64 protein-coding genes (2 of these 64 running past the window's edge) are annotated in these 57,397 nt (G+C 35.3%); 25 read left to right on the top strand and 39 right to left on the bottom strand.

Annotation, left to right across the window (positions count from 1 at the left end):
* The 5 genes from CSC80_RS08205 to CSC80_RS08185 all read left to right on the top strand — a co-directional run.
* Positions 1-469: the 3' portion of a permease-like cell division protein FtsX gene (locus CSC80_RS08205; RefSeq protein ID WP_074670269.1), read on the top strand. The gene continues 410 nt to the left of window position 1, outside the view; only the last 469 of its 879 coding nucleotides appear in the window; its start codon lies beyond the left edge, outside the window; the stop codon is at positions 467-469.
* 9 nt (positions 470-478) lie between these two features.
* Entirely contained in the window at positions 479-742 is a 264-nt protein-coding gene (locus tag CSC80_RS08200; protein WP_058104917.1) for a DUF3098 domain-containing protein, read from the top strand.
* Positions 743-1,540 carry an undecaprenyl-diphosphate phosphatase gene (locus CSC80_RS08195; RefSeq protein WP_074670271.1) on the top strand — a complete coding sequence of 266 codons (798 nt, stop codon included), beginning with the start codon at positions 743-745 and terminating at the stop codon, positions 1,538-1,540.
* A 22-nt stretch (positions 1,541-1,562) separates the two neighbouring features.
* Positions 1,563-2,276, top strand: coding sequence for a tRNA pseudouridine(55) synthase TruB (gene truB / locus CSC80_RS08190; RefSeq protein WP_074670274.1), 714 nt, complete (start codon positions 1,563-1,565; stop codon positions 2,274-2,276).
* Between the two features lie 64 nt (positions 2,277-2,340).
* Positions 2,341-3,069 (top strand): hypothetical protein, encoded by a 729-nt coding sequence (locus tag CSC80_RS08185; protein ID WP_074670275.1) that lies wholly within the window; start codon positions 2,341-2,343, stop codon positions 3,067-3,069.
* Here the strand turns inward: CSC80_RS08185 and CSC80_RS08180 are convergent.
* Genes CSC80_RS08180 through CSC80_RS08160 form a run of 5 tightly spaced genes read right to left on the bottom strand, consistent with a single transcriptional unit; the run spans position 3,052 to position 8,833 of the window.
* Positions 3,052-3,663: a thioredoxin family protein gene (locus tag CSC80_RS08180; RefSeq protein WP_099190961.1), complete on the bottom strand. Its 612-nt coding sequence runs from the start codon at positions 3,661-3,663 to the stop codon at positions 3,052-3,054. The genes CSC80_RS08185 and CSC80_RS08180 overlap by 18 nt on opposite strands.
* Before the next feature lie 57 nt (positions 3,664-3,720).
* Positions 3,721-5,127, bottom strand: a complete 1,407-nt coding sequence (locus tag CSC80_RS08175) for a TolC family protein (RefSeq protein ID WP_236973345.1) — start codon at positions 5,125-5,127, stop codon at positions 3,721-3,723.
* Positions 5,127-6,479 (bottom strand): biotin/lipoyl-binding protein, encoded by a 1,353-nt coding sequence (locus tag CSC80_RS08170; RefSeq protein ID WP_058104911.1) that lies wholly within the window; start codon positions 6,477-6,479, stop codon positions 5,127-5,129. Before CSC80_RS08170 ends, CSC80_RS08175 begins: the two co-directional genes overlap by 1 nt.
* Entirely contained in the window at positions 6,472-8,154 is a 1,683-nt protein-coding gene (locus CSC80_RS08165; protein WP_099190957.1) for an ATP-binding cassette domain-containing protein, read from the bottom strand. Before CSC80_RS08165 ends, CSC80_RS08170 begins: the two co-directional genes overlap by 8 nt.
* On the bottom strand, positions 8,147-8,833 hold the full coding sequence (locus tag CSC80_RS08160; protein ID WP_099190955.1) for a TetR/AcrR family transcriptional regulator: 687 nt from the start codon (positions 8,831-8,833) through the stop codon (positions 8,147-8,149). Before CSC80_RS08160 ends, CSC80_RS08165 begins: the two co-directional genes overlap by 8 nt.
* Positions 8,834-9,022: 189 nt before the next feature.
* On the opposite strand from CSC80_RS08160, the gene CSC80_RS08155 reads away from it, so the two are divergent.
* Genes CSC80_RS08155 through CSC80_RS08145 form a run of 3 tightly spaced genes read left to right on the top strand, consistent with a single transcriptional unit; the run spans position 9,023 to position 10,869 of the window.
* On the top strand, positions 9,023-9,586 hold the full coding sequence (locus CSC80_RS08155) for a DNA-3-methyladenine glycosylase I (RefSeq protein ID WP_091608530.1): 564 nt from the start codon (positions 9,023-9,025) through the stop codon (positions 9,584-9,586).
* Between the two features lie 19 nt (positions 9,587-9,605).
* Positions 9,606-10,193: a hypothetical protein gene (locus CSC80_RS08150; protein WP_236973344.1), complete on the top strand. Its 588-nt coding sequence runs from the start codon at positions 9,606-9,608 to the stop codon at positions 10,191-10,193.
* Positions 10,180-10,869: a DUF2490 domain-containing protein gene (locus tag CSC80_RS08145; protein ID WP_180268588.1), complete on the top strand. Its 690-nt coding sequence runs from the start codon at positions 10,180-10,182 to the stop codon at positions 10,867-10,869. Before CSC80_RS08150 ends, CSC80_RS08145 begins: the two co-directional genes overlap by 14 nt.
* Here the strand turns inward: CSC80_RS08145 and aat are convergent.
* Together aat and CSC80_RS08135 are read right to left on the bottom strand one after the other, a co-directional pair.
* The gene (gene aat / locus CSC80_RS08140) at positions 10,861-11,493 is read right to left on the bottom strand and encodes a leucyl/phenylalanyl-tRNA--protein transferase (protein ID WP_099190951.1); all 633 of its coding nucleotides are present in this window, start codon (positions 11,491-11,493) and stop codon (positions 10,861-10,863) included. The two genes, CSC80_RS08145 and aat, sit on opposite strands and share 9 nt — an antisense overlap.
* Before the next feature lie 134 nt (positions 11,494-11,627).
* Entirely contained in the window at positions 11,628-12,005 is a 378-nt protein-coding gene (locus CSC80_RS08135; protein WP_058104905.1) for a DUF3127 domain-containing protein, read from the bottom strand.
* Positions 12,006-12,131: 126 nt separating this feature from the next.
* Here CSC80_RS08135 and CSC80_RS08130 point away from each other — a divergent pair, with 126 nt between their 5' ends.
* Both CSC80_RS08130 and CSC80_RS08125 read left to right on the top strand, forming a co-directional pair.
* Complete coding sequence (locus tag CSC80_RS08130) at positions 12,132-13,280, top strand: HAMP domain-containing sensor histidine kinase (protein WP_099190949.1); 1,149 nt, start codon at positions 12,132-12,134, stop codon at positions 13,278-13,280.
* Between the two features lie 2 nt (positions 13,281-13,282).
* Positions 13,283-13,633, top strand: a complete 351-nt coding sequence (locus CSC80_RS08125; RefSeq protein ID WP_099190947.1) for a hypothetical protein — start codon at positions 13,283-13,285, stop codon at positions 13,631-13,633.
* Here the strand turns inward: CSC80_RS08125 and CSC80_RS08120 are convergent.
* Positions 13,630-14,019, bottom strand: coding sequence for an HIT family protein (locus tag CSC80_RS08120; protein WP_099190945.1), 390 nt, complete (start codon positions 14,017-14,019; stop codon positions 13,630-13,632). The genes CSC80_RS08125 and CSC80_RS08120 overlap by 4 nt on opposite strands.
* 78 nt (positions 14,020-14,097) lie before the next feature.
* Positions 14,098-14,574 (bottom strand): transcription elongation factor GreA, encoded by a 477-nt coding sequence (gene greA, locus CSC80_RS08115; RefSeq protein ID WP_058104901.1) that lies wholly within the window; start codon positions 14,572-14,574, stop codon positions 14,098-14,100.
* Positions 14,575-14,706: 132 nt separating this feature from the next.
* Here greA and CSC80_RS08110 point away from each other — a divergent pair, with 132 nt between their 5' ends.
* The gene (locus CSC80_RS08110) at positions 14,707-15,144 is read left to right on the top strand and encodes a hypothetical protein (RefSeq protein WP_074670299.1); all 438 of its coding nucleotides are present in this window, start codon (positions 14,707-14,709) and stop codon (positions 15,142-15,144) included.
* Here the strand turns inward: CSC80_RS08110 and CSC80_RS08105 are convergent.
* Both CSC80_RS08105 and CSC80_RS08100 read right to left on the bottom strand, forming a co-directional pair.
* On the bottom strand, positions 15,141-15,812 hold the full coding sequence (locus tag CSC80_RS08105; protein WP_099190943.1) for a hydrolase: 672 nt from the start codon (positions 15,810-15,812) through the stop codon (positions 15,141-15,143). The genes CSC80_RS08110 and CSC80_RS08105 overlap by 4 nt on opposite strands.
* Before the next feature lie 96 nt (positions 15,813-15,908).
* Positions 15,909-18,071, bottom strand: coding sequence for a TonB-dependent receptor (locus CSC80_RS08100; protein WP_099190941.1), 2,163 nt, complete (start codon positions 18,069-18,071; stop codon positions 15,909-15,911).
* Between the two features lie 394 nt (positions 18,072-18,465).
* Here CSC80_RS08100 and CSC80_RS08095 point away from each other — a divergent pair, with 394 nt between their 5' ends.
* Complete coding sequence (locus CSC80_RS08095; RefSeq protein WP_099190939.1) at positions 18,466-20,925, top strand: ATP-binding protein; 2,460 nt, start codon at positions 18,466-18,468, stop codon at positions 20,923-20,925.
* Here CSC80_RS08095 and CSC80_RS08090 read toward each other — a convergent pair.
* The 9 genes from CSC80_RS08090 to CSC80_RS08050 all read right to left on the bottom strand — a co-directional run bounded on the left by CSC80_RS08090 (position 20,900) and on the right by CSC80_RS08050 (position 27,925).
* A complete protein-coding gene (locus CSC80_RS08090; RefSeq protein ID WP_099190937.1) occupies positions 20,900-22,258 on the bottom strand; it encodes a sigma-54 dependent transcriptional regulator in 1,359 nt (452 codons plus the stop codon). The genes CSC80_RS08095 and CSC80_RS08090 overlap by 26 nt on opposite strands.
* 174 nt (positions 22,259-22,432) lie before the next feature.
* Positions 22,433-22,750, bottom strand: coding sequence for a hypothetical protein (locus tag CSC80_RS08085; protein WP_099190935.1), 318 nt, complete (start codon positions 22,748-22,750; stop codon positions 22,433-22,435).
* Positions 22,751-23,368: 618 nt separating this feature from the next.
* Positions 23,369-23,671, bottom strand: coding sequence for a hypothetical protein (locus CSC80_RS08080; protein ID WP_071340531.1), 303 nt, complete (start codon positions 23,669-23,671; stop codon positions 23,369-23,371).
* Between the two features lie 152 nt (positions 23,672-23,823).
* Positions 23,824-24,126 (bottom strand): hypothetical protein, encoded by a 303-nt coding sequence (locus CSC80_RS08075; RefSeq protein WP_099190933.1) that lies wholly within the window; start codon positions 24,124-24,126, stop codon positions 23,824-23,826.
* A gap of 207 nt (positions 24,127-24,333) precedes the next feature.
* Positions 24,334-25,872, bottom strand: a complete 1,539-nt coding sequence (locus CSC80_RS08070; RefSeq protein WP_099190931.1) for a DUF4301 family protein — start codon at positions 25,870-25,872, stop codon at positions 24,334-24,336.
* Positions 25,869-26,432, bottom strand: coding sequence for an ATP-binding protein (locus tag CSC80_RS08065; RefSeq protein WP_071340534.1), 564 nt, complete (start codon positions 26,430-26,432; stop codon positions 25,869-25,871). Before CSC80_RS08065 ends, CSC80_RS08070 begins: the two co-directional genes overlap by 4 nt.
* Positions 26,393-27,025: a nicotinamide riboside transporter PnuC gene (gene pnuC / locus CSC80_RS08060; RefSeq protein ID WP_099190930.1), complete on the bottom strand. Its 633-nt coding sequence runs from the start codon at positions 27,023-27,025 to the stop codon at positions 26,393-26,395. Before pnuC ends, CSC80_RS08065 begins: the two co-directional genes overlap by 40 nt.
* On the bottom strand, positions 27,009-27,269 hold the full coding sequence (locus CSC80_RS08055; protein WP_071340536.1) for a thiamine-binding protein: 261 nt from the start codon (positions 27,267-27,269) through the stop codon (positions 27,009-27,011). The genes pnuC and CSC80_RS08055 overlap by 17 nt, the downstream gene beginning before the upstream one ends.
* Before the next feature lie 17 nt (positions 27,270-27,286).
* Positions 27,287-27,925 carry a 4'-phosphopantetheinyl transferase family protein gene (locus CSC80_RS08050; protein ID WP_091608499.1) on the bottom strand — a complete coding sequence of 213 codons (639 nt, stop codon included), beginning with the start codon at positions 27,923-27,925 and terminating at the stop codon, positions 27,287-27,289.
* 82 nt (positions 27,926-28,007) lie between these two features.
* Here CSC80_RS08050 and ahcY point away from each other — a divergent pair, with 82 nt between their 5' ends.
* Complete coding sequence (ahcY, locus tag CSC80_RS08045; RefSeq protein ID WP_058104887.1) at positions 28,008-29,324, top strand: adenosylhomocysteinase; 1,317 nt, start codon at positions 28,008-28,010, stop codon at positions 29,322-29,324.
* A gap of 68 nt (positions 29,325-29,392) precedes the next feature.
* On the opposite strand, the gene CSC80_RS08040 is transcribed toward ahcY, so the two are convergent.
* Both CSC80_RS08040 and CSC80_RS08035 read right to left on the bottom strand, forming a co-directional pair.
* A complete protein-coding gene (locus CSC80_RS08040) occupies positions 29,393-29,977 on the bottom strand; it encodes a DUF3332 domain-containing protein (protein ID WP_058104886.1) in 585 nt (194 codons plus the stop codon).
* Between the two features lie 138 nt (positions 29,978-30,115).
* The gene (locus CSC80_RS08035; protein ID WP_143751730.1) at positions 30,116-30,451 is read right to left on the bottom strand and encodes a CCC motif membrane protein; all 336 of its coding nucleotides are present in this window, start codon (positions 30,449-30,451) and stop codon (positions 30,116-30,118) included.
* 154 nt (positions 30,452-30,605) lie between these two features.
* Here CSC80_RS08035 and CSC80_RS08030 point away from each other — a divergent pair, with 154 nt between their 5' ends.
* Both CSC80_RS08030 and CSC80_RS08025 read left to right on the top strand, forming a co-directional pair.
* Complete coding sequence (locus tag CSC80_RS08030; RefSeq protein WP_099190926.1) at positions 30,606-31,127, top strand: 5'(3')-deoxyribonucleotidase; 522 nt, start codon at positions 30,606-30,608, stop codon at positions 31,125-31,127.
* Between the two features lie 57 nt (positions 31,128-31,184).
* Complete coding sequence (locus tag CSC80_RS08025) at positions 31,185-32,525, top strand: hypothetical protein (RefSeq protein WP_099190924.1); 1,341 nt, start codon at positions 31,185-31,187, stop codon at positions 32,523-32,525.
* Between the two features lie 64 nt (positions 32,526-32,589).
* Here the strand turns inward: CSC80_RS08025 and rpmA are convergent, their stop codons facing one another.
* From rpmA to CSC80_RS08010, 3 genes are all read right to left on the bottom strand, one after another.
* Positions 32,590-32,850 carry a 50S ribosomal protein L27 gene (gene rpmA / locus CSC80_RS08020; protein ID WP_013992723.1) on the bottom strand — a complete coding sequence of 87 codons (261 nt, stop codon included), beginning with the start codon at positions 32,848-32,850 and terminating at the stop codon, positions 32,590-32,592.
* Between the two features lie 41 nt (positions 32,851-32,891).
* Positions 32,892-33,569 (bottom strand): 50S ribosomal protein L21, encoded by a 678-nt coding sequence (rplU, locus tag CSC80_RS08015; protein ID WP_058104883.1) that lies wholly within the window; start codon positions 33,567-33,569, stop codon positions 32,892-32,894.
* A gap of 95 nt (positions 33,570-33,664) precedes the next feature.
* Complete coding sequence (locus tag CSC80_RS08010) at positions 33,665-34,120, bottom strand: DUF4199 domain-containing protein (RefSeq protein WP_099190922.1); 456 nt, start codon at positions 34,118-34,120, stop codon at positions 33,665-33,667.
* Positions 34,121-34,301: 181 nt separating this feature from the next.
* On the opposite strand from CSC80_RS08010, the gene CSC80_RS08005 reads away from it, so the two are divergent.
* Complete coding sequence (locus CSC80_RS08005; RefSeq protein WP_074670329.1) at positions 34,302-35,624, top strand: pitrilysin family protein; 1,323 nt, start codon at positions 34,302-34,304, stop codon at positions 35,622-35,624.
* Positions 35,625-35,632: 8 nt separating this feature from the next.
* Complete coding sequence (locus CSC80_RS08000) at positions 35,633-37,705, top strand: pitrilysin family protein (RefSeq protein WP_099190920.1); 2,073 nt, start codon at positions 35,633-35,635, stop codon at positions 37,703-37,705.
* A gap of 67 nt (positions 37,706-37,772) precedes the next feature.
* On the opposite strand, the gene CSC80_RS07995 is transcribed toward CSC80_RS08000, so the two are convergent.
* Together CSC80_RS07995 and CSC80_RS07990 are read right to left on the bottom strand one after the other, a co-directional pair.
* Positions 37,773-38,516 carry a head GIN domain-containing protein gene (locus tag CSC80_RS07995; protein ID WP_099190918.1) on the bottom strand — a complete coding sequence of 248 codons (744 nt, stop codon included), beginning with the start codon at positions 38,514-38,516 and terminating at the stop codon, positions 37,773-37,775.
* A gap of 60 nt (positions 38,517-38,576) precedes the next feature.
* Complete coding sequence (locus CSC80_RS07990) at positions 38,577-39,473, bottom strand: EamA family transporter (RefSeq protein ID WP_099190916.1); 897 nt, start codon at positions 39,471-39,473, stop codon at positions 38,577-38,579.
* A gap of 157 nt (positions 39,474-39,630) precedes the next feature.
* On the opposite strand from CSC80_RS07990, the gene CSC80_RS07985 reads away from it, so the two are divergent.
* Together CSC80_RS07985 and CSC80_RS07980 are read left to right on the top strand one after the other, a co-directional pair.
* Positions 39,631-39,984, top strand: coding sequence for a heavy metal-associated domain-containing protein (locus CSC80_RS07985; RefSeq protein WP_058104877.1), 354 nt, complete (start codon positions 39,631-39,633; stop codon positions 39,982-39,984).
* 1 nt (position 39,985) lies between these two features.
* Positions 39,986-40,411 (top strand): hypothetical protein, encoded by a 426-nt coding sequence (locus tag CSC80_RS07980; RefSeq protein WP_099190914.1) that lies wholly within the window; start codon positions 39,986-39,988, stop codon positions 40,409-40,411.
* 9 nt (positions 40,412-40,420) lie between these two features.
* On the opposite strand, the gene CSC80_RS07975 is transcribed toward CSC80_RS07980, so the two are convergent.
* Genes CSC80_RS07975 through mutY form a run of 5 tightly spaced genes read right to left on the bottom strand, consistent with a single transcriptional unit; the run spans position 40,421 to position 44,816 of the window.
* The gene (locus CSC80_RS07975) at positions 40,421-41,368 is read right to left on the bottom strand and encodes a pyridoxal-phosphate dependent enzyme (protein ID WP_099190912.1); all 948 of its coding nucleotides are present in this window, start codon (positions 41,366-41,368) and stop codon (positions 40,421-40,423) included.
* 5 nt (positions 41,369-41,373) lie between these two features.
* Positions 41,374-41,937, bottom strand: a complete 564-nt coding sequence (gene gldD / locus CSC80_RS07970; protein WP_074670348.1) for a gliding motility lipoprotein GldD — start codon at positions 41,935-41,937, stop codon at positions 41,374-41,376.
* Positions 41,927-43,255 (bottom strand): gliding motility-associated protein GldE, encoded by a 1,329-nt coding sequence (locus tag CSC80_RS07965; RefSeq protein WP_236973343.1) that lies wholly within the window; start codon positions 43,253-43,255, stop codon positions 41,927-41,929. Before CSC80_RS07965 ends, gldD begins: the two co-directional genes overlap by 11 nt.
* Positions 43,256-43,274: 19 nt before the next feature.
* Positions 43,275-43,739, bottom strand: coding sequence for a single-stranded DNA-binding protein (gene ssb, locus CSC80_RS07960; RefSeq protein ID WP_058104872.1), 465 nt, complete (start codon positions 43,737-43,739; stop codon positions 43,275-43,277).
* Between the two features lie 27 nt (positions 43,740-43,766).
* Complete coding sequence (gene mutY / locus CSC80_RS07955; protein ID WP_099190908.1) at positions 43,767-44,816, bottom strand: A/G-specific adenine glycosylase; 1,050 nt, start codon at positions 44,814-44,816, stop codon at positions 43,767-43,769.
* Positions 44,817-44,943: 127 nt separating this feature from the next.
* On the opposite strand from mutY, the gene CSC80_RS07950 reads away from it, so the two are divergent.
* The 4 genes from CSC80_RS07950 to CSC80_RS07935 all read left to right on the top strand — a co-directional run bounded on the left by CSC80_RS07950 (position 44,944) and on the right by CSC80_RS07935 (position 48,463).
* Complete coding sequence (locus tag CSC80_RS07950; protein WP_027065813.1) at positions 44,944-45,234, top strand: HU family DNA-binding protein; 291 nt, start codon at positions 44,944-44,946, stop codon at positions 45,232-45,234.
* 262 nt (positions 45,235-45,496) lie between these two features.
* Entirely contained in the window at positions 45,497-47,044 is a 1,548-nt protein-coding gene (locus CSC80_RS07945; protein ID WP_071340549.1) for an Rne/Rng family ribonuclease, read from the top strand.
* 106 nt (positions 47,045-47,150) lie between these two features.
* Positions 47,151-47,948, top strand: coding sequence for a DUF3667 domain-containing protein (locus tag CSC80_RS07940; protein ID WP_099190906.1), 798 nt, complete (start codon positions 47,151-47,153; stop codon positions 47,946-47,948).
* 38 nt (positions 47,949-47,986) lie between these two features.
* Positions 47,987-48,463: a regulatory protein RecX gene (locus CSC80_RS07935; protein ID WP_099190904.1), complete on the top strand. Its 477-nt coding sequence runs from the start codon at positions 47,987-47,989 to the stop codon at positions 48,461-48,463.
* 6 nt (positions 48,464-48,469) lie between these two features.
* Here CSC80_RS07935 and CSC80_RS07930 read toward each other — a convergent pair whose 3' ends face one another.
* From CSC80_RS07930 to bioA, 4 genes are all read right to left on the bottom strand, one after another.
* Complete coding sequence (locus tag CSC80_RS07930; RefSeq protein ID WP_099190902.1) at positions 48,470-49,342, bottom strand: cupin-like domain-containing protein; 873 nt, start codon at positions 49,340-49,342, stop codon at positions 48,470-48,472.
* A 78-nt stretch (positions 49,343-49,420) separates the two neighbouring features.
* Positions 49,421-50,515 (bottom strand): biotin synthase BioB, encoded by a 1,095-nt coding sequence (bioB, locus tag CSC80_RS07925; protein WP_099190900.1) that lies wholly within the window; start codon positions 50,513-50,515, stop codon positions 49,421-49,423.
* An 89-nt stretch (positions 50,516-50,604) separates the two neighbouring features.
* Positions 50,605-51,816, bottom strand: coding sequence for a beta-ketoacyl synthase N-terminal-like domain-containing protein (locus tag CSC80_RS07920; RefSeq protein ID WP_099190898.1), 1,212 nt, complete (start codon positions 51,814-51,816; stop codon positions 50,605-50,607).
* A gap of 8 nt (positions 51,817-51,824) precedes the next feature.
* Positions 51,825-53,099 carry an adenosylmethionine--8-amino-7-oxononanoate transaminase gene (gene bioA, locus CSC80_RS07915; RefSeq protein ID WP_099190896.1) on the bottom strand — a complete coding sequence of 425 codons (1,275 nt, stop codon included), beginning with the start codon at positions 53,097-53,099 and terminating at the stop codon, positions 51,825-51,827.
* A gap of 63 nt (positions 53,100-53,162) precedes the next feature.
* Here bioA and CSC80_RS07910 point away from each other — a divergent pair, with 63 nt between their 5' ends.
* The gene (locus CSC80_RS07910) at positions 53,163-54,644 is read left to right on the top strand and encodes a glycosyltransferase family 39 protein (protein WP_099190894.1); all 1,482 of its coding nucleotides are present in this window, start codon (positions 53,163-53,165) and stop codon (positions 54,642-54,644) included.
* Here CSC80_RS07910 and bioD read toward each other — a convergent pair.
* From bioD to CSC80_RS07895, 3 genes are read right to left on the bottom strand one after another with little or no spacing between them, the layout of a single operon-like run.
* Complete coding sequence (bioD, locus tag CSC80_RS07905; RefSeq protein ID WP_099190892.1) at positions 54,639-55,256, bottom strand: dethiobiotin synthase; 618 nt, start codon at positions 55,254-55,256, stop codon at positions 54,639-54,641. The genes CSC80_RS07910 and bioD overlap by 6 nt on opposite strands.
* Before the next feature lie 6 nt (positions 55,257-55,262).
* On the bottom strand, positions 55,263-55,646 hold the full coding sequence (locus CSC80_RS07900; RefSeq protein ID WP_099190890.1) for a DUF2007 domain-containing protein: 384 nt from the start codon (positions 55,644-55,646) through the stop codon (positions 55,263-55,265).
* A 6-nt stretch (positions 55,647-55,652) separates the two neighbouring features.
* Positions 55,653-56,810, bottom strand: coding sequence for an aminotransferase class I/II-fold pyridoxal phosphate-dependent enzyme (locus CSC80_RS07895; RefSeq protein ID WP_099190888.1), 1,158 nt, complete (start codon positions 56,808-56,810; stop codon positions 55,653-55,655).
* Between the two features lie 307 nt (positions 56,811-57,117).
* Here CSC80_RS07895 and CSC80_RS07890 point away from each other — a divergent pair, with 307 nt between their 5' ends.
* Positions 57,118-57,397: the 5' end (the start) of a PAS domain S-box protein gene (locus tag CSC80_RS07890; RefSeq protein WP_099190886.1), read on the top strand. The gene runs 2,375 nt beyond the window's last position; only the first 280 of its 2,655 coding nucleotides appear in the window; the start codon lies at positions 57,118-57,120; its stop codon lies off the right edge, out of view.

Raw genomic sequence — 57,397 nt, 5'->3', positions numbered from 1 at the left:
TTCTGAAAAAAGTTTTGTTGACGAGGTCAGTTATGATAGGGTGCTGGTTAGCATGGTAGCAAAAAGTGTAGAACAAATAGGTTTCTGGATTTTAGTAGCTAGCGCCATTTTCACCTTTATTGCCGTATTGCTGATCAACAGCTCCATACGCCTTTCTATTTACTCAAAAAGATTCATCATAAAGACCATGCAAATGGTAGGTGCTACCAAAACGTTTATCCGTAGACCATTTATATGGCAAAATATTAAATTAGGTATGATCGGTGCTACTATTGCATTGTTGGCCATTGGTGGTGTCGTATACTATGTAAATACTAATTTTGAAGACTTAGGGTTACTAGAAGAACCTTATATTTTAGTCACCTTATTTATAGGCGTTTTTCTACTGGGTATACTTATTTCGTTCATTAGCACCTATTTCGCCACCCAGCGCTTCTTAAATCTTAGAACGGACGAATTATATTATTAAATTTGCGGCATGAGTAAAAAGAACAAAATTGAACAGCAACCTAAACAGGAATTTATTTTTCAAAAGAAGAATTACATGTTCATGTTCATTGGACTTGCCTGTATTGCAGTAGGATTTATTTTAATGAGCGGTGGCGGCAGCGATGACCCCAACGTTTTTAATCCTGAAATTTATAATTTTAGAAGAATAAGACTTGCCCCTACTTTAGTGCTTATTGGCTTAGGTATAGAAATTTATGCCATTTTGTTGAACCCACACAAAAAGAAAAATTAATTGGATACTTTAGATGCTATTATACTCGGTATCATACAAGGATTGACCGAGTTTTTACCTGTTTCATCAAGTGGTCATTTAGAATTGGGTAAAGCTATTTTAGGTGATAATTCTGTACAGGAAGAAAGTTTATTGTTCACCGTTGTACTTCATTTTGCTACCGCACTAAGTACCATTGTAGTCTTTAGAAAAGATATTTGGGAAATTATAAGTGGTTTGTTTCAATTTAAATGGAACGAAGAAAGCCAATTCTCTGCTAAAATAATTGTCTCTATGTTACCTGCAGTATTTGTAGGTCTGTTTTTTGAAGAGCAATTAGAAGCTTTTTTTGGCGGCAATATAAGGTTCGTAGGCTTTATGTTGATCATTACCGCTGTACTCTTATATTTTGCCGATAAAGCCAAAGACACCGATAAAAAAGTGAGTTTTGGAAATGCCTTTATAGTTGGCATTTCTCAAGCCATAGCTATGCTACCCGGTATTTCACGAAGTGGTGCTACTATTTCTACCTCTGTTCTTTTAGGCGTAGACAAATCTAAAGCCGCAAGATTCTCTTTCTTAATGGTTGTTCCATTGATCTTTGGTAAGATCGCGAAAGACCTTATGAGCGGAGAATTAACTTTTGACGGGGAAAACAACGTTGCTATGGGTGCCGGATTCATTGCCGCCTTTGTTGCCGGACTTGCCGCTTGTACTTGGATGATCCAATTGGTACGTAAAAGCAAGCTATCCTATTTTGCCATCTATTGTCTTATTGTAGGATTGATCGCCGTTATTTACGGATTTACTAATCCGTAAAACATCAAAAACACCCAAATTCATGAAAGATTTGACCAAAGAAGACTATTTAAACGGTCAAGTATTATTGATCGATAAACCACTGGAATGGTCCTCTTTTCAAGCGGTCAATAAATTGAAATGGGCGATTAGAAAAAAGTTCAGCTTAAAGAAATTTAAAATAGGTCACGCAGGTACGTTAGATCCTTTAGCAACAGGTCTTTTGGTGATTTGTACAGGTAAGTTCACCAAAAAAATTACCGAATTCCAAGGTCAGGAAAAAGAATACACAGGTATAATTACTTTAGGCAGTACAACACCTTCTTATGACTTGGAAACCGAAATCAATGAGACTTTTTTGACGGATCATATAACGCCAGAGCTTATAAAAGCTGCCACCCATGAATTTATTGGTGAAATAGAACAAGCCCCGCCTGTTTTTTCCGCATTAAAAAAAGATGGTAAACGTTTGTACGAACTGGCAAGAGAAGGTAAAACCGTAGATATTCCAAAAAGAAAGGTACATGTAAGTGCATTTGAAATTACCGACATAGACAACTTGAACGTGCATTTTAGAATTGCATGCAGCAAAGGAACATATATAAGGTCTATGGCGCACGATTTTGGAAAAGCATTAAACTCCGGAGCACATTTAACGACCCTTAGAAGAACCAAAATAGGTGATTTTAACGTAGATAAAGCCCAAGACCCTTTGGACTTCGCCGATTTATTATTGGCACCAGAAGAAAATAAATAGCAGATTTTGAAATGCCATTTATCGATCTTCTAAAATATTTTGGTATTATTAAGGTTATATATTCATGAATCTGAACAGAAAACAATTATCATTACTTGCCACTACCTTTAGCCTGTCTATTGTAGTGCTGGTTTTGTTTGGTATTCAGTTCGGTGGCCAAGAGGAATCTCACGAAGACTATGTGGTTGAAATGATTATGGACCCAGAGGTATTGGAAGAAATTCTCAAAGAAGAAGATCCGGTTGATGATGAAATGAAAGCCGATCCAATAAAAAGTCATTTAGCTTTTAACGAAACCGCAAAACCTAGCTACGGTAATCCAGAACCATTACAGACTTTAGAAGAGCTGATGGAAGAACGTAGTGAAATGAGTGACGGTGACCCTACTGAAAGTATGATTTCCGATTCTGGTTATTCTGAAAGGGTAAAGGCCTTGGCCAAAAAGAGAGAAGAAAAAAAGCAGCTTTTAGGAGAAAAGGAAGCGCAAAAAAAAGAATTTACCAATAACCTTGCCGCCAGACGAACGTCTGTATCCTATTCTTTGGTTGATAGAAACAACTACAAATTACCCCCACCAATATACACTTGTATTGAAGGAGGAAAAGTTGTTATCAATATAGAAGTAAATGCACTAGGCTATGTAACCGAAGCAGATTACAATGCAAAAAGTTCTGGAACATCTAACGGATGTCTTGTTGAAAACGCCATTAATTATGCTTTGAAAGCAAGATTCAACAGTTCTGAAAAAGATTCCCAAAAAGGCACCATTACCTATTTATTTCAAGGGAAGTAATTCCAGCAGATCTTGAATTATACTTTGCCCCTTATCCTTATTGTAAAAAATTTGAAGATTCTGTTTAAATTCAGGCGTTAGTTTACCGTACTCCGACTTATAATCTTCCACTAGCTTAGTTGCCTTTTCAGATCTTGGACCCCATGTAGCCGCAACCGTATTTTCCTTAACATCAACCGCAATTAATTTTGGTATTGACCTACCTCCATTGGTCAAAAATTGATCCATAATATGTAAGTTCTCATCTCTTAAGATTATGGATAATGATATATTAGGATTGATTTCAGTGAATTTATGCATAACTGGCAGCGCAGGAGAAGCATCGCCACACCAGCTCTCCGATAATACTACCCATAAAACTTTTTGATCCACAGACTTTATCTTGTCAACAACCTCATCGGTAAACTTCAAGGTTTTATCCCACCTACGCATACGGCTGTTATTCAATTGGGTATATTGTGAAAGTGCTTCAGTTTGCTCAGGGCCGGTAGACGCTCCTTTTTCAGCTAGGTCAGAAACCAATACCCTATACTCGGCATAACTATAACCGTTATTTAATCCCTTTGCTTTAATATCTTCCAATAATAACTCCATAATGCTTACTTTAAAATATCTTGATCGATCACATTAGTAGCGTTGCAAATAGAATACTTACAAATTTTCAGGATTGACGGCCAGACTGTTGAATAATTTGGCCTTCGCCGTAAAATATTTATTTTCTACTTGATTCTGTTTTAAGACCGCATCTATTAACTTTGATTCCCTTGAATTGATCAAAAACAACGAGCTCTCCCCAAAACTGAATTTTCGTTCTTCCGCTGCTAGCAACGCCTCATAACTGGCAACGATATCATCTATTAAAATATTCTGATTTTCAAAAGAAGCCAACTCATTATATATAGCCAATACCTTATTTTGAATTTGCACCTCGGCGTTATCTAACTCAAACTGTGCATCCCTTAATTTCAGTTTAGCCAATTTCAAATCTCCCCGTTCTTTTCTTAAAAATAAAGGCAACTCAAAATTTAAACCACCCTTATAATTTTGGGTTTCCAATGAATTTAAATACTCGGGCGTTTCAGTAATAAACTTATACTCAACGTCAATTTTAGGTAATAGTTTATTTGTTTTTAATCGCTTATCTACGCGTAAACCATCTATTTTATACCCTAAGGATTTTAGTTTAGGATGATTTTCAAGGTCAAAACTATCTAAAGGTTTACCTAAAATTTCCAAGGCTTGATCTATCTCTACATCTAAAGACAGTTCTGGCACCACACCTGGTTGTAATTCCATAGGTATATTATCTCCCATCCAGAGAAAATTGGAAAGCTCCAATCTTGCGTTACGTAAAACTACATTAGCCTGCTCTCTTTCCAAAGCTCTGTTTTGTACGGCAATTTTAGCCTCAACGGTATCAATAGCAGCAATTTCACCAGCGTTGGCACTTTTATTGACCCCCTCTAACCTTACTTTAGCGTTCTCTAAAAAATCATTGAACAAAATACTATTCCTATAAGCCTGCAACCAATTGAAATATGCCAATGAAGCATCGAACAAAATTTGATTGACCAATAGATCCCTATCGGCTTTAGACTGCTCCCTAAAAAACTTTGCTTTCTTTACGGTTGCCATACGCTCATTGATCCATGAACCACGTCCTAGAGAAAGGGCAACCCCGGCACTGTACAATCCATCATCAGGTACATTTCGCTCTGCGTTCAAGTATTCTCCAGAGTACTGCTCAAACTCGCCTTTTAATTCTATACCATACCAGGTAGGAATTTTAAACGTAGTATTTAAAAGATCATAATATTCCGTTCCCTTAAATTCTTTAGTTGCATAATCTACCGCTATTTTGGGATCAAACCCACCACGGGCCTTCATTAGATTTGCTTGCCCAACGCTCATTACCATCTCAGCTTGTTTAGTTATAGGATGGTACTTTTTTACATATCCTAAATACTCTTTAAACCCTAGCTGGACAGAATCTACGGTTTGGGCCGACACAAAAAAACCGCCACATATACAGAAAAAGAAAAAAATGCTTCTCATCATTATTTTTTTACGGGTTTGTCCTGGGCACCTTCAGGTTGGTAATAGTTAGGTGGAAAACCATTTAACTGACGCCAAAGCTCATACCAAATAGGCACATCTTCCAATAAGGCAATAGTATTTGCCCCTGAACCAACACGTAAGGCATCTGGCCATGCTTGATCTTCTTCATCCGGAGATAATAGCACCCTATATTTTCCATTAGGGTTTATAAACGTTTCTATAGCTACCACCTTACCCGCATAGGTACCATATGATGCATTTGGCCATCCGCTGAAAACGATAGCCGGCCAACCATCAAATTGTATTCTAACACTTTCTCCTAAATGGATCAAAGGCAAGTCTATTGGAGCCACAAAAGTTTCAACCGCCATATCATAATCTGCCGGCATAATACCTACCAACGGCGTGCCTTCTTTAAATGTTTCTCCTATACCTGCTGTTAACACCTTATTGATATACCCATTTTGCGGTGCCTTAATATAACGCAGCTCACTCCTCATTTTATAATTGGTATAATCATTCTCCAACTTACTGACCTGAGCCTCAGAATCAAATTGATTGGACATTGCCGTAAACTTATCGCTTTGTGCCTTTGAGATCTTATCTGTATATGATGCTTGAACACTATTGATTTCTACTTCCGCATTGATTATTTCGTTTTTGGCCGCCAATAATTTGTTCTCTTGCGAGAGCAACTTTGCTTGGGTTTCTTGCAATTTCAACCGTTTTGCCTCAACATCTGTTACCGCTTTTAAACCTTCGCTCTCTAATTGCACAGTTCTTTCAAACTGCCTTTCAGCAATTTGAATATTTGTCTTAGCGGCCTCAAAATCAATACTATCGCTTTGTGCCTTTAATTTGGCCTGAAGCAGCTTGTTCTTTGCTTGCTCAAGTTTTAACCTTCTTTCATTGATAAGTGCCGCAACTTGATTATCCAATGACTTCACCTTTTCACCATATGAGGTTACAGATGAACTCTTAGATTTTAATTGTTGCCCAGTACGCTCCACTAAATCTGGATCAAAATATTCTGATTTCACTTCAGAAATGAACAATATGGTATCTCCTTTTTCTACATAATCTCCTTCTTGTACATACCATTGTTCTATTCTACCCGGTATTTGTGATTGAATGGTTTGGGGTCTTTGCCCCGGGGTCAACGTAGTTAAATTACCTCTAGCGGTTATGGTCTGCGTCCAAGGCAAAAACAGTACTATGACACCTACCACGGCAAATGCCAAAAGAAACCTATTAAAATGCTTGTAGTGCCTCTTGTGGTTTACCTTCTGTACCGATTTGAATCTATCTATAGAGACTTTTTGGTTAAGTTTGTTATGAGATATATTAAGCATCTTTTCCTTGGATTTCGTTAATAATCTGTCCTTTTTCCATGGTTATGATACGCGAACATTTTTTAATCCACTTATCGTTCTCACTTACTACAAGTAATGCCCAACCATTAGCTGGATCACTTAAAAAACTCAAAATACGGTCTGCTTCATCTACATTGAACTGATCAAGCGGGTCTTTAAGAATGAGCAGTTTTGGCTTACGGACAATACTTCTAGCCAACACTATCTTTTTTGACACGGTATATGGAATCTGTTTACCTTCAGGGTACAATACCGTATTAAGACCTTCTGGTTGTTTTTTTACAAAATCCGTAAGTCCTACTTTATCTAACGCCCAATACACTTGCTCATTTGTGGTCTCTTTATCACCAAAGGTGATGTTGTTCAAGATTGTACCCTCAAATGGGGATTCTTCCGGTAATGATTGACCTAAGTGCGAACGGTAATAATTAAGGTTCATACCTTTTAACGAAACTCCGTTCACATACACACCACCACTGTCTGGTTCAATGATTCCCGCAATTAAGCGCAATAAAGTATTTTTACCAGAACCACTATTACCTCTTAGAAGAATAGTACAACTAGGGGATATGGTTAAACTTAGATCCTTAATTATTTGTCTTTTTGGCTGTGGTACACTGTAAGATATTTCACTTAGCTCAACAGTAAAGGCCTGGTTCTCCATAAATGGTTTTTCTCCTTCTTGAGCCTCAAGTTCTTTATCTACCACTTGCCCCATCTTTTCTAGAGATGTCAATAAATCATAAAACGTTTCCAATCCTAAGATTAATTTTTCAACCGAACCGATTACTAAAAGAATAATAATTTCGGCCGCTACGAACTGACCAATGTTCATCTCTTGATTAAGCACCAATAACCCACCGATCAATAAAAGACCTGCGGTGACCAAAACCTTGAACCCGATCATTTGAATAAACTGCAATACCAAAACCCTAAAATGACTTTCCCTTGCATTGAGGTAATTGACTACGAGGGTATCATTTTTATCCAATGCGTGAGATGTTTTACCAGATAACTTAAAACTTACTATAGACCTGGCTATCTCTTGAAGCCAGTGCGCAATTTTATATTTACTCTTAGATTCATCTAAACTCGTATCCAGACCTCTTTGAGCGGTAAACTTGAACACCACATAAATCAACAACAGCAACAACATACCGTAAACAATAAAAAATGGGTGATAAAACGATAGTAGCAATAACCCAAAAACAATCTGCAGTAATGCCGCAGGAAAATCTATCAATACTTTTGATAAGGATTTTTGAATAGTCAAGGTATCAAAAAACCTATTTGCCAATTCTGGCGGATAGTAATTGTGCAGTTCGCTCATTTTAATTTTAGGAAAACGATATGCAAACTCAAAAGATGCCCTAGTAAATATCTTTTGCTGTACATTTTCAATTATTCTTATTTGCATAAGCTGCAGCACCCCAACAAAAGCAACACCCAATGTCACCAAAATGACCAATACGACCCAAGATGAACTAATTTGAGCACCTTGCATTAAGTTTATTATTGCCTGTATACCCAATGGTAACGACAAGTTGACAACCCCCGCGAATATGGCATAATAGAAAACTTGAAAAATATCCTTTTTATCCAGTTTTAAAAGTCCTAAAAAACGCTGCCAGGCAGTTAGTATGTTTTTACTCATTTAAGTGTTGTTTTAATGTATTGAATACAAGGTGGGTCAAATATTGTGTTGGTGTCACTTTCTTATTGCAATCTGTAAGTGACGGAAAGTGCTCTCTTAAATAATGTTGGTGCAAACCATTTTCCAAAATGGTACTTGCTAAACTCGTAGGATATTCATAATCTGCATCAACCTCGGAAATCATGGTAGACAAACGTCCTACCAATCTTTTATATATAGCGTAATAACCTTCTTTATTCTCTTCGTCTACTTCTTTGGTCAAATAGGCTTTAGAATATTCATTGATTACAATTTGATTTAAAAAGACTTCATTGACATGAGAAAATGCGGAATCTTCCTTGATTTCCCTAGTTATGATGATAATGGACTTTAATAATTTTTCTTTTGGATTTTTAATACTGTGCGTTGCAAAGACCAATTGATATTCCATCCACCCCCAGTACCAAGAGGTTAGGTAAACAAGTAATTTATGTTTGTTTTCAAAATACCTGTAAATAGAACTTTCGTTAGAACCTATTTGATGACCTAACTTTTTAAAAGTAAACCTTTCAAAACCAATTTCGTTGATCATTTGAATACTGTACTCAACGATTTTTTTACCTAGTCCAGAAGATTCAGGGTCCTTTAAATAAAGTTTCTCATTAACTTTTATCTGCACCCCTTGCAACAGCCTATCCATAATACTATCAATTACATAAAGTGTAAATATAATAGTATTACTATCAACTAATAATAGTTTAACAACTATTAACTTAAATTTAAACTTTCTTTAATGGGCTCCAAAAAAAATTAAACACTATTCTACCAAATTAAAGAAAAAGGTAAGTTCTGATCTTTTTAAATACTTTTGTCATTAAAGAAACTTTCTATGGAACCAGTAAGATGCGGTTGGTGCAAAGGCGATACGCTTTATGAAGCATATCATGACCAAGAATGGGGCGTACCCGTTAAAGACGATGATTTACTGTTCGAGTTTTTAGTGTTGGAAACCTTTCAAGCTGGTTTAAGCTGGATCACTATTTTAAAAAGACGAGAAAATTTTAGGGTTGCATTCGATCATTTCGATTATAAGAAAATTGCTAAATATCCTGAAACCAAAATCCTCTCTTTACTACAAGATGAGGGCATTATCAGAAACAAATTAAAAGTTAGGGCAACGGTGACCAATGCTATTGCCTACATGGAAATTCAGAAAGAATTTGGTAGTTTCAGTAGTTATATTTGGGAATTTGTAAACAATGAACCTATTAAGAACAAAGTAGTAGATTACAAAGATGCCCCTGCCAATACACCCATATCAGATGCCATTAGTAAAGACCTAAAAAAGCGCGGTTTTAAGTTTGTGGGCAGTACTATTATTTATGCGTTTATGCAGGCTACTGGCATGGTAAATGATCATCAACTAGATTGTTTTAGATACACTGAAGTGTAAGTAACATAACACCGTTATCATGAAAAATATTCAAACGCTCTTACTAATTACCACTCTGTTTTTTTACAGTCAATTTGGACAGGCTCAGTATAAATACGAAAGGGAACATCGTATTTTAAAATCTCAGTTTCCTGCTGTAGCTATCACTACCATAGAAGAAAATGTTACAGATTATAGGCGTATTAAGTTTTATAAGGAGACGGATAGCACTAAAGTTAGTTATGAGGCGAAATTGAAAAAAGACAAGCTTTGGTACAGCATTGAATTTGATAAAAAAGGCAATCTTGAAGATATTGAAATACTAATTAAACCAGACGATATACCTAATGATACCTATGCCAAAATAGAAGAGTATTTGAACAATAATTTCACTAAATATCGTATTAAAAGGCTGCAACAGCAATATCCTTCAAATACTGAGCCTATTGACCACACTTTTAAAAACGCATTTCAAAACTTGATACTACCCTCTAACAATTACGAACTGGTAGTTGTTGGAAGAAAAGAAAAAGGCTATTTAGATTATGAAATTCTATTTGATGCCGATGGAAATTTTATGGATATAAGAACCTCTCTTCCTCCTAACTATGACCATGTACTGTACTAGATTTCGGTTCATTTTTACCTTATTGCTGTTCTTATGTGTACGTTATGTTCAATCTCAAAATAACACTGTTGCATATTGGGAGCCTGAAGTAGCTTTAAACTACAAAGTAACCCCTTTGCTTAAACAAAATTTATCTTTATCAAATAGAAATTATACCTATCACAATAACAAATCTCAGTTAACTGTACGCCAAATAGAAATAGCCCATTTTTCCTCTTTAACAATAGATCCCTATAAGAGTATAGGCCTAGGAGTACAATATAGATTTAGAGAAGTATTTGAAAATGACAAGGAAAATGAACTACGGTTAACGCAACAATTCAACATTACCAAAATTACCAATAGTGTCCGCTTTGGTAACCGGTTTAGAATTGAGCAGCGCATACAACCTTCTACACTTATTCATCGTTTTAGATATCGTTTTGCCATTGACATTCCCTTAAAAGGTTTAAGAACAGATATTGGAGAGCCATACTTAGTGGCTACCACAGAATCTTTATTAAGCATTGAAAAAAGTACCAAAGCAATGTATGACCAGCGAATAACATCGCAAATAGGTTGGTCTATTTCAAACCATTTAAAAGCACAATTGGGTGTACAGTTCAGAATGGAGAATTACACTGAAAAAACTGAACACGTTTTTCTCTTTTTAAATAGTTTGGTTATATCACTTTAAGATTGCCATAAAATCTTTTCTTGCAATTTCTTTGGCTCCCATACTGGCCAAATGATCGGTGTGCAATTGGCAGTCTATTACCTTATACTCTTTTAGAAACAATTCTTCCGCTAGCTTAATAAAGGCAAACTTAGATGCATTAGATGTAAGACTGAACATGCTTTCTCCACAAAATACATGACCTAGATCAACACCGTACAAGCCCCCTACCAGTTTATCTTTTTCCCAAACCTCATAAGATTGGGCAATGCCATTTTTATGTAATTTAATATATGCGGTTTTCATTGCTTCGGTAATCCATGTACCGTCTTGCCCTTCTCTTGGTACGGAAGAACAATATTCTAGAACCTTTTCAAAACAAGTATTTTTAGTAAGCCTAAATTGCTTGTTTCGTATTACTTTTTTCATGCTTTTAGAGACCTTTATCTCATTTGGAAATAGCACCATTCTAGGATCCGGACTCCACCATAATATTATAGAATCGTTATCAAACCATGGAAAAATACCGTTTTGGTAGGCCAACAACAACCGCTCTGGGGAAAGATCGCCACCAACGGCCAACAAGCCTTCAACATTTGCATTTTCCACGGGCGGAAAGACAAGTTCATCAGTTAAAAAGTACATGATTCTTTTGAGGCTTTTTCGTTTTTGTTCAAATTAACCAAAGGTGTGAAAACAAAAAAACTTGTTCAACTTTTTAAGCTAAACAAGTTTTTTATTTAAAGGACAGTACCCCTTATTTTATTGTGTTATAATTATTAAAACGGTAGATCATCATGATCCTCTTCGTTTAAATTATCAGCTGGTTCAAATGCCTCCATTGGTGGTACTGGCGGCATACCTGGTGCCGGTGCTTGTTGAGATAAATTTTCTATCCTCCAGCCTTGAATTGAGTTGAAATATTTTACCTGACCTTGAGGATTTGTCCACTCTCTTCCTCTAAGATTAATACTAACTTTTACATCTTGCCCCACGGCATAACTGTTCAACAAATCACATTTATCTTGAACAAATTCTATCATGATATGCTGTGGATATTGCTCGTCTGTAGTAACGACCAACTCCCTTTTCCTAAACCCATTAGACCCAAAAGTTTGGGTTTCACCTATCAATTTAACTTTACCTTCTATTTCCATCTTGAACTCTTTTTACAATAGATTTCAAAAATACATAAAATGAAGCGGTAATAAAACACGGTACATTGATTACAACACAACAATTATTCACAATTAGGGTTATCTTTAGTATTAGATAACTATTGGATGAACTTTATTCCTAAAAACAAAATTTCCAACATTTTTCTATTGGTAGGCTCCTTTGTTGTGGTTAGTCTAATCTTATGGAATACCAATAGCTTTTTTAAACAATTTAAAGAGGAAGAGCGTTTAAAAATGGAGATCTGGGCTACTGCGCAATCAGAGTTTTTGCAATCCTCTGAAACTGTAGATTTAGGCAGTCTTCATTTAAAGGTATTTCAAAACAACACTTCTACCCCAATGATCCTTATAAACAAGGACAAGTCTATAAGGGTGAATAATTTTCCGCCAAACAAAGCGCAGGACTCCGCCTACATTCAAAGTCAACTAAAAAAATTCAAGAATGAAAACACCCCTATTTCAATTGATCAGCAAGGCGAACATTTAGCCACGTTATATTACGGAAATTCTGACGTTTTAACCAAGCTGAAGTTTTACCCTATTGCCTTACTTCTTATTATTTTTCTTTTTGCCGCCGTAATCTATTTTCTGTTCAAGACCAATAAAGCTGCCGAACAGAATAAATTATGGGCAGGTATGGCAAAAGAAACCGCACACCAAATCGGTACACCTTTATCTTCTCTATTAGGCTGGAACGAGCTTTTGAAAACTGAAGACATCAACCCGAGTATTACCAAAGAAATTGAAAAAGATATTGATCGATTACAGACCATTACCGAACGTTTTTCTAAAATAGGATCCTTACCAAAACTTGTTGAAAGCGACATTGTTAAAGAAACCCAAGATGCTTTTGATTATTTAAAGCGAAGAAGCTCTAAGCTCATTCATTTTTCTTTTAATTCTAAAGTAGATTATTTGCCTGTTATGCTTAATAGCTCATTATACAATTGGACTATTGAAAATTTGGTAAAAAACGGTATCGATGCTATGCGAGGCAAGGGTAGTATTGCCATTGAAATAGTACCAGATCATAAATTCGTGAATATTTTAATTGCCGATACCGGGCACGGTATTTCAAAAAGCAACTATAATAGTATCTTTACACCCGGTTTCACCTCAAAAAAGAGAGGTTGGGGCTTAGGACTTTCTTTGGTTAAACGAATTGTGGAAGAGTATCACGATGGAAAAATAAAGGTGTTATCATCTGGCAAAGAAGGAACTATAATGCAAATTTCTTTAAAAGTGGTTCACTAATTATGGCGAAGGAAAAATTTGAAGTTATTAAAGAAGCTCAACTGACCAATAACTGTCCGGAGTGTTTTAATCAGGATTTAAGTCTTACTTTTTATCAAAAACACACCTACGGTAGCTTTTTTCATAAGATTACTGGAGACCTCAGCAATAAATTAGTTTGCAATACCTGCCACACTACAATCTACCCAGTAAGTTGGACGGATGATATAGAGCGCATGTTCAACTATTATCAAAAAACGGCTGTTCCAGCTAAAAAATCATCTCAACCAACATTATTATTTTATGGGCTTTTGTTAGCTATGATTGCCATGGTCGCAGGAGCTGTTTACCTTTTTATTTCTGGTGCCATTTAAATCTTAGCTCCAATTTCCTGGGCTAGGTCTGCCAGTTCCTCATCACTTAGTTTTACCTTGTGTTGAAAAGTTGCATCTTTCATTTCGTTCAACGGAATTAAATGAATATGCACATGCGGTACCTCTAACCCAATAACAGACATACCAATTCGCTTACATTCAACAGTTTTTTCCAGAGCCTTGCCCACTTTTCTTGAAAATGACATGAGACCCAAGTACGTTTCTTCATCCAAGTCCAATATTTTATTTACCTCTTTTTTAGGTATACACAAGGTGTGCCCTTTAGCGTTTGGGTTGATATCTAAGAATGCTAAGAAATTTTCATCTTCAGCTACTTTAAAACATGGTATTTCACCATTTATGATCTTGGTAAAAATCGTTGGCATAATCGTTTACTATTTAATGGAAATAAAAAATCCTACCCTTTTCAAAAGGATAGGATTAAATATAGTTATTTAAAAATTTTAAGCTCTTGTTATTTCAAGAATTTCAAATTTTATTGCTCCGCTAGGAACAGTAATTTCAGCAGTATCTCCCACTTTTTTTCCTAAAAGACCTTTGCCAATTGGTGAGCTTACAGATATTTTACCCGTTTTAAGATCCGCCTCACTTTCCGCTACCAATTTATAGGTCATTTCCATACCATTATTTTGGTTTTTTAGCTTTACGGTAGAAAGTACCAATACCTTAGAGGTATCTAATTGCGACTCATCAATTATACGTGCATTGGCCACGGTATTTTCCATCTTGGAAATTTTCATTTCCAACAAACCTTGTGCTTCTTTTGCAGCATCATATTCTGCGTTTTCTGACAAATCGCCTTTATCTCTTGCTTCTGCAATTGCTTGAGACGCCTTTGGGCGCTCAACATCTCTTAAATGATCTAGTTCTGCCTTTAGTTTTTTTAACCCTTCGACAGTATAGTATGATATATTACTCATAACTTCCTCGTTTTATAAATAGACAAATCCTCTGCAAATGCCTGTTAATTCGGCTTTTTAAGAGAGGATTTAACACAAATATACATAAATTTTACGCACATTTGTTGAAGTTATTGAAAACAAAATTATAGCATGTTCAGAAGATTAAGTATCCTAATTCTATTGATTATCACTGCTTGTAGCAATGATGGAACCAACAGAAATCCGTACTTACAGGAAATAGGCTTTCGTTTTGAAGCCAATTTAAACTTGCCTTCCTACAGCCCACTTACAAATACGGGTAGTGCCGTATATATTCAAAGTGATCTTGCCGGTACACGAGGTGTTTTTGTCATCAATGCCGGTTTTGATCAGTTTAGGGCATTTGAGGCCAGTTGTCCAAATCATGCACCTAACGATTGCTCTACCATGCAGCTAAATGGACAAATTGCAACGTGTTCTTGCGAAGATTATGAATACAGCTTATTTACCGGTCAATTATTGAATAGACCAGATGATGAAAATCGATATTATGACATGCTTGAATATCGTACTACCTTTAGTGGTGGTAGTGTAATCATCTCTAACTAAGCATTTTCTTCAGCGCGATATTTCTCCATTATTTCCTTGAACAGTTCACCTGTACTTGGTGGTGTATACGATATTGCATTTGCCCCGGCATCTATTGCTTCAACTATAGAATCGTCAGATTTTCCACCCGTGGCAATGATGGCAACCTTATCATTTAAATCCCTAATTTTTTTAATGATATCTGCAGTTTTAGCTGCGCCGGACACATTGAATATATCCACACCAGCATCTATTCTACCTTTAATATCATCTTTTTCCGAAACCACCGTAATGGTTACCGGTATATCAATTTTTTCCTTAAGCATGGTTATAAGGCTGTTTGGGGTAGGCTTATTTAAAACTACCCCTAAAGCACCTTGAAATTCTGCATGTATTGCCAACTCTAAAGACCGTACCCCGGTTGTTAACCCGCCACCGACCCCACAAAATATAGGCTTGTCGGCAGCCAATATCAAAGCATTTGATATTACCGGTTGCGGTGTAAACGGATATACCGCTATAATTGCATTGGCATTGGTATTTCTTATAATAGCTACGTCCGTACTAAACAAAAACGACTTTATAGATTGCCCAAAAACACGAATGCCAGAGCATTGAGAAATGACCTCTGGCACCGTAACTATATTGTTTCTTAACCTACTGCCAAAAACTGGAATGTTGCGCTCCATAACCCTGATAATTAGTCTCCTAATTTAGATTATTCCACTATGCGCCTTACATTCTCAACAAATATTTAAGACAACTTTATATCTTTCTATTATCAACTAAAAATTCACTGTTGCACCTAATAAAAAGTTAGTTCCTGCTTGTGGATAATAACCCTGTACTTCAAATGAATTACCAGGTGTAGACCAACTATCTACATAAGTATACCCGTTAGAAACATACTTTTCATTGAAGATGTTATTTACCAAACCTGAAAACACGATAGACTTTACAATGCTATTCATGTTGATCTCATAAGTAATATTGAAATCTGTGGTAAAATAAGAGTCTAGCTTAGATGCTTCTGTATCTGTATTGCTTAGATATTGCTCACCTACAAACTTTGAATACAGCGAAATATTCATAGCATCACATGGCATATAACTAAGAACGTTACCCGCCACCAAGCCCGGAGAGTAAGCAATGTTGGTATCTCCTAAACCTTGTAGCAAACCATCTCTATCAATAAAGAAATCTTTGTTCTTATTTTGACTGATGGCAATGTTAGGCCTTAGGCTGAATTTTTCACCCAATATTATATTTGCATCAACTTCTAAACCTAGCCTGTAACTATCACCAATATTTTCCCTTAATGGTGCACCAACGTCATTTAATTCGCCAGTAACCACTAACTGATCTTTATAGTTCATGTAATATACATTGGTATTTACTTGAACTGAAGGAGAAACGTATCTCCATCCCAATTCAAAATCATTTAGTTTCTCAGGTTTTGGATTACCATTTTCATAATCGTTCCTATTGGGTTCCCTATTGGCAACCGCATACGACAAGTAAAAATTATTATTCGCATTAAGATCAAAAGTTACTCCTGCCTTTGGATTGAAAAAATTGAACCTATCATCAACAAGACCGGTATCTTCCCCGTTTGCTTTATACCCAACTGTTCTATACTGAACATCTCCATACAATGACCACTGATCTGTTAATTGATAATTTGCCTTTGTGTATAAATTAAAATCTGTTTTAGACGAACTATCATCATAATAACGATCTCTGTAACTACTATTACTAGCATATCTAGCCCAGATTACCTCACCAAAATGATCGCCTTCGTATTTATTAAGACCACCACCTATTATTAAATCTAACTTTTCTTTCTTGTAATTTGCAGAAAAAACGGTTCCGTAGAAATCATTATCCAACCAACGTCTTCTAATTAAATCGGTAGTATTCACCTCTTCACCATCTACAATCAGTGGCTCAAAACCATAGGTAGAAAAATCATCGGCTTCTCTATACTGCTCAAAATAACCTCTACCTCTTGTATAGTGCAACGCAATATTTGTACTCCAAAAATCAGAAATCTGTTCGTTCCATAATAATTGTGCATGGTCTTGCTTGTAATTATCCACTTCATTATCATAAAACTGGGTATTACCATCTAAATCAGTATAAATACCTGAAGGATTAAAAGTTCTATTATCCCTCAAAGTTTGACCATCTATACCGTACCAAGCTTGGTACGTAATTTCATGACCCCCAAACATCAATGCCTTGATCAAAGTATTGTCATCTTTATAAGCCGCTTGTAAAAAATAAGATTCCAAATCCGATCTTGCCCTATCTATATAACCATCTGATTTAATTTTAGATAGTCTCCCTGAAATTTCAATATGATCATTTAATAATCCGGTACTGAACTTTAAATTATTTCTTAATGTACCGTAGCTACCTATAGAAGTTGATATTTGACCATACGCGTCTTGTGAAAAACCGTCTGTCAACAAGTTTAAACTTGCCCCAAAAGCACCGGCTCCATTGGTAGATGTACCTACACCACGTTGCAATTGTAAACTCTCAGTTGAAGAAGCAAAATCGGGCATATTTACCCAGAATGTACCTTGAGACTCCGCATCGTTATAAGGTATTCCGTTAATGGTCACATTTACACGTGTAGCATCACTACCTCTTACTCTAAGCCCAGTATAACCAACACCGGCACCAGCATCTGTAGTAGTTACCACAGATGGTAAAAAGTTCATTAATACAGGAATGTCCTGCCCAAGGTTTCTTGGTTTAATTTCCTCTTTTGTAAGATTTGAAAATGTAACTGGAGATTGCTTGGTTACCCTTACCGCAGAGACGAACACTTCGTCTAAGACTACTTTTTGACCCTCCAGAGAATCAGTTACCTGTTCTTGGGCACTAACTCCAAGACTAAACGCAAAAAACGCCGCAATTGTGAAAATAGTAAGTTTCATTCGTAAAATAATTACGAATAAAAGGGGCTATTATTCTAAGTAAAAATTGATTTTGCCTATTTAAAGACTTTGTTTTCCAAAATGAAGTCAGCCATTACGCTGGCTGGCCCCTCGCTAAAAATGTCCACCGGACATTTTTTTAACGCTCGGTCCCTTGGCAGCATTACCCGCCCAGGTTCTTTGGGTATAATCTCAGCTTTGACCTAAAAATTTTCAGGATTTTGGCACCCCTTTGAGATGCCGCAAATGTAATGCAGTAATTTTAACTCTCATAAATAAATCTGAAAAAATAACATCTTGTTTAATTAACATCATTTTAGAACTTATTATCCCTGTTTTGTCGTATTTAACTATACATTTCAATCTGTCTTTACTACACAATTAGAAATATTACATGGATTCCAAGAAAAACAAGTTCACCCTTAAAATTACTATTAGCTACTTGCTTTTGGTCATATTGGGCATTATTGCATCATACTATATCTATACGGAGGTTCAAGAATACATTGCTACTGAAAACACAACGGAAAAAGACAACAAATTACTTAAAACAAACTCCTTTTTAGCCCAGTTATATGAAGCTGAAAGTCTCTCTAAACTTGCATTGCAAACCAAAAGTAAAATTAATTTTAGCGCCTATGAGAACAAAATAGACTCCATACGCACCAATATTCAAGAAATAAAAACGCTAACGGACAGTGAATATCAACACAACCTTTTAGACAGCCTTAGCGCACTTTTAGATAAAAAAGTGACAAATATTAATGCTTTAAGAGCCATTAGACTTAAGGACCAAACAGGGACCGCTATAAATTCTGCACTAGCGGAATTTGATAAGTTAGAGGAATCTTTAGGAATTATTAAACCGGAAGGCTTAGCTCCTAATTTAGAAGAACTTTCACCCAAGGCCCAAAGTACCATAAAAAAGGTTGCGGATTATCTTAATGCCAATGTCCCCACAAACGGTAATTCACAAAGCAATACACAGACCATGGACAGTGTTCTACAAGTCTCTAAAAATCTTTTGAAAGATGTTAAACAGGAAAATGCCATAAACGAAAACACCTTGGCCCTTAGAGAGACCAATATCAACAAAACCGATCTTGAACTTTCGCAGCAGTTACGTACCATCCTCTCTTCATTTGAGCAAGAGATTATTACGAACAGCATCAACAACTCCATTAAAAAGGAAACCTTGTTAAAAAGAAGTATTCGCCTTGCCGTTATTGCAGCAATACTCGGTTTTCTAGTGGTTGGTATTTTTACTTTTATTATAAATAGAGATTTCTGGAAAGCAAATGTATACAGAGAGAAACTTGAAAAAGAGAAGGCCTACTCTGACTCTTTATTAAAAAGTAGGGAACAATTGATTGCAACGGTAAGTCATGATTTACGCACCCCATTAAACACCATAAGCGGTTACACCAATATAATAGAAGAAAACGACCATGGAACCGTTAATAAAAAGCATATTGACCAAATAAAATCCGCTACCACATATGTGAACAATCTGGTAAACGATTTGCTGGATTTTTCTCAATTGGAGGCCGGTAAAATGGTAGTCAAAAAATCTACTTTTAAGGTAAATAACTTAATATCCGAAACTGCTAATAGTATTGCCGCACAGTATACAGCAAAGGATATTGATTTAATTCTTCATTTAGATGAGTCTTTAGAACATCCTGTTATTTCAGATGCTTTTCGATTACGTCAAATTATTACAAATTTACTGGGCAATGCCTATAAGTTTACCGATAAAGGCTCTATCACCTTAACGGGCAATATCATTGAAAAACAAAAAACAAAACAACTTTTCCTGAAAATTTCCGATACCGGCATAGGGATATCAAAAGAGAAGCAAAAATTGATCTTTAAAGAATTTACACAGGCAGAAAACGATACCGACAAAAAGTACGGCGGCTATGGATTAGGACTCACCATTACAAAAAAACTTACCGAATTGTTAGGCGGTACAATCTCGCTTGACAGCAATTTAAACAAAGGCAGCACCTTTACACTTAAAATACCTATTGCTTATGGTGAAAAATCATCTGTTGAAACAAAAATCGCTTTAAAACCGGATAGGTTAAAAATTATTGTTTTTGATGATGATGCTTCGTTTTTGAAACTAATTGGGGAAATGCTAAAGTCAGCCGGAATAGAAGTTTTACTTTTTACCGATTTCAATGCTTTTCAACCCGATTCTGATTTTAAATTCAATATGGTTTTGACCGATATTGAAATGCCTACGGTCTCTGGCTATGACATTGTTGACCAGCTTAAAACAGGAACATTTAAATATTATGAAAATCAACCCATTTTAGCGATGACCGGAAGACGAGATCTTACGGTAGATCACTTTATGGAAAAAGGATTTACTGGACTAATCCGAAAACCATTTTCAAAAACCGATCTTTTACAAAAACTAAACAACATGTTTGAAATGGATTTTGAACATACTCATGAAAAACCTTTCATTTCTAAAAATGACAACGAAAACCTTTACAGTTTAGAAACCATTGAACTCTTTTTAGGAAAAGACAAAACCGCTATTGACGAGGTATTGCTCACATTTAAAAATGATACAGGGAAAAATTTACATGAATTAAAATTGGCGATCACAACAAACAATATTACTCAAATAAATAGTACTGCACATAGAATGCTACCTATGTTCAGGCAATTGCATGTGAACAAAATTGTACCCACTTTAGAAACTTTTGAAACCCTGAAAAAAAATGATTCAACCCATAAAACGATATCAGAAATATACGCGAAGCTGGAGCAAGAAATAAGCGATGTTATGGAAGCAATTTCACAGGAAATCTCTACAGATCTAAATCATAATAGTTAATTCTATTATACAGCGTTTTTCTGGTTACTTGTAATAACTTGGCCGCTTTAGACTTGTTGTAATTAGTACGTTTTAAAGCATTAACAATTTGCTCTTTTTCAAAATCTGCTTTAGACACGCTACCTAAGTCCATTTTTTCCGGCTTTGATCTCATTAGCTCTTCTGGCAAAGTATTCACTTGTATCTCATTGGTGGTAGTTAATAACACTGCACGTTGAATAACATTCTGCAATTCCCTAATATTACCTGGCCAGTGGTATGTATTAAAAACATTCCAGACCTCATCTGAAAAATCAATAATCTGCTTGTTTAATTTTTGGTTGAACTTTTCCAAAAAATGAGATGCCAGCACAGCCAAATCTCCCTGCCTGTCTTTTAATGCAGGTATTTGAAGAGAAAACTCATTTAATCTATGATATAGATCTTCTCGAAAATTACTTTTTTCCACTGCTGCTTTTAAATCTTCATTTGTGGCCGATAAAATTCTGACATTAACCTCCACTTCAGTATTGCTACCGATCCTTTTAATTTTACGCTCTTGTAAAGCTCTTAATAGTTGTATTTGATTCTCATAAGAAAGATTACCAACTTCATCTAAAAACAAGGTTCCCCCATTTGCCGCTTCAAAACTTCCTATTTTATCGGCTATAGCCCCAGTAAAACTTCCTTTCAAATGACCAAAAAATTCACTAGCGGCAAGTTCTTTTGGTATTGCCCCACAATCTAGGGCTACAAACGGTTTTTCTTTACGATTGCTTTTTTGATGAATTGCTTTAGCCGTAACCTCTTTCCCAGTGCCACTCTCACCTATAATTAAAACAGACATGTCTGTGGGTGCCACTAAGGCAATATGTTCATCTAATTTTTGCGCAGCTTCACTAAGTAACTCCAAGTCATTAGAAATTGACGACTTATCTTCATTTTCTACAATTGATTTTGAGTCATTTTTTGTTGTAATAGCCGTTTCTTTCGAAATAATTGGTTTAGCGTGTAATGCACCATCAATTACGGCTAACATTTGATCTGGCGTAAATGGTTTTGAAATATAATCATACGCACCCATTTTCATGGCTTTAACTGCGGTAGATACTTCCGCATAACCGGTCATTACTATTACCGGAATACTGTCCTTTAATTGAGAAACGAGTTTAATGCCATCATAATCCGGTAAACGCAGATCTGTAATTACTAATTGAAAATTTTGCTCTTTGAGTTGCTTTTCACCATCTAACCCGGTCTGACTTACCACAATGTCAAAACCATTTCTTTCCAAAAACTTTTTTAGCATTTGGGCAAAAGAAGTATCGTCTTCTAAAATTAAAATTTTGGACATAGTAAGTTTGGTATTCTAAGTATTTACGTAAAAATACCATAAGCCGACTATTTGTATTTTAAAATTATCATAAAGCTTAATTAATCAATTCAATAGAGCAAAAAAAAAGGAAAGAATAGCACTTAGCTATCCTTTCCTGACCAAACCAACTTGAACAAACAAGTTTCTCTATAATTACATATCTATCCAATTCCCATTCTCATCGGCATATACGGTTCCTTGTGTACCATCTTCAAGAGACAATACCAACTTATACTGTTTCTCACTGTTCGTATATGCTTTATCTAGACTAGCAGTCGGGAAATTCTTAGCTACTGCATCTGATACTGCTTGAGGAACTTCTGCTACCGAAATTTCCTTGAAATCATCGGCCACGACCAACATCTCATTTACTTGATTATGGTGAATTCCGTTTTCTGCTATTAATGCATCTTGTGCGTTCATTGTAAAACCACCTAATGTCATTGCTCCTAATAAAAATAAAGTCTTCATCTTTCTAATATTTAAGTTAATACTACTTTTCAATACTATTAACTAAGAAAAAAGAATGCCATAATCCCTAAAAAACCAAAAACCACTGATACATAACACGTTACATATACTGCACCTATCTTAAAGCTGTGTAAAACTGTACCCAATACTAGTATCTGTATAATTTTTACCCAATAAAACAGTCACATTTTCTTGTGACCCAGAACTTATTTGAAAACAAAAAAAGGAGCTGCAATGCGCAGCCCCCCTCAAACCACCTATCAAACTCTTGTTTTAAAATTTTTAATCAACACCTTAATCAATTCAACAACAACTAATACTGGCAATGCTAATCCGGGGGATTATTTTAAATACAATTATTTGGTGGCACTTTCATAGTTAACGGTTAGTGTTTACGCGAAAGTGATATTATTGCTATTTACTTCTCTAAACATAGTTTCGATATCATCCCTAAAGAAAAAATTAGAACTGTGCCTAAAACCGAAATAAATACTAATGTGACCATTGTTTCATAATTTGCTTCACTTATTTAGACACAACATTTTCTGGTAGGTCACATTTTTAAATAAAAAAAACCGCTTTTTGCAGTTTTTTTTATTTTGAAAACTTTTTTTCAGGTTATTTTTTATTGATCCAATTACCGTATTGGTCTATATAAACGGTTCTTCGGGTACCACTTTTAAGTACCATAATCAATTTAAATTCTCCTCTATCATTTTTATAAGCTCCACCAAGTTTAGACGTTGGGTATTGTTTTAATATTTCTTCAATAACCGGAGGTGTCAACTCACTAGATTTTATTTTTACGTACTCATCTGTATTGATAGCAATTTCTTTTTCTATAAAATTTGAACCAGTCATTGCTGTACTGTTCAATGTTATTCCTAAAGTCAAGAATACTAATAATGCGTAATTCTTCATGCTAATGTTTTAATCGTTAATAACTCTACTTCTATAATTATTTACGGAAGAATCTGACATATGGATTTTCCATTGCCATAATTTAAAGGCGCTAAATTGAAAAAAGCTGCCTAGGCAGCTTTTTATAAACAACTAACTCAAACTTATAATTTCTACATTTCTAACCAGTTACCTTCTTCATCTGCATACAACACTACAGAAGAACCATCTTGAGAAATAATTTCTAATTTATAGTTATTTTCATCATCAACATATGCTTTATTCAGCATTGCACCTTGATAATCTGATGCTAGAGCATTTACAATTGGTGCCGGCAAGTCAGAAGTTGCTATCTCGGTATAATCTTGAATGAAAACATCTTCCATAATACCATCGTGAAATATAATTGGTGTAGCTGCAGTACCTATTGTTAAACTACCTATTGCTAAAGCTGTGGCAAAAACTAATTTTTTCATCTTTCTACGTTTTTAAATTAAACATTCTTGATAGGTATATTAGAATAATTATGCCAACCTTGTAACTTAAAGTTTTACAGATGTAAATTATTGATTTACAATGTCTTGTAATTTCAACTACACTTTACTTCCTTGTGTAAAATTGTGCAGAAACAAAAAAAGTGTGTAGAATCTACACACTTTTTTACCTTATGTTAGCATTGATAATTATGCCTGATGCGAATCTTTTAAAAGATCTACTACACTTTTTACCGGATTGAAAGTCACTAATGGAACTTCTACAAATATGGTGTTCCAAAACGCCATTGCCCCGTTCCATAAACCTGGAAGCTCAAGTGCCTTTAATTCTTTACCGTCTTTGGTCTTACCTGTTATAAAACCTTGTTTTTCATCTACGAACTTCAACAGGTCATATTTCTCACCTTTATAGTTACGCACAGCACAGACCAAATCTACTGGATTAAAATGCGTTGCATTCTTTAAAATATCCGCTTGTTGAGAATTATTCATATCAATTTGAGCAGATTCAATAATCTGTAATGAAACTTCTCCCTTGCTGTTAGTAACCCAAAACGGTCCACCACCAGGTTCACCTTCATTCTTTACCATACCGCAAATACGAATAGGCCTATTTATCTTATCTTTTAAAATATTTACTTTATCAGAATTTGATTTTGAATCGAACTCTTCCGAAAAACGAACATTTAGATTTGTTTTTAAGAAGTTTTTTATCTCTTCTATAGTTGCATCATCCGCTTCTCCATTATCCAATAAGGCAGCAAATTCAAATGCTTTTTCCTGCTCTTTTAACAATACACCTGCCAATACCTTTTTGCTATCCGCAACGGCCTTTGCATCTTTCATTACGGCTACATTATCTATATTCTTAATAAAAATAATATCGGCATCTTGCTCATTTAAATTTTGGATCAGTGCACCATGACCACCAGGTCTAAACAAAACAGAACCATCTTCATTTCTAAAAGGTTCATTGTTCATATCTACTGCCAAAGTATCTGTTGATGCTTTTTGAAAAGAGTAATCCACATCATAAGTAACTCCTGTATCTGAAGAAACTTTTGGTCCAGATGCTTTAAATTCATCGCCAAACATTTCTTCGTGTTGTTCAGATATCGTAAAATGTAGTTTTGCTTTTCCGTTAGAACCGGCATAAAGGGCACCTTCTTTTAAATGCTCTTCAAAAGGGGTAGCCGTAGAATTACCATATTTATGAAACGGCAATAGCCCTTTAGGGTAAAAACCATAATTTAGTGCGTTATCTCCTAAAAGCTCAGCAACGAACTTGTAGACTTTCTCACCTTCAGATTCAAAAGAAGTACCTATACTTTCCATTACTTTATCATAAAACGGAAAGCGTTCTAAACCAGCGGAAAATTTCAGTATATCCTTGTCATTTGTTCTTTCCAAATATGCCTGTAATGTTTCATTATTTGGGTCGTAAGCATTTAAAAATGCGAACAAAGCCTTAAACATTCTAGATGCCGCACCAGAAGCGGGTACAAATTTTAAAATATCTAGATCCTTCAATTTTGAGTCGTAAAAAGAAATAAGTTCTTTTTCTTCTTCATCGGAAAATTTAAGAATGCCGTTACCTATAATAGCAGCATTCTCTAAATTGACAAAAGGTATACCTTCTTTAAATGTCTGGATATGACCCAGCATTGTTTCTTTAGAAATTCCTTTACTCTCTAGTTGCTTTTGATCTTTTTCTGTAAGTTCTATCATTGATGTAATAAGGTATCTATATGGTTAATGGCTTTATTTAAACGTTGTTTTTTGTCTCCTTTCAAGGTAATAAAATTTTTACCGTATTTTTCTAAAGTATCTTTAAAATAATTGAACATTTTTTCCCTCTCGTTGGGCTTATCCCTTAGGTCATCTGCTTCCCATGGGATATCTATATACGTCAACAAATAAAGATCATATGTATTCTGCAATGCATATTTTTCTAAAATAGGATCACAATTACCTATGTAATAGGCTTCCGAATATACTTTGGTTTCCAATAAATCTGTATCGCAAATGAGAATATCTGTAGCTTTTTTGGCCAGCTTGTTCTCTAAACGCATTTGCCCTTCGGCAATTGGTAATAAGTCATGAGGTTCACATGTTTTACGTTCGTTGTTCCATTTATCTTGTAGATATTCCCTAGCGTATTCCGGTACCCAAACGGTATGGTAATGTCTTGCCAATTGTTCTGACAATGTGGTTTTACCCGTAGATTCCGGACCAAAAAGAACAACTTTTAAGACATCTGAAGGCTCTTGTCTGTATTTTTCTTCCATGCGTTATAGCCGTAAAGGGCCAATATTGTAAAAATGAAATATTGAAAACTTGTAAACGTAAATCCCTTGTAAAAATATAATGGTACAGATATAAGATCCCCAATGATCCAATATATCCAATTTTCTACTTTTCTCTTGGCCATCAACCACATACCCACAAAAAATATAGCTGTTGTTATAGTATCAACATAGGCGGTCCAGCTATTCCATTTATCAAAAACCTGATACACGGTAAACACAAAAACAAGCGTACTTATGAATATAATGACCGAAATTCCATTTTCTTTTTTCGTTGTTCTAGTGATTGGTGTATAATGGTCGGCATCAACCTTTCTTGTCCAAATGTACCAACCGTATAAACTCATTATAAAATAGTATGCGTTGATCATCATATCACCCAGCAATCCCCATTTTAAAAGGAGATATACAAAGATTGAAGTACTTATCAAGCCTGTAGGATATACTAAAATGTTGTTTTGCTTAGAACATATTACAGATAACAACCCAAAAATAACGGCTACAATTTCAAGTGTAATATCCAATGTACTATAATCGGCATATTGCCCAAAGAGATAATCAAAAATGGGGCTCATAGTCGCTTCTATCAGATTTAACTATTTTCATGAATAAAAGCCCGCGATCCATAAGTTCAAACGCTGTTTTTATCTCGGTATTCAGCACTTCCATCACTTCATCATAAGAGCCGAATACCTGTGTACTTAAAGGATTTTCAAGTATGGTTAATCCGCTAGCCCTTAGTTTTTTTATAAAATCTATAATGTGTTGCTCAAAATCGTCTTGTAAGGGCGAAAAAGTCAACTCTACCGATATGTCCATATAATGTAGCCTAAATATTAATTTTTATTTTTGATGGCATAAACACAGGTGAAATCCTCAAATTCCAAAAACTTGATTCCATAGTCCGAAGATTGCCCGTTAAAAATTATTTGCGCCGTTGTCCGCCCTGCGTTAAATATAAAATCTTGAACGTTGATGTGATGTAAGAAACTTACGCCTCTATGCCCATAAATTTTATATAAAGATTCTTTGGCGCCCCACACTATGGTCAGTTTTCTGATTATTGCTGCTGTATTAGCCAAAGTTCTATACTCTTCAAACGGAGTAAATTTGTGTGCAATTCGCAATATTTTATCGCGCTGCATTTCAATATCTATACCTACTTCTTCGGATTCACTTATTATTATCGCCGTGAAATTATGGGAATGCGTAATAGAGATAAAATTTCCGTCCTTTAAATGTGGTTTCCCATTATCATCATACTCCAGATCGGCATCTACATAATTATACAAAGCCAATAAATGTCTAATGCTTAAAAATGCCTTACGGTGAAGATCAGACTTCATACCATTGAACCTATTTTGGCAATGATCAGTAAGTTCAACTCCTTTCCAAAGATGTTCTTCTGTCTCTTCTACCTTCCATATAGCTACAGAGGTTTCTTTGTTTACTGTTATAGTTTTGTAAAGCGGCATGGGATTCTTAGTGTTATTCGTACCTTTGCACGAATTAAAAATTGCTGTACATAGATTAACGAAAGTATAAAATTATAAAGATATGAGCACGAAAACTATTCCGTATGTGCCTTATAAGGTAAAGGATATTTCCCTTGCCGATTGGGGAAGAAAAGAAATTGAATTGGCAGAAGCTGAAATGCCAGGCCTAATGGCCCTTCGTGAAGAATACAAAGACGAGCAACCTTTAAAAGGGGCACGTATTGCAGGTTGTCTTCATATGACCATACAAACTGCCGTTTTAATTGAAACTTTAACCGCATTGGGTGCAGATGTTACTTGGAGCTCATGTAATATATTCTCTACCCAAGATCAAGCCGCTGCCGCTATTGCTGCCGCAGGTGTTCCTGTTTATGCCTGGAAAGGTATGAACGAAGAGGAGTTTGACTGGTGTATTGAGCAAACCTTATTCTTTGGCGAGGACAGAAAACCATTGAATATGATCTTAGATGATGGTGGTGATCTTACCAACATGGTTTTGGATAAGTATCCAGAATTGGCGTCTGATGTTAAGGGACTTTCAGAAGAAACCACTACAGGAGTACACCGTTTATATGAGCGTGTAAAAAATGGTACTTTACCTATGCCCGCTATTAACGTAAACGATTCTGTAACCAAATCTAAATTTGATAACAAATACGGTTGTAGAGAAAGTGCTGTTGATGCTATACGTAGAGCTACGGATACCATGCTTGCAGGCAAGCGCGTTGTTGTAGCCGGTTATGGTGATGTTGGTAAAGGTACCGCTGCTTCTTTTAAGGGTGCCGGTTCTATTGTTACCGTTACGGAAATTGATCCTATTTGTGCATTACAGGCTTGTATGGACGGATTTGAGGTTAAAAAATTGGAAACGGTTATTGGTAACGCAGATATCGTAATTACCACTACTGGAAACAAGGATATTATTAGAGCCGAACATTTTGAAGCTCTAAAGGATAAAGCCATTGTTTGTAACATTGGTCATTTCGACAATGAAATTGATATGGCTTGGTTGAACAAAAACCACGGAAACACTAAAGATGAAATTAAGCCTCAGGTAGATAAATACACTATTGATGGTAAAGATATTATCATTTTGGCAGAAGGTAGATTGGTAAACCTAGGTTGTGCTACCGGACACCCTAGTTTTGTAATGAGTAATTCATTTACTAACCAAACTTTGGCGCAAATTGAACTTTGGAAGAATAGTGAAAACTACAAGAACGAAGTATATATGTTACCAAAGCATTTAGATGAAAAGGTTGCAAAATTACACTTGTCTCGTTTAGGTGCAGAATTGACCGAATTAAAGAAAGACCAAGCTGATTATATTGGTGTTACGGTTGAAGGTCCTTTTAAACCTGATTACTATAGATACTAAATTATAGTCCTGTAAATTAAAAAGGTCTCGATAACATCGAGACCTTTTTTTATATTATGCTTTTCTAGTTAGTTGTTTTCTGCCAACATACCTTCCAAATAATAACAATCTGTTTGCTCCTTTAATTGAGCCAAACCTTGTTCTTTAGAACTTAACGGATCAATTTTCACCTCTTTACCGTTTGGCATGTAAACAATGTAAAAACCTTCTTCAAAAGATGATAGTTTTATAATCTCACCATTAGGTCTTACCGCATTCCATGATTTTTCACTTGGCTTATATACCAAATCAATTTTCTTACCTTTTTTGGGTCCATCGACAACAGTTACCTGCATCCTATTTTTAGTAGCGGTCATTTCAAAGGTATTACCGTCTCTTTCTACCATTTGAGTTTCAGACTCTCCTTCTTCCATAGCAATTGGGTTAGATCCGCTCCAAAATTCGATAACATTGAAAATAATGGCATCACCCAAAAAGAATAGTCCGTAAACAGGAATTATGTTCAACCCCCAAAATACCAGGTTATTTACAAACTTACTATCAGAGACTCCTTGGTTCCAGTCCTTTAAATTATTGAAAGCGCTAAAAGAGCCCAAGCAACTAGAAAATAATAATGTGCCGGCCATAGCAATACAGATAACTGATTTTTTCATGATTTTAATTGTTTAGAATTAGTTGTACAAAATAATCACTAACCCCAAAAATTGTAATCTGATAAAAATCAATTATTAACGGTATCCATTAATATTGAAAAAATGGGCATTTCATAACATACTGCTATCGTAACAATATTAATAACCTTGACCACTTTGCATACCCTCATTCCATTTTCTTACGAACTCCTCAGACCATGCATCCCATCCAATTGTGCTCAACGTCCAAATGGTAATACCAATTACTATAATATTAAAAATCATCCCTATAATCGCAATTATTTTACCCCTTTTTATAATACCATAATTGTCATAACCATCAGGATTCATTTTATAAATTCCTTCAGATTTTGAAGCTAAATAATAGGCAATAACTGCAGGTATAATACCAAACCCGCCAAGGCAACATATAATACAGCTTAGAACTGATAATACATAAATGAATGCTGAATTAGGTAATTTTTTACTTTCCATAGAGATATTTAAATGAAATGTTTTCTTAAAGTTATTCATTAAGTTTTAAATCAATCTTATATTTTCCTTAAGATTAAAGTCAAAAGCACATACAATTGGGTTATCTCTTTTCTCTTACCTACATTTTCACGTACTTCGTTTAAAATATAGCACTATGATAATATTTGTTGATATGGACGAGGTCATAGCCGATACCTACGGTGCCCATATAGAAATTTACAATACAGAGTTTAAAGGTGAGCTCACTTCAGAAATATGTAAAGGATCAGAGGTTTGGCATATGGTGCCAGAAGCACACCAGGACAGTGTTAGAAAGCACGCCACTAGAAGAGGCTTTTTTAGAAATTTAAAGCCGATTGCCGGCAGTCAAGAAATACTTGCAAGATTAGCCGATAAGCATGAGGTATATATTGCGTCTGCCGCCATGCAATTTCCCAATTCTTTAGAAGAGAAAAGTGAATGGCTAGATGAACACTTTCCTTTTATTCCTTGGCAAAACCGTATACTATGTGGTCATAAGCACATTCTCAAAGGTGATGTTCTCATAGACGACCGTAGTTTTAACCTAGAAAATTTTGAGGGTAGAAGTATACAATTTACATCTCCACACAACGTAAATACAGAAGGGTTTGAACGTGTACAGACTTGGTTTGAGATTGGTGAGAAGTTATTGTAACTACTCTAAATTATTTATATTTAAAGTGAATTACCTTGTTCATTATATTCTTACGCTATGGCCCATCCCAAAATTAAGAATACAATAACATTTACAGATCAGTATGGCGAGCATTTAAATTTATCCAAAAGGCAGATTCTTGAAATTGATGAACTCACCTATAAGTGGCTTAAAGATTATACATGGAGTATTGATCCTGATTATGATGAAAAAACAGAACGCTGTCGTTATTATAAGACCATTTACAGAAAATTAAACGTTAAACAAAGAAGTCAATTTAGAGAAATAAAACAAGAGGTAAAAAGTAATTACGAAAAACAAGATTTTGAAAAAAGAAGATTTGAAATCAAACAAAAGGAATACGCTTCTTTAAAATTGAGTGATAATGAATTAGTAGAACTTCAAGAAATACTGCAAAAAATTCAAGGGGAAACAAGTGATAAATCTGGTTACAAAGTAGAAGATTATACAATAAACCATAGGCGTAATTTATATTTAAAAATAGCCCATGAAAAATTAAAAACTTTCCTAAACCAAGAACAATTAAAAGAGTTTTACAAGGTAGATCAATTAAATGAAGATTGGATTAAAAAAGGTCAAATAGAATTGATAGTTAATATGAATGAATCTCTTAATTTAACAAACGAGCAAGCCGAACTAATTTATAATTACAGAGAAAACAAAACCAGTAAAGATTCTAATGGAGAAATTTTGAGCGAATTTGAAGAATGGGAATTAGAAAAATCTTTTAAAAAATCTATATTAAACGAACAACAATTTAAGAAATATTTAGAATGGAAAGAGCATAATGAAAAGCTTAGAATCTCTTATTTCGATGATGAGAATAAAGGGAAAATTCAAAAAATAAAAGAAATTAAGAGTTATTTAGATTACCTAATCAAACACCACTTGCCTGTTTTATGTAATTGGCGAGAAACTATTGAAAAGGACATTCCTAATAATATTAAGTTAGAACTAGAAATTTTACGGAATACTTATCAAAACGATTTAAAAAAAAGGTTATTGGAGCATTTAAAAGCTCACAAAAGACATACCAGAGATTACGTACCGAAAGGAAAAATTCTTATAAAGCTAGAATTCAAACAACGAGCACTAATACCTTCAGTGTATTGTCTAAATAAAAAACAAAAAACTATTATCAACAATCTTTCAAAAAATTTGATTAACCTAATCGACAATAAACAAATAGAATTAAAGGATTTATATATTAAAAAGCACAATTTTCATATTGACAATTACGAAGAATATGGTGGTACCTACGGAGCTTCTATAAAGGTAATCCGGAACAACGAGCCGAATACTAACATCCAATTGATTAATACCCTACTTCTACATCCACAACTCTCCAAGAATATAGAGTTTGCTGACTCAATTTAAAATTATTCCATAAAAAAACCCTCTTCAGTATTGAAGAGGGTTTTTTAAATAACTTGTCTTAAGCTTAAGCTTCAAAAGGCTCAATGGAAACATATGATTTTCCACCTGCTTTCTTTTCAAACTTCACTAGACCATCTACACGTGCGTGTAATGTGTGATCTTTTCCTGCATAAACATTTTCACCAGGATTATGTCTTGTTCCACGCTGTCTAACGATAATGTTACCAGCGATAGCAGCTTGACCACCAAAAATCTTAACTCCTAATCGTTTCGATTCTGATTCTCTACCGTTTTTAGAACTACCTACACCTTTCTTATGTGCCATTGTCTGAGGTTTTAAATATTATTATACTTTGATGACCTAGCTTATTTAGCTACACCACCGTCTAATTCGTCTTGCCATTTCTGTAACTCGTCCCATTTACCGTCAGCAGCTAATTCAGCTTGCTTTGGCCAAGTATCGGTTACGTGATTTCCACGAACGTCAGCAATAATTTCAGAAATTTTAGCTGCGTCTGTTTTTGCTAAATCAGCAAAAGTAGAAATACCTGCATTATTTAAGGTTTCGGCTATTTTTGGACCAATACCTTCAATCTTTTTTAAATCATCACCTTTACCAGAAGCTTTCTTTGCTTTTGGTTTAGATGCTACAGAAACATCAACTGGTGCCGCTTTACCATCTGCCTTCTTAGCTTTTGGTGCTGCTTTCTTAGTTTCTGCTTTCTTAGCTCCTTTAGAAATAATAGACTCGATCACTATCTCGGTAAGAGATTGACGATGTCCATTTTTCTTTTTGTAACCTTTACGTCTTTTCTTATGAAAAACGATTACTTTGTCACCTCTTAGGTGCTTCACGACTTTAGCCTCTACTGCGGCTCCGTCTATAGCCGGGGCGCCGATAGTTACGCTCGAACCATCATCTAAAAGAAGAACGTTGTCAAAAGTAACTTTCTTACCTTCTTCTACTTGTAAACGGTGAACGTACACTTTCTGGTCTTTTGCAACTTTAAACTGCTGCCCTGCCATCTCTACAATTGCGTACATATTGTTAAATGTATTATTAAACCTGATGGATTTTTTCCATAGGCGGGTGCAAATATAGTTCTAAATCGTGAATTTACAAGCGTTTTTGTAGAATTTTATACGCTCTTTATTTTTGTAGTATTCGAAGTCTTAAACAGTTGCATAAAAGCAAGTGTTAAAACCAGGCTTGTTGTAAAGCCCATAGTGGCTACTACTAAAAAAACAATAGCCTCAAAACTTTTATAGGTATTTGCCCACCTTGTTGATAATTGTTCTAAAAAACCGGGTTGTAGCTCTGTGGAATATATGGCAAAGAAAAATGTAAATAGCAAGGTTGCTACACCACCGGTGATCAAGCCGGCCATGAAACCGCCCGAGTAATTAAACGTATCTCCCTTTTTTAGTTTATAATATTTTATGGCCTCATAAATGGCAAACCCTGTAATAACTGCATTGAACAGGCTATAAAAAACGTTTACATGAAGACCAAACAGAGACAACACCAAAAAATAAGCGATTAAACTACCACTGGCGGCGATACCAAATCTTATAGGAAGGGCGAAATTGTTCATCTGAATTTTATTTTTGTTTACTCTTTTAAGATAATGAATAAACAATAAATAATTTGAAATAATATGTTAAAGAATACTAAATTTGAAGATTGTTCCTACAAAACAAAAATTATTGTAACAAAATGGTATTTAAATATACCAATGGAACAAAGTATTTAAACACTAACCTAATACAGTTTCAATGAAAATGAAATCACTACTGGTTTCGGCAATGTGCCTTTCCATTTTTGCCGGAATCTCACAAGAGGTCGCTTTTGAAGAGTATGACCTAGACAATGACCTACATGTAATCTTACACCAAGACAACACCGCACCGCTAATTTCCATTTCGGTGCTATACCATGTAGGATCTAAAGATGAAGATCCACAACGTACGGGCTTTGCCCATTTTTTTGAACACCTACTCTTTGAGGGAACCGAGAATATTAAAAAAGGGGAATGGGACAAAATTGTTTCTTCTAACGGTGGCTCAGGAAACGCTACCACTGATGAGGACAGAACCTACTACTACGAAGTATTCCCCTCTAACAATTTAGAATTAGGTCTTTGGCTAGAATCTGAGAGAATGCTGCACCCAGTTATCAATCAAAAAGGGGTGGACACTCAAAATGAAGTAGTTAAAGAAGAAAAGAGGCTTCGTGTCGATAATTCTCCCTATGGTAAATTTATAGAAAATATCAAGAAAAACCTTTTTCAAAATCATCCATATAAAGAAACCGTAATTGGCAAAATGGCAGATTTAGATGCCGCTACTTTAGACGAATTTATTGCTTTTAAGAAAAAGTTTTACTCTCCAAACAATGCCGTATTGGTCATTGCCGGGGATTTTGAGAAAGACAATGCCAAAAAATTGATTTCCGATTATTTCAAGGATATTCCAAAAGGTGCAGAAATCACCAGAAATTTCCCTAAAGAAAACCCTATAACTACCGAAATCAATGCAAAAGCTTATGACTCCAACATTCAGATTCCGGCTTCTATGATCGCGTATAGAACTCCGGGACTCAGAAATAGAGACAGCCAAGTTTTAGAAATGATTTCCACCTACCTCAGCGACGGACCATCATCCAAACTATACAAAAAGATGGTAGACGATGAAAAGCAGGCTTTACAAATTGGTGCCATACCCGTTACTTTAGAAGATTATGGTATGTACATCATTTTTGCGCTACCCGTAGGTGAAACAGGTTTAAACACTCTTAACAACTCTATTGAAGAGGAAGTAGAGAAATTGAGAACTGATTTAATTTCCGAAAACGATTATCAAAAACTACAGAATAAGTTTGAGAACCAGTTTGTAAACAGTAATTCTAGCGTTGAGGGCATTGCAAACTCACTTGCTGAATACTATATGCTCTACGGCGATACTTCTTTGATCAACAAAGAAATAGAAGTTTATAGATCCATAACTAGAGAAGAGATCCAAGAAGTGGCCCAAAAGTATTTGAAACCCAACCAAAGATTGGTACTAGAATATTTACCTGAACAAAATACCGCAAACTAAACACGACCATGAAAAATACATATATATTACTCTTAGCATTGTTCTCCTTTATTGCCATACAGGCACAAGTAGACCGTACAGTAATGCCAACACCAGGACCTGCTCCTGAAGTAAATTTAGGCACACCACAATCCTTTAAACTGAATAACGGTTTAAAAGTACTAGTGGTAGAAAATCATAAACTTCCAAGGGTATCTATTCAATTATCCATTGATAATCCTCCAATTTTAGAAGGTAACAAGGCCGGTATGTCCAGTTTAACCGGCAGTCTTTTGGGACAAGGCACAAAAACCATAACAAAAGAAGCCTTTAACGAAGAAATCGACTTTTTAGGTGCTAGACTTTATTTTAGCTCACAAGGGGCATATGCTCAGTCGCTTTCAAAATACTTTGCAAGAATGATGGAACTTATGGCGGATGCTGCTATTAATCCAAAATTTACGCAGGAGGAATTTGATAAAGAAAAAGACAAACTTATTACCGGACTTAAATCTGAAGAGAAAGTGGTTTCATCTATATCTAGCAGAGCTCAAAGAGCCTTAGCCTATGGTAAAAATCATCCTTATGGGGAATTCACGACAGAGTCAACCGTAAACAATGTTACCCTAGTCGATATTGAAGATTTTTATCGAGAATACTTTGTTCCCGCAAATGCTTATTTAATTGTAATAGGTGACGTAAATTTTGATGAAGTAAAAACATTGACCGAAACATACTTTACCTCTTGGACCAAAGCGGTACCACCAAGTTTCTCTTACTCTCAACCAAAGAACGTACCAAATACCCAGATCAATTTTATTGATATGCCCAATGCGGTTCAATCTGAAATTACGGTACAAAATATCGTAAATCTTAAAATGAAGGACGATGACTATATCGCCGCACTTTTAGCCAATGAAATATTGGGCGGAGGATCTGATAGCAGGTTGTATTCTAATTTAAGAGAAGAAAAGGGTTACACTTACGGTGCCTATTCTTCTATTGGGAACGACAAATATGGCCCGTCTAGATTTAGGGCATCTGCAGAAGTTAGAAATATGGTAACCGATAGTTCCGTAGTTGAAATGTTAAAAGAGCTTGAGCTTATAACCTCTAAACCTGTTACAGATGAGGAATTAAAAAACACCAAAGCGTTATATGCCGGTAGTTTTATTATGGCTCTTGAAGACCCAGAGACTATTGCCAGATATGCCCTGAATGTTGAAAAAGAAAATCTACCAAAAGATTTCTACAAGACTTTTTTAGAAAAATTGGAAAAGATCAGCAAAGAAGAAGTTGAGGCTGCCGCAAAAAAATACTTCAATGTTGATAACGCCCGTGTGATCGTTGTTGGCAAAGGAAGTGAGATTCTAAGCAACCTTCAGAACGTACAATTTAAAGGTAAAAAATTGCCTGTACTTGCTTATTCAAAAACTGCAGATCGCGTTGAAACACCCAATTATGAAGTTACCGTACCGGAAGGTGTATCTGCACAATCGATCATTGAAAAGTATGTAGCAGCTGTTGGCGGAAAAAACAAGCTTGAAAGCGTAAAAACATTCGCCATGATGGCCGAAGCTGAAATGCAGGGCATGAAGCTTAACCTAAACATCAAAAAAACATCTAATTACCAATTTATGCAAGATGTACAAATGATGGGGAATTCAGTTAGCAAGCAAGTTCTTAATGGTGATAGTGGTTATATGGTTGTACAAGGTCAACGTAAAGATCTTGGCGAAGAAGAAATTGTTACTTTCAAAGGAGAATCTACCCCGATATCCGAACTTCAGTACCTAAAGGCTAAATCACTTTCTTTAGAAGGAATGGAAATGGTAGGCGATAAAAATGCCTATAAAGTTACGATCAACGAAAAGAAATATGCTTTCTATGATGTGGAAACTGGATTGAAACTACAAGAGATCACCACAAATGAAATGCAAGGACAACAAATCTCAAGCATCACTAATTTTGAGGATTACAAAGAGGTGTCTGGCATTATGTTCCCTTTCAAAATTATACAGACCGTGGGTCCTCAGTCATTTGAATTCATAGTTTCTGAAATCAAGATCAACGATGGCGTTTCTCCATCCGATTTTGAATAACATAGCATACCATCACTAAAAAAACCCGCTAAAAAGCGGGTTTTTTGTTTTAATCAATTACTTTCTTCTAACCTATCTTTCTAATTCTGGCTTCGCCAAATATTAAGCCCTTATCCACATCTGGGTTACCGGTATAATTTACATTTGTTTCTCCATAGCAAGTTACCTTCAACCTATCTACCACATTCACTCTAAAATTGCTTTCTCCGTAAGCAGTAATTTTAGTTTCATCGGCAACCATACTTTCAGTATTTACTTCACTTTCACCATAGGCCCTAAAAACCTGACGAGCTACATTACCTCCGCCAATTTCCAAATAACTACTACCATAAATTGCCACGGTTAATTCGTCTATAGAAACCTCATCAAAATAAATTTTTGCCTCACCATACAAAGACATTTTAAAATCATCTGCATTAAAAAGATTCTTACACCTTACGATTTCTTCTCCCCTTACAGAAAGATTTTCCAATTTTCTATACGTGACGGTAATAGTAGCCATGGTACCATTGTACAAAGGTTTACTACCGCGCCAGTTATCATTTGAAATACGTTCAGATTTTGTAACCACTTTAGCCCCTTCCAAATACAACCTTAAGGTTCTTCCTTCCACTTCAACATTTATCTTTTCCAAAGGAACTTTTGCATTGTCAATAACCACATTTTCCTCTTCACCCTCCACAAGATTCAATTCAATATGCGGACTTACAATTAGTTTATCAAATGATTTTACGTTGAACGTTTTTTCTTGAGAATGAATATTACCGATTGCAAAAGTGACCGCCAATATGACAAATACTATTTTTTTCATAATCTTCAGTTTTTTGATTAGTTCTATTCAAAGACAACCATATGATGATATTGTTACAGTTCACGTAGTTATTTTTGCCGAACTAACTTTTTTTCTATTCACTAGCCATACCCCGAATAAGATAATAAGACCTCCCAACAATTGAAGTATACTAATATTCTCTCCATCCAAAAAACCCCATAAAACAGCCACTAAGGGAATTAAATAGGTTACCGATGCCGCAAATACCGGACTAGATAGCTTTATTAATTTATTGAACAGAATATTTGCCAAAGCGGTACCTAAAAATGCCAGTGCCATTACATACCACACCGCTTCATACATAGCACCGTTACCGGCAAACTGTCTAGATACTCCAGAATATATAAGAATAATCAAAGCAGGAAAAAACGCAACACCAAAACTTGCCGTGGTAACCGCCAACGGACTCAAATGAGACAAATATTTCTTAATAATATTAATATTGAATGCGTACCCTAATGCAGAAAATATAATAAAGAAGGCATACCAATAATTTTGATCCGTATTATTTTCCATACCGGCAGCTATTAATACCACAGTACCAAAAAGACCAATGAGAACACCAATCACCTGTCTTCCTTTTAACGCTAAACCAAAAAGAGCAATACCTACCATTGTTGTAAACAAAGGTGCTACCGAGTTTAAAATTGAGGTGATGCCGCTACTGATTTCCGTTTGTGCAAGTGCAAAGAAAAAAGGTGGAAAAAACGAACTACAGAGCCCTGCTATAACTACCCATTTCCAATCTGCTTTAGATAAGGTTTTCAATGATCTATATCCCAGCACAAACAAAAGCAACGATGCAAAAACAATGCGCAAACCACCTACCTGTAATGGCGTATAACCTACTAATGATCTTTTAATAAGAATAAAGGATGAACCCCAAATAAATGACAGAATTACTAGGTAAATCCATTTTTGATCTATATTCTTCAATTGTTTAGATTTAGAACAAAAGTGAGGTTTTTTCCAAAAAAATCATCCGGTTAGCTATTTATTTTTACAAATGATTTTTAAATGGATTTTACATAATTGGTATCTTTACGCTATAACTGAATTTACTTCACAGTAGTATTCATTAAATCTTAGTCTCATGAGAATAAAAATATTGGCTCTATTCATAAGTGTTTTCACCTTGACCACAACAGTTTCATTGGCACAAGAAAACCCTACGAGCATTATTAAATTAGAAAACAGAATAACTAAGTCTGTAGAAATTGGTATAGACGGTATGGCTTGCCAAGAAGGTTGTGCAGATAAAATAGCATCTAACCTTAAAGAGAAAGATGGCGTAATTTCCGCTGATATCAGTTTTAACAATAAAAATGGAAATATCGTTTTTGACCCTTCTTTAATATCAATTGAAGAAGTAAAATCAATTATTACCGGTACAAAAGTTAAAAACTATGAATACACTATAACTTCTGTTACCCCACAAGAAAACTAAAATGAAAAATATTCTTTACATAGCTACCATAGCCATCTTTATATCTTTTACCTCCTGCAAGGAATCCAAAAAGACGGAAACAGAAACTTCAAAAATGTCCGAAGTAATGGCCATTCATGACGAGGTCATGCCCAAAATGGGAACTTTAGGAAAACTTGTTGGTCAACTTAAGCCAATGGCAGATTCCTTAGGTGTGGAATCAGTTGAATTCAAGGCAATGAAAGATTTACAAGAAGCCAATAGATCTATGATGGATTGGATGCAAGGTTTTGGAGACCGCTTTGATGCCGATGAAATTTTGAACGGAAAAGATCTAACCGATGAAAAGAAAAAATGGCTTTTTGAAGAGGAAGAAAAAGTAAAGCAAGTAAAAGATAATATCAATTCCAGTATTGCAAATGCTGAAAAAATTCTAAGTAAAAAATAAACTTAGTGCTTAAAAGGGTAATTTGGAAAGATCTACATTTCCTCCAGAAATGATAATACCTATTTTCTTGTTCTGAAAAATTTCCGGTTGTTGCATTGATTGTTTCACAACCGCAGCTACCGTAACGGCACTAGAGGGTTCTATGATAATTTTCATACGTTCCCAGACCAATTTCATAGCGGTTACAATTTCATCTTCAGTAATTCTTACAATACCGCTAACGAGCTCTTTTATTATCGGGAAATTCTTATCTCCCAACATCGTTTTTAATCCGTCCGCAATGGTATTGGTAGTTTCGTTACTCTCAATTTTGCCACTTTGTAATGAACGGTAGGCATCATCAGCCTCAAATGGTTCCGCTCCAAAGACTTTACAGTTGTTACCAAAATATTTTACCGCCAAAGCAGAACCCGCAATAAGACCACCGCCACCTACCGGGCAAAATATATAATGTAAATCGGGTTGTTTTTCCAGTAACTCCAATGCAGCGGTACCTTGACCCAAAATAACATTATTATCGTTGGACGGATGCACGAAAGTTGCTCCCATTTTTAATCCTATTTCATCTGCCAAAGCCTGTCTTGCTTCTACTGTGGGTTCACATTCATAGATTTTACCACCATACTCCCTAACCCCAACCTTTTTTACTTCTGGAGCCGTATTGGGCATTACAATATGGGCAGTAACACCAACACTCTGGGCTGCAAGAGATAAAGCCTGGGCAAAATTACCTGATGAATGGGTTACCACTCCGCTTTTCTTTTGTTCTTCGGATAATTGTAGAATAGCGTTGGTAGCACCTCGCATTTTATAAGCCCCAGCTCTTTGAAAATTTTCACATTTAAAAAACACTTGGGCATTAACTTCCTTATCAATTAATCTAGATGTTAATACGGATGTATTGTGAACAAACGGAGTAATTCTTTTATGGCAATCTAAAAGGTCTTGGCGGGTCATATCAGTTACTTATTTTTCCACCTTAAGGTCTCAATGATACTTCTTATATCATTTTGAAGATATGAAGCGGCAGGAAGAATGGAGTCATAATTAGGCCGTGAATAAAAATATACAGAGCCCGTTAAAAAATGTTCAGTACTATCCGTTACAAAAAACTGGGATTGAGAAGCCGCATTGCCCTGCACCTCAAACAAGGCACCATACACTTTCTCATTTGGGTTTACATATGGCTGCTCTACAATATTGTCAGCTTTCGCAGCATGTTCATAACTTAACCTTTTAGAATCGTGAATCAACTGAGATAAATTACCATCAACTTTCTTATAACTTAAAAAAATGGCTCCTTTCATTTCAGGGTACGAAATGGTATATGCCTGATCGCCATTAGGTTTAGCTTCTGCCAACTGATTGTACTTAAAACTGAAGTTCTCGGTTTCTAAATCCGCCAATTTACCTTGTGGATACTCTAATCTCATTTTAGCTTTCGGCTTTGGAATTACCGGCTCATCTTTACAACTGAGCATTAAAAGAAATACTATAAAAAATCCTACTAATGACTTACTCTTCATGTGGTAAGGTTACTTTTATTTGTTTCAATCGTTTTTTATCCATGGCCTCTACTACAAAAGTGTATGACCCAAACAATATCTTTTCTCCACGTCTAGGAAAACTGCCAGCTTTTTCCAAAACAAATCCGGCCAAGGTTTCTGACTCTCCTTTGTTTTCCTCAAAGTTATCCGTATCCTCTAATTTGATAACCCTGTAAAAATCTTTTAAAGGTGTTTTTCCTTCAAAAACATAGTTGAAATCATCCAATTTGGAATAAATAAGGTCTTCATCATCAAATTCATCACTAATATCACCAACTATTTCCTCAATAATATCTTCTAAGGACACTAAACCTGATGTACCCCCATACTCGTCAACAACAATTGCCAAGTGATTTTTCTTTTCTTGAAATTCGGATAAGAGATCATCTAATTTCTTATTCTCGGGCACAAAGTATGGCTCTCTTATAAGGGTCATCCAATTAAAGGTCTTTCTGTCTAAGTACGGAAGTAAATCTTTTACGTAAAGAACCCCTTTCACAGTATCTATATTCTCACCAAAAACAGGAATTCTAGAATAACCATGCTTTCTAATTTCTCCCAAAACTTCAGGAAATTTCATTTGCTCATTTAAAGCGAAAATATCGATACGGGGACGCATTACTTGCTTTGTATCCGTATTACCAAAAGTTACAATACCTTCTAAAATCTTCTTTTCTTCTTTTGTAGTATCTCCTTGTGAAGTTAAATCCAGGGCTTGGGATAAATGATCGATACTTAAATTAGATTTCTGTTTACCTAGCTTATTATATAAGAACAAGGTACCGGAGCGCATTGGCAAACTTAAGGGTGAAAATATAAAGTCCAATATCCTTAAAGGGAAAGCCATTAAGTGTGAAAAACTCATTCTATTTCTATTGGCATACACCTTTGGCAGTATTTCCCCGAACATCAATATTAAAAATGTTGCTACCACAACTTCTAATAAAAAACGAACGGACACCACCCCGAACAATATCTGATTAACATTTTCAAATAACGTATCACCAATTACACTGAACAACAAAACAACACCAATATTAATAGCATTGTTAGCTATTAAAATAGTCGCCAATAGTTTTTTAGGGCGCTCCAATAGTTTAATGAGAATAGCACTTTTTGCCGTTTTCTCATCTTGCAATTCTTTAATTTCGGTTGTGGATAAACCAAACATGGCCACCTCTGCTCCTGAAATTAGTGCAGAGCAAAGAAGAAGTACACATAGTACAATTATATTCATTGCAAAAACACCGTTTACAACCAATGTTGTCATTAAAAACGGTATGGGGTCTGGATCCAATAGCTGCTATTTAATATTGTTAGAATGGCAAATCATCATCATCCTCTTGACTTACAGGTGCAGAAGATTTAGATGGCGTTCTATTTTCAGTACTTACGGGTTTTTGCTGGCTAGGTGCAGCTCCGCCGTTATTTTGCATACCTTCTTTTTTGGTAGTCAAAAACGTAAAATCTTGCACGTGTACCTCTGTTGAATATCTGGTATTACCATCTTCACCTTGCCATTGACGGTTTTTCAACCTTCCTTCAACATATACCTTATCACCTTTACTTAGATATTTTTCACAGATTTCAGCAGCTTTATTTCTCACCACTATATTGTGCCAATCTGTATTGGTAACCCTTTCCCCGGTAGATTTATTGGTATACGTCTCATTCGTAGCAATTGGAAACCTGCCAATACTACCGCCTCCTTCAAAATAATGCATTTTAACTTCGTCGCCTAAATGCCCTATTAACATTACCTTATTTAATGTACCACTCATAACTTAAAGATATAAAAATCAAAAGTACTAAAATTTAAATGCTTTTATAAAATCTGCGATCAAAACCGGCACAGGAAATTCAGTTACTTTTTCAACAGGAATCTTATTGGTTAAATCTGCCTCAATATCAACTATCCAAAATTTGGTATGTAAATGTTGATGGGACAATTTATGCACTATATCCATATCATTATATATATGTATATCTTTTACGACCGCCCCATCAAAAATAGCATTACTACCTGCAATAACATCATTGAGCTCCAAAGATGCTTTTGACTCTATTAAAGGAAACTCCCAAAGATTTTGCCAAATACCTTTACCCTTTCTCTGTTGCAATATGGTAAACTTATTATTTTTTGCATCCTTATATATAGGTATAAGATAATTGAAGTACCTATTACTAACTTTTGTCTTTTTAAGTTTTACTGGCAATTGATCAACTAGCCGTTTTTCTAAAGCAACGCAACTTTCACTCAATGGGCAAAGTAAACATAAAGGTTTTTTGGGCGAGCATTGCATTGCACCAAACTCCATTATAGCTTGGTTGTAGTCCCTTATATTTTTAGGGTCCATGACCTTTTGGGCCAAAGACTTAAAATATTTAATACCCTCCGTACTATTTATAGGGATATCTATACCATAATACCGAGACAATACTCTGTACACATTACCATCTACAACTGCATGTGGTTCATTAAAACAAATGGAAGAAATAGCACTGGCAGTGTAATCACCTACCCCTTTCAGTGTTAAAAGTTTCTTATAATTATCTGGAAACTTACCTTTATATTCGCCCATAACCATTTTTGCGGCAGCATGTAGGTTTCTGGCCCTAGAATAATACCCAAGTCCTTGCCAGAGTTTAAGAACCTGCTCTTCTTTTGCGTTGGCAAGATCACCAACGGTAGGGAAAGTTTCCACAAACCTTAAGTAATACGGGGTTCCCTGGGCTACACGTGTTTGCTGAAGAATGATTTCAGAAAGCCATATTTTGTACGGATCAGTGGTTTTACGCCATGGTAAAACACGTTTATTTTTATGATACCAATCTAAAATTTTACCCGAAAATGACATGCTCTTCAATACTAAGTTATAAAAGTAGCAGTTTATACACTTAAAATTAACCCATTAGAAAGAAAGATTGAATTTAATTTATATATTTGCAACCCGAAAAAACATACAGAAAATCTAATATTGAAAGATGACGAAAGCGGAAATTGTATCGAAGATCTCAGATAAACTGGGAATTGAAAAAGGAGATGTACAGGCAACTGTTGAATCCTTTATGGAAGAGGTAAAAACATCATTAGAAAGTGGTGACAATGTTTACCTAAGAGGTTTTGGTAGTTTTATCATTAAGACAAGAGCTGAAAAAACCGGTAGAAATATTTCCAAGAACACAACTATTAAAATACCCGCTCACAACATTCCTGCATTTAAGCCTGCAAAGGTTTTCGTTGAAGGAGTAAAGAGCAACGTACACGTAAAATAATTAATCTTAAAAAAAGAACTTTATGCCAAGCGGTAAGAAAAGAAAGAGACATAAGGTAGCTACACACAAGCGCAAGAAGCGTAGAAGAGCTAACCGACACAAGAAAAAGTAGTTTTAAAAACTACTTTTTCTTTTTAAAAAACGTTCATTGACATAGAGATCCAATATTTGGATTTCGGCAAATACACTAGTATTTGTCTATGGTATTGTTTAATCAGTTTGTTCCCTATACAATAGTTGGAACAACTAAAAATATATTCAGGTGAATAGAGAATTAATCGTAAGATCTAGTTCGCAATCTGTTGACTTTGCCTTGTTAAAGGACGGAAAACTCACTGAACTGCACAAAGAGGAAAACAGTAATGATTTCTCTGTTGGAGATATATTTCTTGCCAAAATAAGAAAGCCCGTGACCGGTCTTAACGCAGCGTTCGTAAACGTTGGTTATGAGAAAGATGCATTTTTGCATTACCACGACCTTGGTCCTCAATTATCTTCAATGCTTAAGTTCATTAAACAAGTGAGCACAGGAAAATTAAAAGATTACTCCTTAGGTAATTTTCCGTTCGAGACCGATATTGACAAAAATGGTGTTATCACCGATGTCATAAAAGCAAACCAATCTTTATTGGTTCAAATTGTAAAAGAGCCTATATCCACTAAAGGACCAAGAATTAGTTCCGAGCTTTCAATTGCCGGACGTTATTTGGTAATGGTTCCCTTCTCTGATCGTGTATCTGTATCTCAAAAGATAGGTAGCAAAGAAGAGAAAGATAGGTTAAAAAGACTTGTTAGAAGCATTAAACCCAAGGGGTTTGGTGTTATCATAAGAACGGTCGCAGAAGGACAAAAAGTCGCAGAGCTGGACAAAGATCTAGAAAACTTGCTGAACAAATGGTCAGCAATGTGTAAAAAATTACATCGTGCCCAAACACCATCAAAAGTATTTGTTGAACTTAATAGAGCATCTTCTATTTTAAGAGATGTATTCAATGATAGTTTCACAGGAATACATGTTGATGACGCTACATTATTCAGTGAAATAAAAGAATATGTAGCCGAAATTGCTCCTGAAAAGGAAAGCATTGTTAAGCACTATAACACCAATGTTCCTATTTTTGAAAAATTTGGAATCGAAAGACAGATCAAAACGTCTTTTGGCCGCACTGCCGCTATGAGCAAAGGCGCCTATTTAATAATAGAGCATACCGAAGCACTTCATGTAATAGACGTAAACAGTGGCAACAGATCAAACAAAGCTAAAAATCAAGAAGATACGGCCTTAGAGGTAAATCTCTTGTCTGCATCAGAAATCGCAAGGCAATTACGCCTACGTGATATGGGCGGAATTATTGTAGTGGATTTTATTGATATGGTAAAACCACAACATAGAAAAAAGCTTTTTGAACATCTTAGAGATGAGATGAAAGATGATCGTGCCAAACATAAAATACTACCTCCTAGTAAATTTGGTTTAATTCAGATTACCCGACAAAGGGTACGACCTGAAATGAATATTAAAACAACTGAAGAGGACCCAAATAATTCTGGGAAACAGGTGGAAGCACCTATTGTTTTAATAGATAAAATTACAGCGGACCTTGAAAAACTTCTTAAAGGACCTAAAAAGGATAGCAGTATAACTTTAAATATACACCCTTTTATAGCAGCCTATATTACTAAAGGTTTTCCATCAATGAGAACAAAATGGTTCTTGGAATATAAGAAATGGATTAAAATTCAACCGCGCGATGCGTATACGTATCTAGAATACCGTTTTAAAAATAAAGACGGTAAAACAATATATTAAGCCAATAAGACTTTATACAACTAAAAGCGACTCTAAACAGAGTCGCTTTTTTTGTTTTTGGGTTTTTATGTATTTTAACAATTAAATTCCTAACCAACCATTACAAATGTCCTGCAAAAATTGCTCTTCCGCTCTAGTTCATCAATCATTTTACTGTAACCAATGTGGTGCTAAAATAGTCTCTGAAAGAATAACGATTAAACGTATTCTAGAAGACGCTTTTCAAAATTATATTGGGTGGGACAATAAGTACCTTGTCACCATTAAATACTTGATTTTAAGACCTGGAGTGCTTCTTAGGGAATATTATAGCGGCACACGTAAAAAATTCTTAAATCCTTTTGCATTTTTAACTATAGGCATGGCTATTAACTTGTTTGTATTTAATTCTTTTGATGAAGAATACATTTCAGTAATGAATGATTTTAATGAATCTCAAATTAATTGGTATGCAGAAACACTGGGCGGACCATTTGCAGATCCAGAATTTAAGGCAGAACAGTTGGCCAAATCAGCTGAAAGCTCAAAGTTTACACTTAAGTACTTTAACTTAATGGTTATCCTTTTACTTCCAATATACACATTGATAGCATTTTTAGTATACAGAAAGCCATACAATTATGCAGAACATATTGTAGCCAATTGCTACATTCAAGGTTTTAGTATGTTAACTACTTCTCTAATATTTTTTATAGCCATTTGGATTCACCCTAGCTTGTTTCTATTAATATACCCTCTATTGATATTATATTATACTTATGTTTATGGAAGACTATACAAACTTACCATTGGTCAATCAATATTAAAGGTTATTTTATTTTTACTAATAACAGTTGGAGTAGGAATAGCTATTGGCATTTTAATATTTTTACTCAGTTTTGCTTTTGGTTATATCTTTGCCTAAGTATCTTCCTAATTTTAAATTTTATTTAAATATCACCATTGAACCTACAATCAAAAAACTACACCGTTCAAGAAGCCACTAAGAAAATAGAAAGCTACTGTGCCTACCAAGATCGTTGCCACAAAGAGGTGGTTTCTAAATTAAAGGATATGGGTATGATACCGATAGCTATAGATACCATTATAGCCCAACTTATTGAAGACAGGTTTTTAAATGAAGAGCGCTTTGCCAAAAGTTTTGCTCGTGGCAAATTCAATATTAAAAAATGGGGCAAAAATAGAATTGTACGTGAACTCAAGTTTAGAAATATTTCTAAATATAATATAACTACAGCTTTAAAAGAGATCGAACCCGAAGCATACTCAACCACCCTAGATCATCTCGCTAAAAAAAGACTAGATCAAATTACTGAAACAAATACCCAGAAAAGAAGAAAAAAATTAGCAGATTACCTCCTATACAGAGGCTGGGAAAGTCACTTGGTCTATGAAAAACTGCAAGAGTTAATTCCCTAAGAACCTTTAGTTTTCATCTAATGCCTCAACATTTTTATTGGTGTCAGTAATCGCCCTGATATTCTTGGCATCTATCCAATCTTGACCTTTGAGTTTTCGCATTAATACATCATAATGGCGCATTATCAAAATGTTGTAAAATGCCTTACCTAAATTTTTGGGATTACGTGCCAAAGCACGCAAACTCATAGAAAAACCCGGGGTTATATACTTCATATAATGCCAAAACCCTTCTGGCATATACAGTACTTCTCCATGTTTTAATGTTGTTTTAAAACCGTTAGCATGTCTTAGTGCAGGCCACTTTTGATAATCAGGATTTGAGAAATCAATGCTTTCATGTGTTATTAAAGAATGTGGTACTTTATAAAGCTTTTTTGTTTCAGATTGAGGGAACAACACTACTTCTTTCTCTCCATCAAAATGAAAATGAAAAATATTCGCTAAATCAATATCATAATGCATAAAGGTGTATGAATCTCTTCCGCCAAAAAACAACATTGGCAGCCCTTTTAAAAGCCTTAACCCAAAATCCGGAAAGGCATAGTCTTTCTGTAAGGCAGGTACTTCCTTTAAAATATTCCAAAGAAAAATTCTGTATTTGGTTGGCTCTTTTTTTAAAAGATCAACATAGTCCGCCATTTTCATTTTAGCATGTGGCTCGTTAAAACCGTCTTTATGCTGAACCGGTCTATTATCATATAAGGGCACAGTAATATCCCCTGCAACCTCTTTCATGTAATCTAAATTCCATTTTGTAAAGGCTGGCCAGTCTGCAATAGCCTGCTCTAACACAACAGGCTTTTGAGGCTTAAAGTAGTTTTCTATAAAGTCGTCCTTAGTAATATTTTTTACCCTAGGAATGTCTGCTAACTTCAATTACTCTTGGTTTTTTTAGGGATGCCAAAGGTAATTAACGTTAAGAAAATATTTTCTTAAAAATGTATTAATGTAGTATTATTCAACAATTTTAGCCTTTTGCTTGGCATTTTCATTACGCTCAATTGAATGACCTGGTCTTGACCATTTCGGTTTTTCGCCCATTGGTTTTAATTGAGAATCCTTTGCTTCAACAGTTTTTGGCTGTGATACTTTTGTAAACGGCTTTTGTGGGTTTAAGCCTAACATTTTGAACATTTCCATATCCTCGTTTACATCTGGGTTAGGAGTAGTCAACAACTTATCTCCCGCAAAAATAGAGTTTGCTCCGGCAAAGAAACACATTGCCTGCCCTTCTCTACTCATCTCTGTTCTACCTGCGGATAAACGAACCTGAGTCTCTGGCATAACTATTCTGGTTGTAGCCACCATTCGTATCATATCCCAAATAGAAACGGGCTCAATATCTTCCATTGGCGTTCCTTCTACGGCAACCAATGCATTAATTGGAACTGATTCTGGCTGTGGATTTAATGATGTCAACGCCACCAACATGCCTGCTCTATCTTTCAATGCCTCTCCCATTCCTATAATACCACCACTGCAAACGGTTACATTACTCTTACGTACATTTTCTATAGTATCTAAACGGTCTTCAAAAGCACGTGTGGAAATTACATCTTTATAATAATCCTCTGATGTATCTAAATTATGATTGTAAGCGTACAAACCAGCTTCTGCCAAACGCTTTGCCTGATTTTCTGTGATCATGCCCAAAGTACAGCAAACCTCCATGTCAAGCTTATTGATGGTTCTTACCATTTCTAACACTTGTTCAAATTCAGGACCATCCTTAACATTTCTCCATGCGGCACCCATGCACACCCTAGAACTACCAGATGCTTTTGCACGTAACGCCTGAGCTTTTACTTGAGATACGGCCATTAAATCATTTCCTTCAATGTCTGTATGATAACGCGCCGCCTGAGGGCAATACCCGCAATCTTCTGGACAACCACCAGTTTTAATGGAAAGTAATGTAGAAACCTGTACCGTATTAGGGTCATGATTTTTTCTATGCACCGTTGCAGCTTCGTAAAGTAGCTCCATTAAAGGCTTGTTGTAAATTTCTAAAATTTCTTCTTTTGACCAATTATGTCTTGCTTCGCTCATATAATCTTAGGTTGTTACCAGGGTTCAAAAATAACTGAATTTAAATTGAAAAAATAATTGTTGGTTTTTAAATTAATGATTTACACCTTCTATTCTTTCTTAGAAACCAAAATACTTACTGCATTACCACCAAACCCAACCGCATTTACAAGCACTTTTTTCAGGTCTTTTTCATGCGTTTTCTGATTCAAATAAGGTATTGAGACCATTTCATTATTCTGTAACATGAGTATTGCCAATTCTAAATTTAACATACCCGATGTGGCAAACGTATGACCAATTTTCCATTTATTCGTAGTCAATTGCGGCATATCATCACCAAATACTTCTTTGATCGCATTATATTCTGATGAATCTCCTTTAATGGTTCCTGGTGCGTGCATTACAATGGCATCTACCTCAGCAGAATTTATCCCATCCAAAGCCTTTTTCATAGATTTTTGAAAGCAAACGGCATTTGCGGAAATTGATGTATTATGTTTTAAAATTTCCGTTGCAAACCCCACTCCTTCAATAACAGCCAGAGCATTGTCAACAATCCCAGTTTCCAAACACGCAACTGATGCCGCTTCGCCTAAAATCATACTATTGTATTCCTTTTCAAAGTTTAACGCTTGGCAAGGATAATTTTGGCTACGCTCAGTAACCGCAGAGTTATGGTCTATCGAATTCGAGTTTAACGTAGGTGCTTTTGCGTATATTTTTAACGCCTTCATTTGGGCAATCGTAAAATTGGTCAAAGGTGCTTCACTAGCTCCTACCAAAAACCTTCTAGACATTCCGCTATTTAACCAAGCTACCCCGTTCAGCACGGAATGTAATCCTGTTGAACAGGTAATGGAATGAGAAATGTCCGGTCCCTTAGCCCCTAAATCATGAGACACCCATGAAGATATGTTACCTAACGTGGTTGTTGGTGAGCTGAGTGTAGATGAAATACCTGTATTTAAAAATTCAGAATGATATTCTTCAAACAACTTGGTTGCCCCTCTTGATGAGCCCATATTGATTCCAAAATCAGAAATATTGCTCCAACCAGATTGTTCAAAAGCCATTCTAGAGGCTACCATAGCAAATAACACACTATTATCTAACTTTTTATATTTACTATCAGACCCTCGTAATGATGCTACCATTACCTGTGCAGATGTTGCTAAAGGTGCAACCCAGGTTTTGGCTTCATTGATATTTTCAAGTGAAAAATAATGTTGGTTATTTTGATAGGCTTCCCAAATTTCATCTAGACTAGACCCCAGAGGTGAAATTGAAGCTATGGACGTTATTGATATTTTCTCTTTCAATGTCTATTCTAAAAAGTGTTCAATGCTTCCGTTATGACCTCATAAACCTTCTGAAGCTCTCCTTTTTTAATTACATAGGGCGGCAATACATAAACGGTATTCCCTAAAGGTCTTAATAAAACACCTCTTTCTAAAAAGAAGCTATATAGCTTATCTCTTAAATTACCGTAACGTTCTGTTTCTATATTTAAGTCAATGGCCAAAATTACACCCATTACCCTTACTTCAGCAACTTTTGGGTGTGATTTAATTTCTTGTACATAGGTATTGTGAGCCATATTAATAGCTGACCTTTTCTTCACAATTTCTGGAGAGTTCAATAATTTAATACCTGCCAAAGCTGCTGCGCAACCTAATGGGTGAGCACTGAACGTATGAGCGTGGAAAAAACCTTTATGTACCTCATCACTTAAAAATCCGTTATACACCGCTTGAGAACAACTAGTAATACTTAACGGGAACATACCCGCCGTCAAAGCCTTGCTCAAACACATGATATCTGGCTTGTTTTCCAAATAATCAGAGGCAAAATTTTTACCCGTTTTACCGAAACCGGTCATTATTTCATCGGCAATACATAAAATATGTTCTTCTTGACAGATTTCTATTAATTCATTTAAACCTTTAGCCGAATGGAATTTCATGCCGGCCGCACCTTGTACCAATGGTTCAAATACGAAAGCGGCGCATTTATTTTTCTTTAGTATTTGAGAGAGCAGCTGTTTAATCTCATCCAAATTGTCTTCTGTTGGAACGGGAATACGTTCTACTTTTAACAAAAAATCTTCAAACGGACCGTTATATGATGATAGTCCCGATGCACTCATTGCACCAAACGTATCGCCATGAAATCCATCCTCAAAAGCAATTAATGTATCTCTTTTCTCTCCTTTATTATGAAAAAATTGAAATGCCATTTTTATTGCTGCCTCTACGGCCGTTGAACCATTATCGTTAAAGAAAATCTTAGCCTGATTGTTAGGCAATATTTCCATTAATTTTTCAGATAATTCAATTGCAGGTTCATGCGTTAATCCGCTAAACATTACAAAGTCTAAGGTTTGCATCTGTTGTGTAATCGCAGAAACAATCTGTTCATTGGCGTGGCCGTACATTACCGTATACCAAGAAGCGATCGCATCTATATATTCATTTCCATCTTCATCGAACAAGACAGCTCCTTTAGCCTTTACAATAGGCAGCTGGGGTTTTCCCAACTTATGTTGTATGAGCGGGTGCCATAAATGTTTTTTATCTCTATTGGATAGATTTTCTACAGTCATAGAATTTATAATTCGCCATTTTATCTATCTTGCAAAGATCGGGAAATAAACTGCAATAATCAGATGCCCTTAGAAAGAAACAGAAATGCACTTTTAGCTTTTTCCCAAATGAAGGATACTACGGTGTTCTTATTACTCTCATTAATTACACTATTTATTCGATTTCCCTTTTTCTTTAGAGACTATGTAGATCGTGACGAAAGTACCTTTATTCTTCTAGGTCAATCTTGGGTTGACGGATTTTTACCTTATACCCAGTTGTGGGACCTAAAACCACCTTTAACTTTTGCTTTTTTTGCGGCTATCATATCCATATTTGGCAAAAGTTTTGTTGCCATACGCTTTGCCGGTGTAGTTTTAGTAGCTATAACCGCATTCTTTACATATAAAATAGCATTGACCCTAGTCTCTAAAAAGGCGTCTGTATTCATAGGGATAATCTGCGTTGTTCTGCTAAGCCTATTTGGCAGCTTACAAGGGGTAATGTCAGAACATATTTGTATGGCTTACTTTGTACCGTCTATCTATCTTTTGCTTTCAAAAAATTCTAGCTTTTCCATATTTTTATCTGGTATACTAGTGGGTGCAACGGTAATGGTTAAGCTAAACATGGCTTTCCCAATTCTGTTCTTAGGACTTTTCTTATGCTATGAGTCCAATTTCACTAACAGAAAAACAAGCTTTGTACAGGTTGTCTTATTTGGTACCGGAGCCCTAACCATTATTCTGGCCACGGTAACCCCATATTTTTTGAACGATATAACGTATACCTGGTGGGAGTCCGTAATTCTTGCTCCTTTAGAATATACGGAAGCTAGACGTTATTCTGTTTTTAAACTAGCACCCATCTTCGTTATTACAGCTGTATTTTTGTTTTATGCCCATAAAAGTAAAAATCTAGACTTTAAGAATAGAAATATACAGCTGTTATTGATTACCATTATAGGTGTATTATTTTCTTTTGCAAAAGGAGGAAGAATCAATGGCCATTACCTAATTCAGCTACACCCAATGCTTTTAATTTTAGTAGGTGTTGTTGTTAGCAACCTTATTACAGTTCATAAACCAAAAATACCGGCTTACTTAGCCGTAATTGGTCTATTGATTCCAGCCGAAAGTTATCTGGAGTACGCAAATGTTATAAATAATAAGATTGAAAAAGGCACTATTTTCAATGGTGAAGGTTTTTCTGCCCCACAATTCATTTTAGAAAATCAACTTGAAACCAAGAACGTACTATTCTTTGAATATCATATTGGTTATTGGAACTTAGGCACCTTACCACCAACTACCGCCTCTACACATCCTAGTAATATTTGTAGGGATGAACTTTTTACCTTTTTCAAAAATCCGAGAAAAAAGTCTATTGAAGAATTAAAATTTATCATGGAAGAACTACAACCAAAAACCGTTGTCATTAGAAAAGGTAAACGTATTTTAGATAAAAAAGAAGTTGAGGAAAACCAGTACATAGATAACTACCTTGCCCAACATTATACATTATTTGCAACGGTAGATAATGCCATTATTTTACAGCGATTATAAGGTTTGTAATATTCCTTGAAATTTGTCGGCATATTTTTTAATAACCTCTTTTGTGAATTCTTTTTCTTCGTCTATTCTACCAATTAACGACACACCGGTTTTATGTAGTATGATATTCTCCGTATGCGGATTTGCTTCTCCACTGAACAATACCGAAACTTCATATCCTTTATGTAACAACCATTGTATTGTCAATAAAGAATGGTTGATACTGCCCAAATAATTTCTAGATACCACAACCACTTTATAATCTGGCATTATAATATCGAACATGGTATCTTCATCATTAAGTGGCACCAATATACCACCAGACCCTTCTATGATCAAATTATTATCCGTTTCTGGCTCGTTAATGTGAAACCTATCTATAGTGACACCTTCAATCTGGGCAGCAGCATGCGGACTCATGGGCAATTTAAGATTATAACTGCTTGGGTGAAACTTAGACCTATCATTAGATATTAAACGTTTTACCTTATCCGTATCCGTATTATCTAAATCTCCAGCCTGTACCGGTTTCCAATAATCGGCTTTCAATGCTTCAACAAAAATTGCTGATGCAATAGTTTTACCTACCTCGGTTGAAATTCCTGTCACAAAAATCTTTTGCATATTTTCTTACTTTGAATTAGTGATCATGTTACAATTTAGGCACTTATATTTTCTTTTCTCGAAAAATGGAAAAAGTTTATAAAATATACCCTTACTGTTATAATATGGCTCTGATCTCTGGGCTTTGCAATTAGGACAAACAATGGGTTTTCCATTATTATCCAAGGCGTACGTTCTAATACTATTATAGATAGCAATTGCCCTTTCTTTATCTTTAGAATATACTTGCAACTTTACCCCACCAATGGCATTACTGATCAATGGATCTGAGTTCAAGGTGTTCTCATCCCTAAGAAAAACGGGTATACCCTCAGATTCTAGCTTACCTTTAACAATTTGTACATCGGCAACATATTCAAAAGATGCCAATTGATAGAATTTATTCTCCATAGACCATTACATATAACTAGCCAATAATTTTACCAAAAGCCCAATCTCTTCCTTTGAATTATAACTATGTAAACAAATTCTTAACCGTTCTTGTCCTACTGGTACCGTTGGCGATAGAACAGCTTTTAAATTAAAACCTTTATCCAGCATCTTATTCGCTACTTCTTTTGCGTTTTTAGAACCAGGTATAATACAACCTTGAATAGCAGAATCACTTGGCAAAAAACAAGCTTCTAATTTATGTGATGCTACTTGTTTTTTAAAGTACTCAATGTTTTCAAATAGTAATGTTCTAGGTGCTTTACCAAGTTCATCTAAAAATTCATGAGCAGTTATAATTGTAGCCAATGAATGTGGTGTTAGGCCAGTAGTATATATAAATGATTTTGCAAAATTAACTAGATAATCTTTCAAATCTTCAGAGCCAAGTATTGCTGCACCATGGCAACCAAATCCTTTCCCAAAAGTTACCGTTCTAGCAAAAACATCTTTTTCCAATTTCAACAATGGCACCATTCCTTCTCCATTATTACCCAATACCCCAACCGCATGAGCTTCATCCACTATTAGACAATACTCATTTGATTTCGCATATTTAGCAAAGGCTTTCAAATCAGGAGAATCTCCGTCCATGGAAAAAATGCTTTCCGTTACAATAAAAACCGTGTATGTTTCATGTTCATTTCTAGCTACATTCAAAACTATTTTTTCTTTTAAACCAGCAAGATCGTTATGTGAAAAACTATAAGATTTAGCATTGCTTAAACGCAACCCTTCTCGTATACTAGCGTGTATATACTCATCATAAAATACCAGGTCGCCTTTTTGGGGAAGAGTACTAAATAGCCCTATATTGGCATCATACCCAGAATTAAAAACCAATGCCGCATTAGATTTGTAAAAGGTGGCCAATTGAGATTCTAACCTAGTAAATAATTTGTGATTTCCAGATAATAATCTTGACCCGCCAGAACCATTTGAGGCAACACTTTCAGTCAATAATAATTGAAAAGTTTTGGAAAATAAGGTCTCGTTAGTAGCAAAACCTAAATAATCATTGGATAAAAAATCAATTAGACCTTCTGTGGTATTAAGTGTACGTAAAGTACCTTCTTTTTTACGCGTTTCTAAAACGCGCTTTAATCTATTAGGCAGTTGACTCATAGCACAAAAATAACTTTTCTATGAAAGGATTATAACCAAATTGAAAATTTCATGAAATTTTTCTACCATCTTATCAATATCACTGATAATCCTTTAAGGTTTTGATTGAAAACGTTGCAAATATTCATTTATCAACCTGATAGATAATCACTTAGATAATCATAAAATTTAGGTGTATTGAAGAAAAAATCAATTAAATGCATTGATAAACAAACTTAAATACTATTTTTGCCTCTTTTTTTAAAGAAATTTCTTACTATTATTTTAGAATATTAGAATAAGTAACTATCTTCTTACAAAGATAACCATGAAAGGGAGAAATATTTTAAATACTAATAGATTAAAAGCATTGATTTCTTTTGATGTTATGGATACTAATCCAGAAGCTATCTATGACGAAATTACATCTTTAGCCGCTTCTATTTGTAATACCCCTGTAAGCTTAATTTCATTAGTTGATGATAAAAGGCAGTTTTTTAAATCGCACTTCGGATTTGAAGGTAATGGTACTCCTTTAAAAGAATCTTTTTGCAAGCATGTTATTACCGACGATTTAGATGTACTAGTAGTAGAGGACACTCATGCAG

The organism is Maribacter sp. 6B07 (assembly GCF_002700155.1).
Classification (GTDB): Bacteria; Bacteroidota; Bacteroidia; order Flavobacteriales; family Flavobacteriaceae; genus Maribacter; species Maribacter dokdonensis.
Note: the sequence above shows the minus strand (reverse complement) of the source record. Positions and strands in the feature narration are given on the sequence as shown.

Excerpts from the sequence above, each read along its gene's own strand:
- CSC80_RS08200 (WP_058104917.1), top strand. The coding sequence starts at position 479 with ATGAGTAAAAAGAACAAAATTGAACAGCAACCTAAACAGGAATTTATT.
- truB (WP_074670274.1), top strand. The coding sequence starts at position 1,563 with ATGAAAGATTTGACCAAAGAAGACTATTTAAACGGTCAAGTATTATTG.
- CSC80_RS08185 (WP_074670275.1), top strand. The coding sequence starts at position 2,341 with ATGAATCTGAACAGAAAACAATTATCATTACTTGCCACTACCTTTAGC.
- CSC80_RS08180 (WP_099190961.1), bottom strand. The coding sequence starts at position 3,663 with ATGGAGTTATTATTGGAAGATATTAAAGCAAAGGGATTAAATAACGGT.
- CSC80_RS08175 (WP_236973345.1), bottom strand. The coding sequence starts at position 5,127 with ATGATGAGAAGCATTTTTTTCTTTTTCTGTATATGTGGCGGTTTTTTT.
- CSC80_RS08170 (WP_058104911.1), bottom strand. The coding sequence starts at position 6,479 with ATGCTTAATATATCTCATAACAAACTTAACCAAAAAGTCTCTATAGAT.
- CSC80_RS08165 (WP_099190957.1), bottom strand. The coding sequence starts at position 8,154 with ATGAGTAAAAACATACTAACTGCCTGGCAGCGTTTTTTAGGACTTTTA.
- CSC80_RS08160 (WP_099190955.1), bottom strand. The coding sequence starts at position 8,833 with ATGGATAGGCTGTTGCAAGGGGTGCAGATAAAAGTTAATGAGAAACTT.
- CSC80_RS08155 (WP_091608530.1), top strand. The coding sequence starts at position 9,023 with ATGGAACCAGTAAGATGCGGTTGGTGCAAAGGCGATACGCTTTATGAA.
- CSC80_RS08150 (WP_236973344.1), top strand. The coding sequence starts at position 9,606 with ATGAAAAATATTCAAACGCTCTTACTAATTACCACTCTGTTTTTTTAC.
- CSC80_RS08145 (WP_180268588.1), top strand. The coding sequence starts at position 10,180 with ATGTACTGTACTAGATTTCGGTTCATTTTTACCTTATTGCTGTTCTTA.
- aat (WP_099190951.1), bottom strand. The coding sequence starts at position 11,493 with ATGTACTTTTTAACTGATGAACTTGTCTTTCCGCCCGTGGAAAATGCA.
- CSC80_RS08135 (WP_058104905.1), bottom strand. The coding sequence starts at position 12,005 with ATGGAAATAGAAGGTAAAGTTAAATTGATAGGTGAAACCCAAACTTTT.
- CSC80_RS08130 (WP_099190949.1), top strand. The coding sequence starts at position 12,132 with ATGAACTTTATTCCTAAAAACAAAATTTCCAACATTTTTCTATTGGTA.
- CSC80_RS08125 (WP_099190947.1), top strand. The coding sequence starts at position 13,283 with ATGGCGAAGGAAAAATTTGAAGTTATTAAAGAAGCTCAACTGACCAAT.
- CSC80_RS08120 (WP_099190945.1), bottom strand. The coding sequence starts at position 14,019 with ATGCCAACGATTTTTACCAAGATCATAAATGGTGAAATACCATGTTTT.
- greA (WP_058104901.1), bottom strand. The coding sequence starts at position 14,574 with ATGAGTAATATATCATACTATACTGTCGAAGGGTTAAAAAAACTAAAG.
- CSC80_RS08110 (WP_074670299.1), top strand. The coding sequence starts at position 14,707 with ATGTTCAGAAGATTAAGTATCCTAATTCTATTGATTATCACTGCTTGT.
- CSC80_RS08105 (WP_099190943.1), bottom strand. The coding sequence starts at position 15,812 with ATGGAGCGCAACATTCCAGTTTTTGGCAGTAGGTTAAGAAACAATATA.
- CSC80_RS08100 (WP_099190941.1), bottom strand. The coding sequence starts at position 18,071 with ATGAAACTTACTATTTTCACAATTGCGGCGTTTTTTGCGTTTAGTCTT.
- CSC80_RS08095 (WP_099190939.1), top strand. The coding sequence starts at position 18,466 with ATGGATTCCAAGAAAAACAAGTTCACCCTTAAAATTACTATTAGCTAC.
- CSC80_RS08090 (WP_099190937.1), bottom strand. The coding sequence starts at position 22,258 with ATGTCCAAAATTTTAATTTTAGAAGACGATACTTCTTTTGCCCAAATG.
- CSC80_RS08085 (WP_099190935.1), bottom strand. The coding sequence starts at position 22,750 with ATGAAGACTTTATTTTTATTAGGAGCAATGACATTAGGTGGTTTTACA.
- CSC80_RS08080 (WP_071340531.1), bottom strand. The coding sequence starts at position 23,671 with ATGAAGAATTACGCATTATTAGTATTCTTGACTTTAGGAATAACATTG.
- CSC80_RS08075 (WP_099190933.1), bottom strand. The coding sequence starts at position 24,126 with ATGAAAAAATTAGTTTTTGCCACAGCTTTAGCAATAGGTAGTTTAACA.
- CSC80_RS08070 (WP_099190931.1), bottom strand. The coding sequence starts at position 25,872 with ATGATAGAACTTACAGAAAAAGATCAAAAGCAACTAGAGAGTAAAGGA.
- CSC80_RS08065 (WP_071340534.1), bottom strand. The coding sequence starts at position 26,432 with ATGGAAGAAAAATACAGACAAGAGCCTTCAGATGTCTTAAAAGTTGTT.
- pnuC (WP_099190930.1), bottom strand. The coding sequence starts at position 27,025 with ATGAGCCCCATTTTTGATTATCTCTTTGGGCAATATGCCGATTATAGT.
- CSC80_RS08055 (WP_071340536.1), bottom strand. The coding sequence starts at position 27,269 with ATGGACATATCGGTAGAGTTGACTTTTTCGCCCTTACAAGACGATTTT.
- CSC80_RS08050 (WP_091608499.1), bottom strand. The coding sequence starts at position 27,925 with ATGCCGCTTTACAAAACTATAACAGTAAACAAAGAAACCTCTGTAGCT.
- ahcY (WP_058104887.1), top strand. The coding sequence starts at position 28,008 with ATGAGCACGAAAACTATTCCGTATGTGCCTTATAAGGTAAAGGATATT.
- CSC80_RS08040 (WP_058104886.1), bottom strand. The coding sequence starts at position 29,977 with ATGAAAAAATCAGTTATCTGTATTGCTATGGCCGGCACATTATTATTT.
- CSC80_RS08035 (WP_143751730.1), bottom strand. The coding sequence starts at position 30,451 with ATGGAAAGTAAAAAATTACCTAATTCAGCATTCATTTATGTATTATCA.
- CSC80_RS08030 (WP_099190926.1), top strand. The coding sequence starts at position 30,606 with ATGATAATATTTGTTGATATGGACGAGGTCATAGCCGATACCTACGGT.
- CSC80_RS08025 (WP_099190924.1), top strand. The coding sequence starts at position 31,185 with ATGGCCCATCCCAAAATTAAGAATACAATAACATTTACAGATCAGTAT.
- rpmA (WP_013992723.1), bottom strand. The coding sequence starts at position 32,850 with ATGGCACATAAGAAAGGTGTAGGTAGTTCTAAAAACGGTAGAGAATCA.
- rplU (WP_058104883.1), bottom strand. The coding sequence starts at position 33,569 with ATGTACGCAATTGTAGAGATGGCAGGGCAGCAGTTTAAAGTTGCAAAA.
- CSC80_RS08010 (WP_099190922.1), bottom strand. The coding sequence starts at position 34,120 with ATGAACAATTTCGCCCTTCCTATAAGATTTGGTATCGCCGCCAGTGGT.
- CSC80_RS08005 (WP_074670329.1), top strand. The coding sequence starts at position 34,302 with ATGAAAATGAAATCACTACTGGTTTCGGCAATGTGCCTTTCCATTTTT.
- CSC80_RS08000 (WP_099190920.1), top strand. The coding sequence starts at position 35,633 with ATGAAAAATACATATATATTACTCTTAGCATTGTTCTCCTTTATTGCC.
- CSC80_RS07995 (WP_099190918.1), bottom strand. The coding sequence starts at position 38,516 with ATGAAAAAAATAGTATTTGTCATATTGGCGGTCACTTTTGCAATCGGT.
- CSC80_RS07985 (WP_058104877.1), top strand. The coding sequence starts at position 39,631 with ATGAGAATAAAAATATTGGCTCTATTCATAAGTGTTTTCACCTTGACC.
- CSC80_RS07980 (WP_099190914.1), top strand. The coding sequence starts at position 39,986 with ATGAAAAATATTCTTTACATAGCTACCATAGCCATCTTTATATCTTTT.
- CSC80_RS07975 (WP_099190912.1), bottom strand. The coding sequence starts at position 41,368 with ATGACCCGCCAAGACCTTTTAGATTGCCATAAAAGAATTACTCCGTTT.
- gldD (WP_074670348.1), bottom strand. The coding sequence starts at position 41,937 with ATGAAGAGTAAGTCATTAGTAGGATTTTTTATAGTATTTCTTTTAATG.
- ssb (WP_058104872.1), bottom strand. The coding sequence starts at position 43,739 with ATGAGTGGTACATTAAATAAGGTAATGTTAATAGGGCATTTAGGCGAC.
- mutY (WP_099190908.1), bottom strand. The coding sequence starts at position 44,816 with ATGTCATTTTCGGGTAAAATTTTAGATTGGTATCATAAAAATAAACGT.
- CSC80_RS07950 (WP_027065813.1), top strand. The coding sequence starts at position 44,944 with ATGACGAAAGCGGAAATTGTATCGAAGATCTCAGATAAACTGGGAATT.
- CSC80_RS07940 (WP_099190906.1), top strand. The coding sequence starts at position 47,151 with ATGTCCTGCAAAAATTGCTCTTCCGCTCTAGTTCATCAATCATTTTAC.
- bioB (WP_099190900.1), bottom strand. The coding sequence starts at position 50,515 with ATGAGCGAAGCAAGACATAATTGGTCAAAAGAAGAAATTTTAGAAATT.
- bioA (WP_099190896.1), bottom strand. The coding sequence starts at position 53,099 with ATGACTGTAGAAAATCTATCCAATAGAGATAAAAAACATTTATGGCAC.
- CSC80_RS07910 (WP_099190894.1), top strand. The coding sequence starts at position 53,163 with ATGCCCTTAGAAAGAAACAGAAATGCACTTTTAGCTTTTTCCCAAATG.
- bioD (WP_099190892.1), bottom strand. The coding sequence starts at position 55,256 with ATGCAAAAGATTTTTGTGACAGGAATTTCAACCGAGGTAGGTAAAACT.
- CSC80_RS07900 (WP_099190890.1), bottom strand. The coding sequence starts at position 55,646 with ATGGAGAATAAATTCTATCAATTGGCATCTTTTGAATATGTTGCCGAT.
- CSC80_RS07895 (WP_099190888.1), bottom strand. The coding sequence starts at position 56,810 with ATGAGTCAACTGCCTAATAGATTAAAGCGCGTTTTAGAAACGCGTAAA.